The 57671-nt window shown below is 47.0% G+C and carries 48 protein-coding genes (1 of these 48 cut by a window edge); 11 read left to right on the top strand and 37 right to left on the bottom strand.

Annotated features, from left to right (window positions below):
• Positions 1-111 precede the first annotated feature (111 nt).
• The 21 genes from ACFFLD_RS09125 to glyA form a co-directional block, all read right to left on the bottom strand.
• Entirely contained in the window at positions 112-789 is a 678-nt protein-coding gene (locus tag ACFFLD_RS09125; RefSeq protein ID WP_386039335.1) for a hypothetical protein, read from the bottom strand.
• A gap of 184 nt (positions 790-973) precedes the next feature.
• Positions 974-2233, bottom strand: coding sequence for an O-antigen ligase family protein (locus ACFFLD_RS09120; protein ID WP_386039333.1), 1260 nt, complete (start codon positions 2231-2233; stop codon positions 974-976).
• A 117-nt stretch (positions 2234-2350) separates the two neighbouring features.
• Positions 2351-3736 (bottom strand): undecaprenyl-phosphate glucose phosphotransferase, encoded by a 1386-nt coding sequence (locus ACFFLD_RS09115; protein WP_386039331.1) that lies wholly within the window; start codon positions 3734-3736, stop codon positions 2351-2353.
• A gap of 555 nt (positions 3737-4291) precedes the next feature.
• Entirely contained in the window at positions 4292-5398 is a 1107-nt protein-coding gene (locus ACFFLD_RS09110) for a DUF1972 domain-containing protein (RefSeq protein WP_386039329.1), read from the bottom strand.
• Complete coding sequence (locus ACFFLD_RS09105) at positions 5395-6666, bottom strand: hypothetical protein (protein ID WP_386039327.1); 1272 nt, start codon at positions 6664-6666, stop codon at positions 5395-5397. Before ACFFLD_RS09105 ends, ACFFLD_RS09110 begins: the two co-directional genes overlap by 4 nt.
• 127 nt (positions 6667-6793) lie before the next feature.
• Complete coding sequence (locus tag ACFFLD_RS09100) at positions 6794-9703, bottom strand: hypothetical protein (RefSeq protein WP_386039325.1); 2910 nt, start codon at positions 9701-9703, stop codon at positions 6794-6796.
• A gap of 223 nt (positions 9704-9926) precedes the next feature.
• Positions 9927-10751, bottom strand: coding sequence for a glycosyltransferase family 2 protein (locus tag ACFFLD_RS09095; RefSeq protein ID WP_386039323.1), 825 nt, complete (start codon positions 10749-10751; stop codon positions 9927-9929).
• On the bottom strand, positions 10748-11104 hold the full coding sequence (locus tag ACFFLD_RS09090; protein WP_386039321.1) for a DMT family transporter: 357 nt from the start codon (positions 11102-11104) through the stop codon (positions 10748-10750). The genes ACFFLD_RS09095 and ACFFLD_RS09090 overlap by 4 nt, the downstream gene beginning before the upstream one ends.
• Entirely contained in the window at positions 11101-11934 is an 834-nt protein-coding gene (locus ACFFLD_RS09085; protein ID WP_386039319.1) for a sugar phosphate isomerase/epimerase family protein, read from the bottom strand. Before ACFFLD_RS09085 ends, ACFFLD_RS09090 begins: the two co-directional genes overlap by 4 nt.
• Complete coding sequence (locus ACFFLD_RS09080) at positions 11934-12728, bottom strand: hypothetical protein (RefSeq protein WP_386039317.1); 795 nt, start codon at positions 12726-12728, stop codon at positions 11934-11936. Before ACFFLD_RS09080 ends, ACFFLD_RS09085 begins: the two co-directional genes overlap by 1 nt.
• A 4-nt stretch (positions 12729-12732) precedes the next feature.
• Positions 12733-13872, bottom strand: coding sequence for an FAD-dependent oxidoreductase (locus tag ACFFLD_RS09075; protein WP_386039314.1), 1140 nt, complete (start codon positions 13870-13872; stop codon positions 12733-12735).
• A complete protein-coding gene (locus tag ACFFLD_RS09070) occupies positions 13869-14903 on the bottom strand; it encodes a glycosyltransferase (protein WP_386039312.1) in 1035 nt (344 codons plus the stop codon). The genes ACFFLD_RS09075 and ACFFLD_RS09070 overlap by 4 nt, the downstream gene beginning before the upstream one ends.
• A 560-nt stretch (positions 14904-15463) precedes the next feature.
• Complete coding sequence (locus ACFFLD_RS09065) at positions 15464-17281, bottom strand: hypothetical protein (protein ID WP_386039310.1); 1818 nt, start codon at positions 17279-17281, stop codon at positions 15464-15466.
• 32 nt (positions 17282-17313) lie between these two features.
• Complete coding sequence (locus tag ACFFLD_RS09060) at positions 17314-20241, bottom strand: glycosyltransferase (protein WP_386039308.1); 2928 nt, start codon at positions 20239-20241, stop codon at positions 17314-17316.
• On the bottom strand, positions 20234-21592 hold the full coding sequence (locus ACFFLD_RS09055) for an ABC transporter ATP-binding protein (protein ID WP_386039306.1): 1359 nt from the start codon (positions 21590-21592) through the stop codon (positions 20234-20236). The genes ACFFLD_RS09060 and ACFFLD_RS09055 overlap by 8 nt, the downstream gene beginning before the upstream one ends.
• Positions 21582-22421: an ABC transporter permease gene (locus ACFFLD_RS09050; RefSeq protein WP_386039304.1), complete on the bottom strand. Its 840-nt coding sequence runs from the start codon at positions 22419-22421 to the stop codon at positions 21582-21584. The genes ACFFLD_RS09055 and ACFFLD_RS09050 overlap by 11 nt, the downstream gene beginning before the upstream one ends.
• The gene (gene rfbC, locus ACFFLD_RS09045; protein ID WP_386039302.1) at positions 22418-22966 is read right to left on the bottom strand and encodes a dTDP-4-dehydrorhamnose 3,5-epimerase; all 549 of its coding nucleotides are present in this window, start codon (positions 22964-22966) and stop codon (positions 22418-22420) included. The genes ACFFLD_RS09050 and rfbC overlap by 4 nt, the downstream gene beginning before the upstream one ends.
• Positions 22966-23847 carry a glucose-1-phosphate thymidylyltransferase RfbA gene (rfbA, locus tag ACFFLD_RS09040; RefSeq protein ID WP_386039300.1) on the bottom strand — a complete coding sequence of 294 codons (882 nt, stop codon included), beginning with the start codon at positions 23845-23847 and terminating at the stop codon, positions 22966-22968. The genes rfbC and rfbA overlap by 1 nt, the downstream gene beginning before the upstream one ends.
• Before the next feature lie 85 nt (positions 23848-23932).
• Positions 23933-24817, bottom strand: a complete 885-nt coding sequence (rfbD, locus tag ACFFLD_RS09035; protein ID WP_386039298.1) for a dTDP-4-dehydrorhamnose reductase — start codon at positions 24815-24817, stop codon at positions 23933-23935.
• Positions 24814-25878 carry a dTDP-glucose 4,6-dehydratase gene (rfbB, locus tag ACFFLD_RS09030; protein ID WP_386040419.1) on the bottom strand — a complete coding sequence of 355 codons (1065 nt, stop codon included), beginning with the start codon at positions 25876-25878 and terminating at the stop codon, positions 24814-24816. Before rfbB ends, rfbD begins: the two co-directional genes overlap by 4 nt.
• A 736-nt stretch (positions 25879-26614) precedes the next feature.
• A complete protein-coding gene (gene glyA / locus ACFFLD_RS09025) occupies positions 26615-27880 on the bottom strand; it encodes a serine hydroxymethyltransferase (RefSeq protein WP_386039296.1) in 1266 nt (421 codons plus the stop codon).
• Between the two features lie 394 nt (positions 27881-28274).
• Here glyA and ACFFLD_RS09020 point away from each other — a divergent pair, with 394 nt between their 5' ends.
• Together ACFFLD_RS09020 and ACFFLD_RS09015 are read left to right on the top strand one after the other, a co-directional pair.
• The gene (locus ACFFLD_RS09020) at positions 28275-28718 is read left to right on the top strand and encodes a LexA family protein (RefSeq protein WP_386039294.1); all 444 of its coding nucleotides are present in this window, start codon (positions 28275-28277) and stop codon (positions 28716-28718) included.
• Between the two features lie 14 nt (positions 28719-28732).
• On the top strand, positions 28733-30094 hold the full coding sequence (locus tag ACFFLD_RS09015; RefSeq protein WP_386039292.1) for a Y-family DNA polymerase: 1362 nt from the start codon (positions 28733-28735) through the stop codon (positions 30092-30094).
• Here the strand turns inward: ACFFLD_RS09015 and ACFFLD_RS09010 are convergent.
• From ACFFLD_RS09010 to ACFFLD_RS08985, 6 genes are all read right to left on the bottom strand, one after another.
• Positions 30056-31519 carry a sodium-dependent transporter gene (locus tag ACFFLD_RS09010; protein WP_386039290.1) on the bottom strand — a complete coding sequence of 488 codons (1464 nt, stop codon included), beginning with the start codon at positions 31517-31519 and terminating at the stop codon, positions 30056-30058. The genes ACFFLD_RS09015 and ACFFLD_RS09010 overlap by 39 nt on opposite strands.
• Before the next feature lie 175 nt (positions 31520-31694).
• Positions 31695-32918: a YbfB/YjiJ family MFS transporter gene (locus ACFFLD_RS09005; protein WP_386039288.1), complete on the bottom strand. Its 1224-nt coding sequence runs from the start codon at positions 32916-32918 to the stop codon at positions 31695-31697.
• Between the two features lie 114 nt (positions 32919-33032).
• The gene (locus ACFFLD_RS09000; protein WP_386039286.1) at positions 33033-33386 is read right to left on the bottom strand and encodes an AtuA-related protein; all 354 of its coding nucleotides are present in this window, start codon (positions 33384-33386) and stop codon (positions 33033-33035) included.
• On the bottom strand, positions 33373-34779 hold the full coding sequence (locus tag ACFFLD_RS08995) for an acyclic terpene utilization AtuA family protein (protein ID WP_386039284.1): 1407 nt from the start codon (positions 34777-34779) through the stop codon (positions 33373-33375). Before ACFFLD_RS08995 ends, ACFFLD_RS09000 begins: the two co-directional genes overlap by 14 nt.
• The gene (locus tag ACFFLD_RS08990) at positions 34776-36710 is read right to left on the bottom strand and encodes a TRAP transporter permease (RefSeq protein ID WP_386039282.1); all 1935 of its coding nucleotides are present in this window, start codon (positions 36708-36710) and stop codon (positions 34776-34778) included. Before ACFFLD_RS08990 ends, ACFFLD_RS08995 begins: the two co-directional genes overlap by 4 nt.
• A 21-nt stretch (positions 36711-36731) precedes the next feature.
• Positions 36732-37697, bottom strand: a complete 966-nt coding sequence (locus ACFFLD_RS08985) for a TAXI family TRAP transporter solute-binding subunit (RefSeq protein WP_386039280.1) — start codon at positions 37695-37697, stop codon at positions 36732-36734.
• A gap of 154 nt (positions 37698-37851) precedes the next feature.
• Here ACFFLD_RS08985 and ACFFLD_RS08980 point away from each other — a divergent pair, with 154 nt between their 5' ends.
• The 4 genes from ACFFLD_RS08980 to ACFFLD_RS08965 all read left to right on the top strand — a co-directional run bounded on the left by ACFFLD_RS08980 (position 37852) and on the right by ACFFLD_RS08965 (position 44241).
• Positions 37852-38736 (top strand): LysR family transcriptional regulator, encoded by an 885-nt coding sequence (locus ACFFLD_RS08980; RefSeq protein WP_386039278.1) that lies wholly within the window; start codon positions 37852-37854, stop codon positions 38734-38736.
• A gap of 106 nt (positions 38737-38842) precedes the next feature.
• Positions 38843-40129, top strand: a complete 1287-nt coding sequence (locus ACFFLD_RS08975) for a M20/M25/M40 family metallo-hydrolase (RefSeq protein WP_386039276.1) — start codon at positions 38843-38845, stop codon at positions 40127-40129.
• 1950 nt (positions 40130-42079) lie between these two features.
• A complete protein-coding gene (locus tag ACFFLD_RS08970) occupies positions 42080-42859 on the top strand; it encodes a CLCA_X family protein (protein WP_386039275.1) in 780 nt (259 codons plus the stop codon).
• Positions 42860-43509: 650 nt separating this feature from the next.
• The gene (locus ACFFLD_RS08965) at positions 43510-44241 is read left to right on the top strand and encodes a Crp/Fnr family transcriptional regulator (protein WP_386039273.1); all 732 of its coding nucleotides are present in this window, start codon (positions 43510-43512) and stop codon (positions 44239-44241) included.
• Positions 44242-44486: 245 nt separating this feature from the next.
• Here the strand turns inward: ACFFLD_RS08965 and ACFFLD_RS08960 are convergent, their stop codons facing one another.
• The 4 genes from ACFFLD_RS08960 to ACFFLD_RS08945 all read right to left on the bottom strand — a co-directional run bounded on the left by ACFFLD_RS08960 (position 44487) and on the right by ACFFLD_RS08945 (position 48286).
• Positions 44487-45218, bottom strand: a complete 732-nt coding sequence (locus ACFFLD_RS08960) for a hypothetical protein (RefSeq protein ID WP_386039271.1) — start codon at positions 45216-45218, stop codon at positions 44487-44489.
• Positions 45219-45332: 114 nt separating this feature from the next.
• Complete coding sequence (locus tag ACFFLD_RS08955) at positions 45333-45773, bottom strand: DUF4097 family beta strand repeat-containing protein (protein WP_386040417.1); 441 nt, start codon at positions 45771-45773, stop codon at positions 45333-45335.
• Between the two features lie 724 nt (positions 45774-46497).
• On the bottom strand, positions 46498-47640 hold the full coding sequence (locus tag ACFFLD_RS08950; protein WP_386039269.1) for an aldo/keto reductase: 1143 nt from the start codon (positions 47638-47640) through the stop codon (positions 46498-46500).
• 196 nt (positions 47641-47836) lie between these two features.
• Complete coding sequence (locus ACFFLD_RS08945) at positions 47837-48286, bottom strand: DUF2267 domain-containing protein (protein WP_386039267.1); 450 nt, start codon at positions 48284-48286, stop codon at positions 47837-47839.
• Positions 48287-48859: 573 nt separating this feature from the next.
• Between ACFFLD_RS08945 and ACFFLD_RS08940 the strand changes: the two genes are divergently transcribed.
• The gene (locus tag ACFFLD_RS08940) at positions 48860-50053 is read left to right on the top strand and encodes a tyrosine-type recombinase/integrase (RefSeq protein ID WP_386039265.1); all 1194 of its coding nucleotides are present in this window, start codon (positions 48860-48862) and stop codon (positions 50051-50053) included.
• Positions 50054-50143: 90 nt separating this feature from the next.
• Here ACFFLD_RS08940 and ACFFLD_RS08935 read toward each other — a convergent pair whose 3' ends face one another.
• The gene (locus ACFFLD_RS08935) at positions 50144-50695 is read right to left on the bottom strand and encodes a hypothetical protein (protein ID WP_386039263.1); all 552 of its coding nucleotides are present in this window, start codon (positions 50693-50695) and stop codon (positions 50144-50146) included.
• Here ACFFLD_RS08935 and ACFFLD_RS08930 point away from each other — a divergent pair.
• The 4 genes from ACFFLD_RS08930 (at position 50694) to ACFFLD_RS08915 (ending at position 54197) form a co-directional block, all read left to right on the top strand.
• Positions 50694-51032, top strand: a complete 339-nt coding sequence (locus tag ACFFLD_RS08930) for a hypothetical protein (RefSeq protein WP_386039262.1) — start codon at positions 50694-50696, stop codon at positions 51030-51032. The genes ACFFLD_RS08935 and ACFFLD_RS08930 overlap by 2 nt on opposite strands.
• A gap of 74 nt (positions 51033-51106) precedes the next feature.
• Complete coding sequence (locus ACFFLD_RS08925) at positions 51107-51742, top strand: DUF2201 family putative metallopeptidase (RefSeq protein ID WP_386039260.1); 636 nt, start codon at positions 51107-51109, stop codon at positions 51740-51742.
• Positions 51743-51782: 40 nt separating this feature from the next.
• Positions 51783-52799, top strand: coding sequence for a helix-turn-helix transcriptional regulator (locus ACFFLD_RS08920; protein ID WP_386039258.1), 1017 nt, complete (start codon positions 51783-51785; stop codon positions 52797-52799).
• A 360-nt stretch (positions 52800-53159) separates the two neighbouring features.
• Positions 53160-54197 carry a hypothetical protein gene (locus ACFFLD_RS08915; RefSeq protein ID WP_386039256.1) on the top strand — a complete coding sequence of 346 codons (1038 nt, stop codon included), beginning with the start codon at positions 53160-53162 and terminating at the stop codon, positions 54195-54197.
• A 90-nt stretch (positions 54198-54287) separates the two neighbouring features.
• Here the strand turns inward: ACFFLD_RS08915 and ACFFLD_RS08910 are convergent, their stop codons facing one another.
• From ACFFLD_RS08910 to ACFFLD_RS08890, 5 genes are all read right to left on the bottom strand, one after another.
• Positions 54288-54758, bottom strand: coding sequence for a hypothetical protein (locus ACFFLD_RS08910; RefSeq protein ID WP_386039254.1), 471 nt, complete (start codon positions 54756-54758; stop codon positions 54288-54290).
• Positions 54759-55073: 315 nt separating this feature from the next.
• Entirely contained in the window at positions 55074-55763 is a 690-nt protein-coding gene (locus ACFFLD_RS08905; RefSeq protein WP_386039252.1) for a hypothetical protein, read from the bottom strand.
• 108 nt (positions 55764-55871) lie between these two features.
• Entirely contained in the window at positions 55872-56495 is a 624-nt protein-coding gene (locus ACFFLD_RS08900) for a hypothetical protein (protein WP_386039251.1), read from the bottom strand.
• Between the two features lie 12 nt (positions 56496-56507).
• Positions 56508-57077 carry a hypothetical protein gene (locus tag ACFFLD_RS08895; RefSeq protein WP_386039249.1) on the bottom strand — a complete coding sequence of 190 codons (570 nt, stop codon included), beginning with the start codon at positions 57075-57077 and terminating at the stop codon, positions 56508-56510.
• Positions 57078-57089: 12 nt separating this feature from the next.
• Positions 57090-57671: the 3' portion of a restriction endonuclease gene (locus tag ACFFLD_RS08890; RefSeq protein ID WP_386039247.1), read on the bottom strand. Its footprint extends 279 nt past the window's final position; the window shows 582 of its 861 coding nt (coding positions 280-861); its start codon lies off the right edge, out of view — the gene reads right to left on this strand; the stop codon is at positions 57090-57092.

Genomic DNA, 57671 nt, shown 5'->3' with positions numbered 1-57671 from the left:
CGGGCATATAGCGTTACTTGCAGCGTTCATTAACGTTTTACATTAGGCTTTATACGAAAATTGGCTAGCTGTAAAAACGCTTTCCACTGGAAGAGCCACAGGGTTTAAAGCTTAAAACGTATAAGTAACGCCCAGCACCGCTACCGGGAACACGGGCAGTTTATCGATATCGTCTTTCAGTTTTTGCTCTTCAGCACGAATGTCCTGCTGAAGCCGAGGGTCGATGTTCTCGAAGCCATTCGTTGTGCTCAGGGAAACATCAATATTGGTGGCTACCACACCGAACTCGGAGAAGAACGAGAATCCGCTTTGGTGCGAGCTGCGCCACCCAAGCCCTACATAAGGCTGGGTACCATCCGAGACAGTCGCAGTACCCACGACAGAGCCAATGGCAGCGGCATTATACGGATTGTTGTTAAATTCATAGGTTCTGCCACCATCATCTGGCGTACCGACCACGTTCGCCTCGATGTCCGGCATCATGATGCCTGCCGACAGGAAGAAACTACCACCGAAGGGGAAGTAATCCATCTTGAGGCTAGAGGCTTTCATGTCGAAGTCAGCGTTGTACTTCACGCCATCTTCATTGAAGTCAGTATCTAAATTCAAACCATCGGTATAACGTGCTGTTACGGCTAGGTTTTCATGAAAACGCCAAGAGGCATCGGCACCAAACCCGGTGGTACCGGCGATGGCGGATACCGACACTTTGTTGTCATATGCGAAGCTGCTATTGGCGAGCATCATCACCGTGGCAGCGCTGACGGCTAAGCTGAGTGTTTTTTTCATTTTTGTACCGTTTTCCCATGAACAATTTATCGGTCTTGTTTGTCCGCAGAAAACCTCCCTTTAAAGCTTTCTGAAGACCTATTATTAAGTCGAGCGTTGTCTTATAACCGATAAATCTTACTTCAACATCCGTTTGTCTTGTGTAGAGAATTGTCTTGTTAATTGTAAGTGAACGCTTACATTTTTAGCCTAATGCGTGAGGGTTTCTCCTGGTGAATACCGTAAAGCTTCCCCATAGCACGGCAAGCAAAAAGGCATACATCATCACCCCACTGTTATGCCCCAAAAACACTTGGGAAAAACCGAAATCGATATACGCCACAGGCAGTAACACGCCAGCCACGGCAAGCGAGCGTAGCTCAAAATCCTTTGATGTTAGTTGCGTTGCGAAAAGCCGCATGGGAATAAGGTAGAGCGCCAGCAGCACAGCAAGGCCTATTACGCCGCGCTTAGCAAACGCATCAATGAACTCATTGTGCGCGTGACCAAATTGTGTGACCACTTCATCAACCACACCCTTATCTGCCAATGCTTGCATGCCTTGTTGATAACCGTTGTCACCCCACCCGGTGAGCGGCTTTTCAACTATCAAGTGGTAGGCACCACGCCACATCTCAAAGCGCGCCCCCACCGAGGTATCAGGGTTGCCTTCCGATATATAAAGGCTAACGTCATTAAAAGCTTCATGTACCCGCAGTTGAACACCGGTTTGAGGCAGTAGATACATCATTAAGCCGCCCACTAGCACTAGCAGTAGCGCGCCTACTTTTAACATTCCTGGCAATTGGCGCCCGTAACCACGGTAGAGTACCAAAAGGACAAACGGTAAACCGACCCACCCCCCGCGGCTGCCCGAGAAAAGCGACCCAAGCACGCCTGCCAATGACCCTACCAGCAAAAAAGCCACCCAGAACCTGCGATGGGGTTGTACGGCTGCCCAACCCAGCCCTGCCAAACAGAGTATTCCTAGCAGCATGCTCAGGTTGCCGAACTGAATAACGTAGGTATAACCAGTCGCTCGGCCTACCCCCTCAAAGAACTTTTGCCAACCTGCCCAACCGCCTGCCCCGAGTGCCCCCAAGGCTAAGCCACTCCACCACCAGCTTAATCGAGGTGGATAAGCCATTATCAGCAGCATGGCTGGAACGGCCAGCAGGAAACGGCTGGGCTTGTCGAGCCCACTTGAGCTTTGACCATCCCACCAGACTTCTAGCATGTTGACGGCGGCATAGGCCAACATAGCAGCGATGACCAGCCAATCACGACGGTTCAAGCCCAATGCAGGCCGCTTGTAAAGCAATGCGATGCTGCCTAGCAAAAGCATAACGGCCCCCACCGAGTACCCCGAAGGCACGATCAACGCAATAGCGCCCAACAGGAAGACCGCAAGGCTGGTATAAAGCCGCAGGGGGGGTAACGTCGCTATCGAAGCAGGGAAAGTCATGGCGGGCGGAACGTCCAATAAGAAAATCAGAGGCCAGAAACGAGAATAGCCAGCTAAAAAGCTGGCTATTCTAGCACTGAATTGGCCCCGACTAACTAACGGCAAGCCATCAATGGCTTAATAAGCATTTGGGTTCATGAAGCCTTTAATAATCGTTAGGGCAATAATGCGTAAATCCAACCAGAGCGACCAATTGTTGATATACCATAGGTCATGTTCGACACGCCTTTCCATTTTGTCGAGCGTATCGGTTTCTCCCCTTAAGCCATTGACCTGCGCCCAACCGGTGATACCCGGCTTGACCTTATGGCGCTTCATGTAGGACTCAACCAGTTCTTTATACTGTTCATTGTGAGCTAATGCATGAGGGCGCGGCCCCACGATAGACATACGCCCTTGCAACACGTTATAGAACTGGGGTAGCTCATCAAGTGAGGTACGGCGCAGCAGTGCACCAAATTTAGTCACACGTGGGTCGCCCCGGCTCGCCTGAGTAACGTGGCCGCTCGACTCTTCGTGCACTTCCATAGAGCGAAATTTATACACTTTAAAGCGTTTGCCATTGATTCCCATGCGGTGCTGTTTGAACAACACCGGCCCCGGCGATTGGCATTTAAGAATTACACCAATCACCAAGCACAGAGGGAGCGATAACAACAGGAAGATCGAACCGAGCACAATATCTTCAATGCGCTTAACGAAACGCGCCGTTTCCACCATCGGAGTCACGCTAAGGTCGATAGCGAAACGACCGGCGACTTCACTGATCTGATGGTTAAGCAATTGAATCTCACCAAATTCCGGAATGAAGCGCACTTCTACCGTCTGATGGCGCAGGGCATGCACAATCTCGCGCACAGTACTGCCCATTTCCAGCGGCAGACAGATCCATACTTCTCGGGCATCCGATGACTCCACACGGCGCGCTAAGCATTCCAGAAAGGTACGATCTGGGCTGTCCTTCAAACGCTGAACACCGGCAATGGCAAAGCCTTCGCCAGGCGATTGCCGCATGCTTTTGGCTACATTGAGCAAGTTCGAGCCTGGACCGACCAGGAAGACACCGCGCAGGTTCTGCCCCTTTGCACGTGCGTACTTCAAGACCAGCATGATCGCGACACGGACGCCACCCGCCAGCCCCAATGAAATGAGCATCGTCATGCCCAACCACAGGCGAGAATAACGTACCGAGGCTTCGGCCAAATAGATGATCGATGCCGCGGCAATGGTTACTCCTAGCCAAACACCCACCAATCGAAAAAGGATGGTCGATAGCTGAGTAGTGCGCCAACGTATATAAGCGTCATCAATGAAATTAGCCATCACTACAAAAATAGAAACCAGGAATAATCCGACAACGAAGCGCTCATGGATATCGAAATTCCCAAAGCGTAGATAGTAGGCAATAAAACCGCCTACAAAGACAGCGAGCGAATCGATGAATGGTACGAACACTTGAGCGGGATAACGCTCAGTGATTGGACTACGTTTATTTTGCTTCACAAAGCCAACAACTCCCTAACCCAACTGATCCATCAGCAAAATGGTTAAGACACGTAAAGGCTCAACCTGCACCGGCTCGGAAAATGTTGTCAAGTAACGATCATGAGCCATTCCCTGCCCTCCAGTTGCTCAGTAATAAAATGTGTATATTGCTGCCTCTGATTTCAATGCCGTAAGAATACCAATTCAATTACCAGGTTCACACTGGGCAGAGGCGCCCATGATGATCAGGTAGGGTCTGCAAGGTATATCAAGCATATATTTTGTTAAGAAAAACAATCAAATAAACACATTATTTCTTACAAACGTAGCGCTGGGAAATGGGCAAAAATATTCCACCTACGTTGCGGTGTACCAATACCTGTCTTTTTAGGCTCTGTCTGAAAACTGGCTGTGCTCGATCATACGGCGTTAAAAATCGGCTCAAAGTACTCATTTACAACCTGTAAACTCCGTCTTTTCGCCAATTTTTGCCTTGTCTGATCTTCGCTCGCCGACTTTTCAGACAAAACCTAGATAGGGCAAGCATGCCGAAGATTAGTGACCACTGCAAAATCAGGCAGGATAGTAGCGAATCAGCAAGTCATGGTAGCTATCCAAGATTTTTGGCCATGTAAACTGCTGGTCAAAACGTTCACGACTAGCAGCGTTCATCTCGAGGATTTTATCATTAGCGGGTAATAAATTATCGAATAAATCAGTAAGGGTCGCTGCCCCTTCAAAGTACATAGCAGCAGAACCAGCTACCCAGCGAGTATAGACATTATCGTGAGCTAATACAGCGCAACTTGCGCCCAAGGCTTCTACCAAAGAAGGGTTCGTACCGCCTACTTGATGGCCATGCACATAAAAACGGCTATGGAATCGGAGACAGCTAACGATACCGGCATCGTAAATGCCTCCTAAAAATAAAACTTCATCGCTAGCAGCTGACATTACTTCGTTATGATACTTATTATCGTCAGGCAAAAAATTGCCTAGCACGACTAAAAAATGATTTCTGTGACGAGCACTAAACGCTTGGACAATTTCTAATAACGAATTTTCGGGCTCAGGTCTTGCAACCACCAAGGAGAAATTATTGGAAGTAACACCATAGGGCTTCAGTAACTCAGCATCCGCAGACACAATTTTTTGTCCGCCATAAGGAATCATAGTGACCTTTTCATCATCAACCTGTGGGAATAAATGCTTTTTTATTTCAGGATGATCGGCAATTAGATGATTAGCCACCCAGCACGCTATTCTCTCGTTAATTCTAAGCCAGGTTTTAGCCAACACACCCCATTTAGCACGCCGCCATTCAACACCATCCATATTGAAAATATTGACCTGCCCTTTCAGCCTATGTAAAGCACTGAAAATGGCAGTGTTATAGCCTAGAGTGAGAAATATACCGTCTTGTGACAACGCGTGAAAAACGGCCTTGCCATCAAAGACAATGGTGCCTAATGAACCAGAAACGCTGACCGGCACATGTATTCGCCGTATACCTTGCCAAGTACTTTCCCAGATAGAGGTGCCACTATCTTCTTGGCAATATACGGTCACTTCCCAGCCTTTATCAGCTAAGTAACAAGCAAGATGCTCAGCAAACGTTTCAAAACCACCATAGCGCGCTGGAATACCGCGAATACCTAAAATACTAATTTTGTAACTCAACGTTTGACTGCCTTCTGGAATAAATAGGAGATCAATACAAACAGGGCCGACACAAAAAAGGCAGGCAACACAAACAAAAAAACGAAAAACCCAAACAACCTTCTTACAAAACTCATCCTAGTGCTGGGTATGATCTCCAGCAGTTTGTTGGCACTTTTATGCCAATAAAAGCCCGCAGCTAGCTTTTCCATAGCGCGGCGCATATTATTAACCGTATCAGGAGAATGGCTTAGCTCAACGAGTATGCCAGGCAAATTTTCAAGCGTAGTCGCTTTGCCTGCACCGGAGTGATCAAGCCTTGCCCCCCACTCACTATCTTTATTTTGAATAATGGGTAACCCGAGCGTCAAACAATCAAAATTACGGGTGCGCGATGCATAATCATTTTCATACCCCTCGCCCCCCCATACCAATGAAATATCAAACCCTGCCCAATACTCCATCCGCTTTGAAAAATCGACCCAAGGCAAAAAGAAAATATTACCATGCACAAAGTCTGGCATTTTAGAGGCGATGTCTTTTTTGGTTTCGTTTTCAGCACCAAACAAAATAAGCTTTATATTTTTATTTTCTTTAATGGCCTTTGACACTGCCCCTATCACGGCATCCATGTCAAACCACCCATAGGCCCCACCCAACCAACCTATCAAAAAATCAGACTGGGTAAACTCTTCGCCAGCAAGCTTGCCAAGAAGATGGCGGCTATTATCTTGTTGACTGTTAGCAGCTACCTCCTCACAGCCAAAGGGAATAATATGAATGCGGGAAAATTCATGGGTTGACCAAAAAGGGGCCATCATGCCGCGCATCAAATCCAACTGGCGTTGATTGGCCACAATGACAGCATTAAAAAACATGACACCGAAAAAACTTCGTGCCACATTAAAATAAGATTTAATCAAAAGTTTTAATTTATTACTTTTTGTTTTTTTAACAACTTCATCCAACTCGATCCAATGAGGCACATAGCAATCCAGGATAATACTCTTGCCTAGAAAACCAGCAATCGAAGCCAACAACATTACTATTGGCCCACCGCCATGTAAAACAATAACATCTGAAGCAAAAAAGGCCCTTAACAGAGCTATAAAATTTGATACTGGTATGAAATGGGATTTGTTGGGTATTCCTTTATCATCCCCAGCCCGACCACATAAATATACTTCTTCCCCATACTCAATCAAACTTTTGGCGAGAGAATAGTAGCGTAACTCTGGGCCTCGTAAAGTTGAACCAAAACTGCCTTTATACAATAGAAGAAACTTCATTTTATACGCTTAACCTAAAAGTTAAAATTCGGATAGTGCTAACCAACCTCATAGAAAGAACTTAAAAAAGCACATTGTACGAAAATCTATTTCTTTCCAATATGTGCAGCCATTAAAATATTCAACCTCAATTTCTTTTATAAAGAGTTGTATTGTGAATAGAAAATGAACTGCATGTCGTTGCATCATGTAAATCTATTCTAATGCTTTCTATTTTATTTAGAAGATACCAACGTGGAGCAGAATCAAGTGGAACAATCACTGTTCCATTCCTTGCGGTAAAAAACAAACTACTATCTTCTGAAATTCCAGCCCCACCCTCCCAGAAAATTTGAATTTTGGGTTCAGCGTTACTTTCACTGCAGCTAAAATCAAACTTAAGCAAACCTGCATCCTGTCCTGATAAGTTATATGATGACAAGTCATAAACTATAAAAGGGTCAGTTCCAGTGACTTCATAGCTATTAGCATTTTTAAATTCAAGATGGTTCGTTCCCAATGGTTTAATATCTTGTACTTTAGTCATCTTTGAATCCAAAGCTTCATTGGACATACCCCATGCAACAGGTAATTTCTCATAATCAATTCTGTGTCTTGAAAAAGCCGACTCAAATAATTCAACTTTTTTACTTCTACTTGGTAAAATAACATCACCCCAGTCACCACGATTAAGAGCCTCTTTCGACAAGCCTACAATAAGTCCATTTATTTCAATTGGTTCATAATTATCAATAATAAAGCGATATAAATAGTGATTACGAAGAGCTAAACCTCCGCCATCATGAATTACATTATTCGCTTCAAGTAAGGCTAATCGGGGAATATTTTCTTCTAGCAAACTAATAGCGTTTATTTGTTGCTCCGGACTAGGCATATTATATGGAGCTGTAACAGGAATTAATGGCCTCCTATCTAAATAAAAATATTGAGCATTTCTTGAAGATAAGTCTAAATAACTTTCCTTTGGTTCTAACATATCGTCGAGTACGCCGCTCAAATTATTAAGTCTTACCCAATGATCTTCATGAATTTTCGCGCGTCCTATATTACTTAATTTTGTTTCTTGAGTATTTTTTAACTGACCTACATTGATAAAAGCATTCGACGAGGTAAGTAAAGGAGAAAAAGAAAGAGGAACATATTTTAACAAAGAAGCTAGAAAAACCATACCGATTATAAGCCATATACGATTATAGTGGTTTAATAGTTGCCAAACCACCAAACTCATAAAACCAACAATTAATAATATACCAGTCAAACCAGTTCTTGAAAAATAACCAGGATCAATTCTACCCATTGAATAAGGTATTAACAAAATCGAAAAAAAGAGTGTAGCTAGTAAAGGTAAAGTTAAATGAGCCTCTAATCGATTTTTTTGGTGTAAAAAATATAACGAAAAAAGCATTACTGTCGGCACCACAACCCAAGACATACGAACTGCCTCAAATAAAAGTCCATCACTATCAACGCTAATCGACCACGGGATGCCGTAAGCAATTTGATTTATTGCGCCATTAACTAAAACATAATTAATTATGGATAAAACCATTTCTCCGAGAGGAGTAATAACATATACACTGGAAATAATTAAAATAATTAAAATAATTAAAATAATTAACTTAACCGAAGCCCAATCTTTATACCTAACAGTTTCAAACAAAAAATATATAGGAAACACTCCAGATGAAGCCACTAGCAAAACACCTTGAGCAGGCACTCCTAATATCACTAATGGTGCGGTAATAAACCATACAACTGACCATTTCACTTTATTCTTAATTAAATCTTTTCGAAACCAGACCGCTGCAAAAAAAGCTAGAAACAACAAATCTAATCTTCCCCCTAAGAAAAAGACAATTAAAGAGGTAAATAATAAGCTTTTAGTGAAACTAAAAACTGCAAAAAACAATATTATTGTTAGCAAAGCAAAAGCCAGTCGCTGAGACTCAGCTATACTAGCAGCTGTACCATCATAAAAAATAAAATTTAAGAATCCTGCAAAATCATTATTTACTAAACCATGTGATGGAAAAAAATCTATGTATGGTATATAGCCCTGAAGATAGGTCCACCAACCTAAGAGATACTCACCAAAGTGATAGTCATCTGGTGAAATAATAGGAGGATTTGTATTTCCAAATTTCATCGCGATGAGAAGTGCAGCTAAGGCTAACGGAGAAAAATTTTTATAACAATTTAAATCTTGCCCATATTTAATATAGCGCCGAATAATATCAATAAACCCTAGAAGCATTAAACTAATAACTAAGGCAATAAAAAAAACACTGGTATTATAAGTGGATATTTTACCGTCTAACTCTATTAGTTTTGCTGGGTAAAGTGTTAAAAATAATAGAGGAAGGGAAATTTGTCCTATGAATATAATTTTTTTTAAATTCTTATAGTACAACTCTCTATTATAAACTAAAAAAAACATAAAAATTAAAAATGCAACAAGAAAAAAACCAATAATCCATTTCTTAACAAGAGAAATATCAATACCATCTCTAGCTAAGTCAAATGAAAAAATATTGAATACCACTGAAAAACTTAGAGGACTTAATGAAAAAAACAAAACCATCAACAGTCCAACAGACAGCTTCTCAACATTAATATTTTCTTGCTTTATTAACGAAAACCAAACGCATATAGTTAATGCTATAATACCTATAAGTGATACTACTATAAAATCTTCACTTAACCTATCATGAATAAGGATACTACTAACTGCTGAAAAAGCAGGCAGAGACCATAATACAATATGGTACGCAAAAGCTATACCACCTTCTACATCCAAAGAATTGAGTCTTTTAAAAAGGCTCATAAACATCACAAATATACCAAAAAAGCTGATTATGACTAAAGGAAATACAATTAAATCCTGGCTTTTAGTCATTGCTGTCCATGTAACATATCCCGCAATAAAATCAGGATATTTTATTGCAGGAGTAACTTGTAACATAGTAAAAAGCAACAATGCCACCCAAACTAGTGCTGCAGTTGAAATTGCTAACTTTTGAATATTAAGAATTCTCATTTAATTTACCCAAAGTAATATACAATGCTAACTAACATTTATAAATCAGCTCATTTATAGAAAAAAATCTTAATGCCCATTTACACCCAAAAGCGTGATATTTATTGCAATAAAATCATAATCACTTGTGCTTAGCGTAAATAATAAAAACTAAAAAAAGGATCAGCTATAATGAACCTTAATTGTTAGTCAAGCGAGGTATTTTTTTGTTGTAATTTTAGCATTAAATATTATTGTACTTACCTGAGCAGGCTCGAAACAACGTGGTTAACACAGCAAAATTACCTTTAAGTCCACTGATTTTTGTTGGAACTTCACCAGTCGGGTATCGCCTAATTGTGGGCAACTCTTTGCAAGTAAACCCAAGTTTAGGGGCCCTATATGACATATATGCAAGAAGCTCATAGCTGTCAAAAATATCACGAAAAATTGCCATTTTTGGGTCAAGCAACATCTTCCTACTATATGCGCGAAATCCCTGCGTTGTATCTGTCCACTTAAACCCTGAAGCCAAGCTCAAGCAAGGCGCGTGAATATATTTAATCGCAAGATCCCGTGATTTTGGAGTGTTTTCTGCAACTCCTCCTGGCAAAAAGCGAGATGCCTGGACAAAATCAACTCCCTCTTCTAAGGCTTCGATAAACCGCGGAATCGCTTCAGGATCATCCTTGTCATTTCCATCAATAGTGATGATGCCTTGATAGTCGTGATCAAGCGCGAAGGCATACGCACATCTGAGCTGAGCACTTAATTTACCCGGCCCTGTTTTCACAATAAGACCGCTGACTTCTACTTGCTTGAGTGCTTCAAGCTCTAGTGAACCATCCGTGCTTCCACCATCCACAATAATAATGTCAGCAATTTTTGAAATCTGATGTTCCTTCATTCTTTTCAACAGGTTTTTAATGCGATCGCCTTCATTGATGACCGGCATTACGACACAGTAAGAATGATTTTTGCCCAACCAAAGAGGGACATCCATAGCGGGTACTTGCCATGCTTCCCTATCTTCTGGAGAAGGCGTTTCTAGGTTATTAATTGAATTCATGCGACACGCACCGTAATAAGTGCCACCCCGACTATTACCAGGAATATTCCGGCAACGGTCGTCCAGTGGAAAGGTTCACGAAATAAGAAAATGGAAAAAATAGCTACTGTGGCGATTGCACCAGAAGTCAAAACCGGATGCGCAACATTAAGAGGTAGTCGAGCAAGCGACGCGGCATATAGTAAAAAAGCTGCACCATATAGAAAAAGACCAACCCAGAACGGCCAATTGGTAAGTGCAGCCATGGGGTCTGAAAGCGATGGGAATTTTTTAGGTGGCATCATTGCCATTTTAACAAGAACGCTAGCAGAGGCATTAGCAAGGATGCCTAGTAATAGAATTGACCACTTCATTCTTGAGTGCCCTGTGCTGGGCGGTAGTGGCTGGACGCATAGGTAAGCGCCCGCTCAATGGCCACAAGGTGTGGTTCATCTTTTGTCGCCACCATTTCAACAGTAACTATATGATTTGGTAGATGCCGATTTATAACTTTGTGTATGGAAGAGTGATTAGTACCACTATCGCCAAGTGGGACGAGATTTGGCTCGCTGGCATGCACATGGCCGATCAAATCGGTGCTATCCGTCAACACTGTCTCGATTGATTCACTATTTATCGTTAGTGCGCCAGTATCTAGCTGCATTTTAATAGCGGGATGGTCGATACTCCTTACCGTTTGCGCGGTTTCTCTGCTTGTAGTCATGAAGTTAGCGCCATAGCAGGTTGGGTTTGATTCTAAACAGATCACTACTCCCTGCTTGAGGGCAATATCACCTAGACGCCGGAAGAACAATACCGCTTCGGTCTGCGATCGCTCATCACTCAAGCCTGAACGGTCACGATTTTTGGGTGAACCAAATACTAAGCGAGTCGCACCAAGGCCAGCCCCTATACGGCAAATCGCTTCTAGCTGTTCGAGTAAGGCGTCTTGAACGTCAGGTGTGCCAAATACATTCAAGCCGACAGTGCCAAACAAAAGTGACTGCATTCCAGTAATTTCGATGCCACGATCAGACCACCAGTTTTTTACCTTTGCTATATCAGCTTGGGTCGCTTTGGCAGGTTCAGGGAAATACTTACCGGGTGCTACATCAATAGCATCCACACTGTATTTCTTCAGAAGATTGGCAACAACTTCATCTTCGGCTATATCCCAGGCAATATTCGATATGGCAAGCCTCATTACGCCTCCCCTTCTTTGCCATTTAAGGTGACGGGTTCTGACTGAGCGTATGCACGAATCGCTTGAATCGTTTCGTGCTTACTATATTGGTGCTGGCCAGGCGCGCCAAAGAGATCGGCATAACGTGTTTTCATGTCATAACTAGCTGGTACATTGCCAAGCTCTTGAGTAAATGATCGCCCAAAGCTTTGAAGCGCAACTTCACTGACACTGATAGGCTCAGCAGTTAGATGCACAAGTTTTAGGTCATTCTGAAGTGCTGTTTGAATGTCGTACCAAAGGTTTACCATCGGGTAGAACTGTAATACCCCACGGCTTTCAATTGCATTAAGATTATTATTGTTAAGAAAGTCAAAAATCGCGTTTTTTCTAAGACCTGGGCCTACTAAGCCAGGTAGGCGCACGATCAAGTGCTTAGGAAAATGCTCTTGAACGAATTTCTCAAGCAACCTCCGGTGAAGACCGTAGGCATGGAGCCCTTCTTCCTCAATTGGGGTAGCCTCATCGACATCGACAGGTTTTTTGAACACATCAACCGTGCTAATCAATATAAACATATCGCACTTGATTGTTTTCAAGTGGTTAATCAAAGATTCAATTTTGCTTTTGTCATCATCAGGGTTCTGGTTGGCTATCCACTTCTGAGCCGGTGCACCTGCACAAACTACAAAATTAAACTCCTGATTGTCGATCTCATGAATATTAGTTGAACGGTACAGTGCGTCAAATGACGTCTGCTTAAGAAGCGTACTTCCAACGAAACCCGAAAATCCGATAAGTGCGTTCTTCTTCATTAAATTACTCCGAGACGGCTTCAAACTTTTCTGTATCGAGCTGTTCTAGCACGTCATATATATTGTCAATTTTTCCGCCTAGCACCGAGTAGCATCCCGGCAGCTCAGCATGTTTTTCAAAAAGTATCGGGCGGCCATCATCTCCCTCATTCTTTTGCAGAACGGTTTTCACTTCAAACAGAGAGTCGACATGTTTGGCATCCAGCACCGAAGGTAGGTAACGCCCAACATCTCTAACCATACGATCAACACGCGAAACGTGATCGTACTCCTGCAGTTTTTTGTAAGGGTCGGCTCCTACTTCGTCTTGCCAACTGAAATGTGGGGTGTAACGAACATGTGAAAGCGTATGCAACCCTCTGGCAGGAAATGGCATCATGGAGAAGAACGGCCCATCCATGACCGTGACACCTATATCTTTAAGAGCAGGAGGTACTTGGATAAGTGCCATCTCCGTTATCTCATGCTTTAACTTTGTTTGCGTACCTGGAAAATGCCCGCCGAACTGATTTAATCCACTATAGGTACAGTTAAATACATATCGGCAGTGAACCGTACTTACATTGCCACTGTCATGGTGCGTTGTAACAACCATCCCTTTCCGCGCACTAGAGGCACGTGACATTGCAGATACGCTTGTCGAAAGCCTCACTTCTACGTTGGTTTGTGCCAACTCTTGTTTTGCCCAGGCTGCCAGTTTAGTGGAATCAAATGCGTACTCTTCAACACGAAACACTGACTCGATAAACTTAGGATCGAAAAGCTCTCTTAAACCATTTTCAGCTGGCTGTATATTTGCCCCGATCTCATGACAAAAACGCTCGAACTGTCGTGCCGTAACTTTCGAGTTACGTCTTGCAATGGCATAAAGCTTGGTGAAATCTTGCTTGACGGCATCAGGCCAATCTCGAACAAATCTTGGAAGATTTACACGACTACGGAATGCCGTTGTAAAGCTACGCGGATAATGATACCCATTATGGACACGCGCTTGATTGTGGTAAGAGGCACGGCTCAGCAACTTAGCTTCCTTTTCGACCAGGATAACTCGCCGTAAGCCCCTTTGCTTAGCCAAGTAGATAGCTATCGCCGCCCCATAAAACCCGCCGCCGATAACTAACGCATCTGCTTCTGACGAACTCACAACGCAGAGCCTTTGTACTCAGATGGGTTATTAGTGCCAATTGAACTAGGGCTCACTGTCTCAATATTCAGTTTTTCCTTCCGTGTCATACGAGCACTCGTAAACTCTTGCCCTACGTGATAGAGAGGGCCTTCGTTTGACAGGCTTGCCATGTGCAAGATGTACTCGCCCAGAACCAGGAGCACGAGTGAAATCAGAAAGAACATGCCTGATTGTTGAAGTGACAAGCTGATCCAGCCGGGAGCAACATCAGACTTGAATATTCCGACCCCAACGACATACATCGAGTACAGTAGGTTTGTGGCTGCTCCCATAAGAGATAGGCTCGTAACCAGCCGCATGGGTATCTGTGTGGTTGACACGAGCAAGCGCATTCCACGATCTATACTCTCGCCAAGCTTCTTTGTTCCTCCAGAGATAATAGGAGTAGCACTGTATTGCATGTTGATGCGAGCAAAACCGCCAGTCGCAGGTAAATACCTGTAGGTAACCGACGGTTGTGGGTGCTGAAGTATAAAGTTGATGACACGTTTGCTAAGTACTCTGTAGCTCGGTGCCTCTGTAGCAAGATGAATGCCTTTAAAGCTTTTATAAATTGAGTGAAATACTTTGAAGGCTACGCGATAAGCCGGACTTTGAAGCGGTTTTTGCTTATTATTGGCAAAAACAACATCTACACCATTAACGGCTTTATCGAGCATTTGAGGCAGAAAAGTAATGTCATCGATCAAAGGATCAATTACGGCAACAAAATCACCGAGGGCATTTTCTAAGCCGACCCATGCCATTACATCACTACTCACTTCTTTGGTTAAGGCGTAAACTTGGAGATTAGGCAGCCCTTCTTGATCAGTAAGTGTTTTAAGTACACTAACACTTTCATCCTCAGAAGCGTTATCAACAATAATTAACTCATAATCACTTACGTAAGTCGATATCTGCTGGCTTGCATTTCTTAAAATTCCGTCCAATTGCGCAGCCTGGTTGCGCACAACAAACACAACCGATAGAAAAACTGGATAGTAAACCATAATTGCATCACTCCGAGCTTGTTCATTGTGAATAAATTTTCAAATCGCTAATTAATATACGATTCTATATTTACTGAGTTTATGATTTTATTAGCATCGATAGAATACATATTAGCAAGCATAATTAATTTATCTTTGAACCACATTATAAAATTAATATTTACAAAAATTACACCAAATCCAACAATACAATAACTTAACTATGAGTTATTTAGCACATACCAAATAACCGCATTTTCACTGTTAAATACAGATAAGTAGAAGTATTGCGCACTCAGCTAACTAGAATCCAAAAAATTGTTATCAGCAAATCAAAAGCTTCAAAAATAATAATTAAAAGCTATTGCACATACATATATAGACATTATTGTTAGCTATTAAATAAAACCAGTTTGTCTTTAAAAAGTTATTGTTAATTATCACTACAAAAACTAACTAAACTCATCCAAATTTAGCACTTCATTTTAAACAGCCTGTCAATATTAGAGTCTAAACAATAAAGCCATATAAAAAAAATCAATATACACTTACTATATTTAAATAAACATTACTTTTATTTCCTAAAAAGATGTGTTCTGCACTGATGTTCGGGAGCTTCCCCATGCATCAAAATTACGAATTCCATTCGCAGAGAAAAAATTATCGCTATCTGAACTTATTGCAAAATCAATCAATTCGAAGCAAAGTTCTTGAAAATTTAAATTAACCCCTAATGCTAATTCAACCTCCGTACATTTTCTAGAAAAATCTAAAGCACCATTTAAAATTTCTAAAACAACGCTTTTAGTATTTAATGCAGTCGCACCTCTGCCCTGATCACGTACATACAAGACATCAAAATTGGCTTTCAAGTTATAGCCTATGACAGTATCTTCAGGCGCTGAAAAAAAGAGTTCAATAACCTCTCGGTTTCGATAGATTTCTTGTAGAGTTTTTGCTGAAAGAACATCAGAATTGAATAATGACTTCATAACCATACCATTTTTTTGGCGGCGATTTTTTTCATCATTCTCAGCGAGACAAAAGTAATAACCATAGACTTCAACATCAATCATTTGCTTGAGCGCACTCTCAAAAGACTCTTGGCTTGATCCACTCCATCCTACATCAACTAAAGCAATTCTATTACCAGAGCTAATACCGACATCGACAATATATAAATAAAGGGCTCTTCGATTTTCATCTGCAACTTTTAATATCTTTTTTCTCATGGCATAAAATAATGTTTTAATATCAGGTAAAGAGCTTTCCGTTACAGTAAAGTCTTCACTAAATCCAATGTCTGTAAGCAACTTACGAGGAGGTGGTGCCACACCAATTCTTTCGAAAACCTCTTCCACTTTAAGTCCATATGAACCAGAAACTAAGAAATCTATATAGTGAGCAAAATTTTCTGGTGTTATCGCAGCTAACGTAAAAGCAGTGCGAGACCCGACAAAATAACTAAACGGAATCTCAGAAGCCATTAGGCCTTTTTCTGACATCTTATATGCCGTAAATCCATCCCTTGATAAAAATAAGATTAGATCTATATTGTCATGGCTTGTCTGCTCTGCTACCCACCTCAAAAATCCTAGGTTAGCACTTCCTCCGTAAAGGAACCCTGCTTGTTTAGGCGTCAAAATATCTGATTTAGGTCTATCTGCTAAGAAAAGCCCTTTTATAAACGACCTTCCTAGATTTGGTTGATAAGTAGTTTGTTTGACGGGCGTCGATACATTTTGATTTTGATAAATATAGTGAAAAGCCTTTAAATTCTTGTTCTTTGCTTTTATATAGTCTGAGTCATAATTATCGCCTATATGTAAAATTTGCTCTGGCGACACTTCAAATTTATCAACTAATATAGAAAATAACTCTCCAGAATCTCTTTTAGTCGCTTGTTCATCACATGAAATAAACAATTCTACATGCATATCGAGATGCGGTTCTAAAACAGCACTAAAAAATCCTTGATTTAAATACATATCAGATGTAATAACGACCTCAAACCGAGGATCATTAATCAATTTTACGAAAAGTGGAAATAACTCTGGATTTGGAATCAGCAATAATGATTCAATTTCAAGTTCTGCTTCTTTTAGCGGTACTAAAGATAAATTTTCAGGAAAGCAAGAATATATATCGTCTAATGTTATTTCTTTATTACCTGTTTTTTTCATCCTAATAAAAGCTTCTTTTTGAGCATTAATTCTAATGTCTCGGAAATCAGGAATATTATACTTTTCAGCAATCAAATCAAAGACATCTTCAGGTTTAAAAATTTTTCTTAAAAAAAGTGTATCAAAGAAGTCAAAAGAAATGACGCGCACATCTTGCAATAAATCCATGAAATTAACTTCATCGAACGCAGACTCGATATTTAATTGATTTGGCATATCCGTAAGCATCTCCTAACACAATAAATTAATTAAGTGTAATCAAAATAATCAGATGAAAACTTGAGGTTAGTGTTATGAAATGGATCAAAGCTATAGAACTTTGGATGTTTCTTATAAAGTTTCTTTTTTTCAGAATCTAAACGCTTCATTTTAATAGGATCTATATCATCTTTTCCACGAGACACTGACTCATGATGAATTAATTCAACTGAAGGACATAACACATTAAAATATCCATGATTTAAAAGTGTAAAGCAGAGATCAACATCATTATAAGCAATTGGTAATGCTTCATCGAACCCACCTATTTTTTTAAATTTGGCTGTTTCCAGCATCAGACACGCGCCTGTTACAGCAGACCAGTTATATTCAATATCACATCTTAAAAAATATCCATCATGATTTCTTGGTTTATGAAGGAAAGCGTGTCCAGGTCCGTTGTACGAATTGATTATCCCGCAATGCTGGATATACTTACCTCCTGGGTATAGTAATTTTGCGCCTACAGCGCCGACATGGTCTAACTGTGCGTACCCACAAAGTCGTTCTAACCAGTCATGACTAATTACTTCTATATCATCATTTAAAAAAAGGAGTACTTCTCCATTCGATTTTTTAGCTCCAATATTACACAAAGCTGAAAAGTTAAAAGGTGAGTCATGCTCAACTATATTAATTCGTGTTTTTTCTTTAATTTTTTCCAAGTATTCAAGTGTTTCAATATCACTTGAACCATTGTCTACTAAGATAATTTCGTAATTATCGTACCGTGTATTTTTCTCTATTGAATTTAAGCAACTACTGAGTATCTTAAAATTATCCTTAGATGGAATTACTATAGATATCAATGGATTTCCTTGGGGAAAATAATTAACCTTCCAATATCCATCTCGACCAGGCACTTTTTCAAGTTCACCTTTAAGATTTCGTCGTAAAAGAGCTTCATTTTTTAATTTTATTGTCGCAGATTCTACATATGGTTTAGCTTTCAGACTAAGAGCTACAGAACCTTCTAGCACTCGCCAGTGATATAGTACTTTAGCTATATGCGATATCTTATTGGTTTGTTCAGTAACGCGTAGAACTAAATCCCAATCTTGGCAACCATCCAGTTGTGGATTCAAACCGCCAACTTGTTTCACCAAGCTTTTACGTATACAAGAGACATGCGAAGTATACATTATACTCATAAGTGTTTCAGGTGACCAATCCGGCTTAAAGTGAGGTCCAACATACTCCATTTTTTCTGAAATTTTATCTTCATCACTATATACATAATCGGGATTATCTTCGTCTATTTTTTTAGCTAATTCATACAAACAGTCGGGAGTAAGTTCATCGTCATGATCCATAAAAACGATAAATTCGCCAATTGACTCTTCTATTCCTGAATTAGTAGCAGTAGCGATTCCCATATTTTCAGTTAAGTTTAAAACTTTTATGCGATCTATATTTAATTCAGACAGTAAATTAATTGTCTCCTCTCGAGTACTAGCATCGTTTACAAGGATCAACTCCCAATGATCATACCATTGACGTTGTACAGAATGTATCGCACTTTTAAGCATCCATACTTCAGTGTTATAAACTGGAACAACAATTGAAAACATTGTTTTCTTTTTCAAGGAGTAGACCATATCGTACAGGTTTGAGGGCTTATCAGGTTCTATATATATATATGGCGCATCTCTTTTTACCAATGAATAATTACCGCCAGAATCAAGCTGCAATTCTTGCTTATTGACTTCAGTATTTACGCTACTAACCCCGAGCGTTGGCTCATGACTTTTAAACCTAACATATTCATCTCTAACTCGATTTTTAATACCGTTGATACCGTGTACCTTGAAGACTTCTTTAGCTTTTTGAAAGCTCTTTCTTAAGCCATACTCTTTCTTGATTGTCAACGTGAGGTAAAGTAGTTTTTTAATCCTACGTATTAGCGCTACACCTTCTCGTAAAGGTCTTGTTAATTGCCAACTTTTCGAATCTAAAATCGTTTGATGTTGTTGCGCATATAGCTTATTAGAATTAATCAGCTCATTGAGCTCTTTCGTTTGTTCCTCAAGTAAAAAATTATGTTCTTCTTCCTTTAAAGCATTCTTATTTTTTAGTGAATCAATAGTGTTTTCACGAACATCAAGCTCTCCATTCAGAAAACTAATAGTTTGATCACGCAATTCAATATCTTTATTGAGAGACTTTAATTTTATTGCGTTTTCATCTAACAGATTTTTTACTACTATCAGTTGGTATCTAAGCTGCTCTAATGTACCTATCGAAGAAAAATATTCTTTAATTACTACTTTATTTTTCTCTTCTGAACCAAGCCATTCGTGTTGCCTGTCAGGGTTTGCGCCTGGAAGCTGTAATACGCCCAACCCATGTGAATGTGTCAAGTTCAGGTTATTTGGATATTTAGCACATAACTCCTCCCACAACTTCCACACACCAAAACCACGTTCGCGCACGGTAGTATCGTGAAATATAACGATAGCGCCGGGAGCTAGTTTGGGAAGCCAAACTTCAAAATCGTGTTTCACAGCTTCATATGTATGCAAGCCATCAATATGTAGTAAATCTATCGATCTATCTGAGAAATAAGAAACTGCATTATCAAAGTTAGTTTTCAATAATGTTGAAAATGATTTGTAGTACTCTTCATTATGAGTATTTACAAACTCAAAAACATTGCCCTCATAATTTCCAGCATGCTCATCTCCTTCCCATGTATCAATGGCATATGTAGCACACTCAACTCCAAGTTCCTTAATTGATTTACAAAATGCAAAATAAGAGTGCCCCCAGTGAGAACCTAATTCAACAAAAATTTTAGGTCGATGTACTCTTATTAAAAAATAAGCAAATTGTAGATGCCCCAACCATGCGCTATTTTCAGAGAAAGGGTGCGGCTTAAAGATGGCGCTATGCACCAAATCTTTATTGAAATTAGTCATTATGAACCTTCATCATGATTTCTTTCATAGGGATTCCTACTTCTCCACTCACTACACTCGATGCTTCAGACCTAAACATCAAAGCATCATGAATCCAGTGATGCTGAATATGTTCATGTTGTGTACCTTCGGCTATTGCTATGGTCAGAGAGTAATCGCCAACGGCAAGCCTAGGCATTTGGAAGTAGAAATTGGCAGTTATTTTTGAATTGGGTGGGCATACAATATTTTTATCTTGGTAACTTAGGAAAGTATTATCACCAAACACCTCCTGGCCTAGCTTATTTTTAACAAAAAAGCCAACGATCGGACCAAATAACTCTTCTTTATTTTCAACTTCTACTGTTAGAAGAACATCCTCCCCTCCAACAATCCACGCAAAAGGAGACTTAGCCTCATTCAAAAACTGTACATTAGTTATCCGAGCATTTCCTGAACCAAAAGAGCTTGCTGTTGGGTTAAATTTAAACACTTCCAGATCGTTTCTCAAATTGCTTTTATTGATATATAAGTCACGCTGGTCTTTGTATTCTAGCTTGTTGCTTAGTTCATTCTTAGTTTCGCTCTTAACAATATCTACTTTACCTTGCTGAGACTCGTAAAATGCTTCCAAATAACGCTCAGATACATCTTTGGGGGTGCCATCCATAACTAAATTTCCATAATCTAACCAGACTGCACGATCACAAAGACTTCTAACTGCCGAGGTATCGTGGCTAACAAATAATACTGTCCCTCGCTGCATAAACTGTCTTAAAAAGTTCATACACTTTTGAGTAAAAAATGCATCTCCTACTGCTAATGCTTCATCAATTATTAGGATGTCAGCATCAACGTGTGCAACCACTGAGAAGGCTAATCGAACCATCATCCCGCTAGAATATGTTTTAGTGGGTTGATCTATAAATTCCCCAATACCTGAAAATGACACTATTTTATCGTAGCGATCATCAATTTCAGCTTTCGATAACCCTAGAACAGAGGCATTCATATATATATTTTCTTTACCTGTGAACTCAGGATTAAATCCAGCCCCCAGTTCTAGCAATGCAGCAACCCTACCAACTGTTTTTATATTTCCTGTTGTTGGTGATAAAGTGCCGCATAACATCTGTAATAATGTTGATTTACCACTTCCATTTCTTCCAATAATCCCTACGGTCTCGCCTTTTTTCACGGAAAACGAAATATTTTTTACTGCCCAAAATTCCCTAAAGTATTGCTTCGGTGGCAGCCCTAAGCTGCGCTGAAGTCTGGGTAACAACATTTGTTTCAATCGATCTCGGGGTTGTTTGAAGATTTCAAAACGCTTGCTTATACTTGCGATTTCAATCGCAATATCAGAGTACATCGGCAAAACCTTTTCTTGTCTTTTGAAACCAGGCGAACCCAGCCATAAGAATTAAAGTCGAATAGCTTACATATATAGTAAGTCCTAAAAAGTTAGGCATTTTACTCCATATTAATATATCTCGCGCTTGCTCGATGATGAAGGTTAAAGGATTCGCCATGAATAAAGGATGATATTGTTCAGGAAGACGCTCAATCGGGAAAAAAACTGGAGAAAGAAATAACAATATAGTAGCCAGTATCCCCATCGTCTGACCAATATCTCGCAGAAACACTCCTAAAGAAGCAAGAAAGTAACTGACTCCTAAGGAAAGCACCAGCAAAGGCAGTAACACTAGAGGCAGAAGAACGATTTGCCAACTAGGCAAGCCAACAACTAATAAATGCGCAAGGAGCCATACCACTAAGCTAATACACATATGAAACAGAGATGCAAGTACGGTTGAAACTGGTAGAATTTCTATCGGGAATATTACCTTTTTAACATAATTCACGTTTCCTACGACCAATGCTGGCGAGCGCGTCAGCACTTCCGCAAGTAAGCTATGAACGATCAGTCCGACGAATAATATGATAGCAAAAACACCTTTGCCTTCTGATTGCCCTTCCATTCCCACGCCCCATTTGGCTTGGAAAACTACTGAGAAAACAAAGGTAAACACGGCCAGCATCAGCAAGGGATTTAAAAAAGACCAACCCATCCCAATGACCGATCCCCGATAGCGCCCTACTACCTCGCGCCGCGTGATTTGCAGGATTAGGTCGCGGTGTTGTATGCAGGATCGTACTAAGGCCACAGGCGACAAAGGTTGTGATGCATGTGGATTCATTCAAAAACCTCTGCGTTCTTGAATGTGGGGGCAACACCGTCTTTACCGGAGAGTTGTGGTTCCAGCTCTGCGGGCCACTGAATACCGATGTCCGGGTCATTCCAAATAATGGCGCGTTCACTTTCTGGTGCGTAGAAGTTAGTGGTCTTATAAAGAAATTCCGCCGTGTCACTCAGCGTTATAAAACCATGTGCAAAACCTTCCGGCACCCAAAGCTGGTGCTTATTGTCAGCGGAGAGAAGCGCCCCGACCCATTTACCAAAGGTCGGTGAGTTGCGGCGGATATCTACCGCCACATCGAACACTTCCCCTTGAACAACCCTAACCAGCTTACCCTGCGCATGGGGCGGCATTTGATAGTGCAGGCCGCGTAACACCCCTTTTGCTGATTTGGAGTGGTTGTCTTGAACAAAGGCTACTTCACGCCCTACCGCTTCGTTAAACTGGTTTTGGTTGAAGCTTTCAAAAAAGAAGCCCCGCTCATCGCCGAAGACTCGGGGCTCGAAAAGAATGACGTCTGAAATTTCAAGCGGTGTTGCCTTCATTAGTTTAAATTACCTTTCAAAATTTGTTTCAAATATTGCCCGTAACCGGTTTTGGCTAACGCATCGGCTTCAGCTTCCAGCGCTTCATCACTTATCCAACCGTTACGCCACGCGATCTCTTCAAGGCAAGCGACCTTTAAACCCTGGCGGTGTTCAATCGTCTGCACATACTGGCTGGCTTCAAGTAGGCTGTCATGAGTCCCAGTATCCAGCCAGGCAAAACCACGGCCTAGCCTCTCTACATTAAGATCACCACGCTCAAGATAGGCATTATTGACACTGGTAATTTCCAGTTCGCCACGTTCAGAAGGCTCGACCTGCTTGGCAATCTCAACTACATCATTGTCGTAGAAATAGAGCCCGGTCACGGCATAAGCTGACTTGGGTTGTTTCGGCTTCTCTTCGATGGAAATGGCTTTACCATCGGCATCGAACTCAACTACCCCAAAGCGTTCAGGATCTTTTACCAGATAACCGAATACTGTCGCTCCGCTGGCCTGAGCGGAAGCTCGCTTCAATTGGTCGGAAAAGTGCTGACCGTGGAAAATATTATCTCCCAACACGAGGCAGACAGAATCATCACCAATAAAGTCTTCGCCAATGATGAAGGCCTGCGCTAAGCCATCCGGGCTTGGCTGCACTTTGTACTCAAAACGCACACCAAACGGCTCACCGCTGCCCAGCAAGTTCTGATATTGCGGCAGGTCTTCAGGAGTAGAGATAATAAGAATGTCGCGGATGCCCGCCAGCATGAGGACAGAGACGGGGTAATAAATCATCGGCTTGTCGTAAATTGGCAGTAACTGCTTGGACACACCGCGTGTTATCGGATGAAGGCGTGTGCCCGAGCCACCCGCGAGAATAATTCCTTTACGTGCCATTTGGCCTCCCTAGTGCGCTTAGCGGTTCTGTTTAACTTAGAACCAAAAAATGAACAATGATGTTGTACTTAGAGCCCTTTGTGCTTCAAGGTTCCAAGTACTCTGCTAGTGTCAGAGCAAGCTGTGACTGCCAGTCTGGTAACTTAACTTGCAGGGTCTTTTCAAGTTTAGTGAGATCGAGCCGGGAGTTCAGTGGTCTAGTCGCTGGGGTCGGGTAATCCGTTGTTGGTATCCCCGCTAGTTGAGCCTGGTCTATCGCAAGCGCTTCACCCCGGGCTTTTGCCATTTGAAAAATCGCCTCGGCAAATCCGTGCCAGCTGGTTTCACCACGTGGGGCCAAATGGTACAAGCCTGAAGGAATTTCCCGGCTTAAGCCCATGGCGGTTACCTGGGCAATAAGACGCGCCGGGGTAGGTGCACCAACCTGGTCCGCTACAATGCTAAGCGCTTCACGCTCACGCCCTAGGCGTAGCATCGTTTTCATGAAGTTGTTGCCGCGGGCGCTATAGACCCAACTCGTTCGGAAAATCCAATGTTGGCAACCGCTCGCCATAATGGCTTGGTCACCCTCGAGCTTGGTTTGCCCATAGGTGCTTAAAGGCCCGCTGGTACTCGTTTCGCTCCACGCGGTATTCCCGTTGCCAGGGTAGACATAATCGCTGGAGTAATGCACCAGGCATGCGCCCTGCTCGGCACAGTACGCTGCTAGCTGAGCGGGCAACTCGGCATTCAAACGTCGAGCCCGATCAGCCTCATCTTCTGCTTTGTCGACTGCTGTATAAGCAGCTGCATTAACGATAAGGTCGGGTTTTCGTTCATTCAGCCAGTTTTCGACCGCCGCCTGATCTGCTAGATCCAATTGCTGGCTGGTAGGAGCTTCTATGTCGCCATGCAGGCATAGCTGACGCTGCAATTCGAAGCCCACCTGACCACTGGCCCCCGTTAATAGGATACGTTTGGTGCTTATCATGCCCCAGCTCCTAAACGTTGGCCCTGGTAGCTACCATCTTGCACGCGCTTCCACCACTTCTCGTTTGCAAGATACCACTGCACCGTTTTGCGCAATCCGGTTTCAAACGTTTCTTCGGGGCGCCACCCTAGTTCGCGCTCAATTTTACCCGCATCAATCGCATAGCGAAGGTCATGCCCGGGGCGGTCTTTAACGAAGGTTATCAGGTCGCGGTAATGACCTTCTTCAAGGGGCCGCTGTTCCTGAAGGAGATCGCATATCGTTTCAACCACTTCCAGGTTGGCTTTTTCATTGTGGCCGCCGATATTATACGTTTCGCCAATCACTCCTTCGCTGGCGGCCTTGATTAAGGCGCGGGCATGGTCTTCTACATAAAGCCAATCGCGAATCTGCTGCCCATCACCATAAACAGGCAACGGTTTACCAGCTAGACCATTCAGCAGTACCAACGGTATTAGTTTTTCGGGGAAGTGATAGGGCCCATAGTTGTTAGAGCAATTAGTCACTAACGTCGGCAAGCCGAAGGTTCTCTGCCACGCACGAACCAAATGGTCTGAGCTTGCTTTGCTTGCCGAATAGGGTGAGCTCGGCGCGTAAGGGGTCGTTTCGGTAAACAGCCCTTCAGGGCCATCAAGGTCACCATAGACCTCATCAGTCGAAATATGATGGAATCGAAAACCTGCTGCTTTACTGGGGTCGGTTTCCTGCAGGTTCTTCCAGTAGTGCCGGGCAATTTCCAGCAAGACCGAGGTGCCTACAATATTGGTCTGAATGAAATCTGCCGGCCCGTCGATGGAACGATCGACATGACTTTCTGCCGCCAGGTGCATAACGATATCAGGCTGATGCTTTTCGAACACCTGCTTCATTGCCCCTGCATCACCAATATCATGTTGCTCAAACGTATAGCGCGGGTCTTCCGATACATCGGCCAACGATTCAAGGTTTCCAGCATAGGTCAACTTATCGACATTGATGACGCGATGGTCGCTATTGGCAATCAGTTCACGCACGACTGCTGAACCTATGAATCCGGCACCGCCTGTGACGAGGAATGTCATTGGCATCATAATTTCCTTCTACTAATTTTTTAGTTACTTATATGTTCATTGCTAGGTAAAAAAGATAAGAACAATTATAAATACTTCAACAAACGAGTGCTGATGTTGGAAAGCCTTTAGAGCGCTTGGTCGGGGGCTAATGTTCCGCTGCTGAGCTAGGCGATTTAGCCAGGATGACCATAGACCAGGTATAAAGTAGCCGTGACTTCCAGAGATATCTGTCTTGAAAACGATATCTGTCTTGAAAACTTTGCTGCCTTAATACCCTTTCAGGCACGCTACCGCCCAGGGATTGTTCCGGACATTTCCCTTGCCCTAGCCTTATTTAGCATTTGGCGTACCGATGGCACCTTTACTACATGGCTTGCTGCGTTCGGTCACCGTTATTTCAAAATAATGGGCATTAGCCCTACAGTTAATGATACTCGTGGGTTAGCTCATCCAACGCAAGGAGCGACATGAAGCTTCATGCTTGTCATACCACCGCAAAATGCGTCCAATGGTACCTTATCCTGAGTAAGCGGGGCGAGTATTTCTGCCTATCTACCGAGTCGGTAAGCCAAGGTTGCGATGCCCTCCACCCGCTCCATTTCAGCGAAAACTCCGCGGTAAGCTTTCAGTAGGTGGAACTATCCATTTTGCATTTGTTGAATGCCGCAAAAGACAAAGCCGCCGAAGATAGTAATCTTCGGCGGCTTTGTCGAACGTTGGGTTAGCTAGTTATAGCATGTGCTGCTTACTTATAAACCGGCAGCCGCGCACAAACCTCAGCCACTTTATCCAGCACCTGGGCTTCAACTGCGCTGGTATCTTCGCCTTTGGCCAACACATCCAGAATCTCGCAGATCCAGCCAGCCAGCTGGGTGCACTCTTCTTCACCGAAGCCACGCGTGGTTACCGCTGGAGTACCAATGCGTAGGCCAGAGGTGACAAACGGGCTTTGTGGGTCGTTCGGCACCGCATTCTTGTTCACGGTGATGTGGGCACGGCCCAGCGCCGCATCGGCATCTTTACCGGTGACGCCCTGCTTGATCAGCGAGAGCAGGAAGAGGTGGTCTTCAGTACCGCCGGAGACGATGTCATATCCGCGGTCCATGAATACCTTGGCCATGGCCTTGGCATTTTTAACCACTTGTTGCTGATAAGCTTTGAACTCAGGCGCCATGGCTTCTTTGAAGCAAACCGCTTTGGCGGCAATCACGTGCATCAATGGGCCGCCCTGGCCGCCGGGGAAAACTGCCGACTGAAGCTTTTTCTCAATCTCAGCATCGTTTTCTGCCGAGAGAATCACGCCACTGCGTGGGCCGCGCAAAGTTTTGTGGGTAGTTGAGGTCACCACATGTGCATGGGGCAAAGGGCTGGGGTAAACGCCTGCGGCTACCAAGCCTGAGACGTGGGCCATATCAACCAGTAAGTAAGCGCCCACTTCATCAGCGATCTCGCGGAACTTGGCCCAATCTACAATTTGGGAATAAGCCGAGAACCCAGCGATGATCATTTTCGGCTTGTGCTCACGGGCGAGCTGGGCCACCTGCTCATAGTCGATCAGTTCTTGCTCATTCAGGCCGTACTGGATGGCGTTGTAGTGCTTGCCTGAAAAGCTCGGCTTGGCACCGTGGGTCAGGTGACCGCCTGCGTCCAGGCTCATGCCTAGAATAGTATCGCCTGGCTTAACGAGCGCTTGGAACACGGCGCTATTGGCCTGTGAGCCTGAGTGGGGCTGCACGTTAACGTAGGTCGCGCCGAACAGCTCTTTGGCGTAATCAATGGCCAGGTTTTCAGCGATATCGACATACTCACAGCCGCCGTAATAGCGCTTACCGGGGTAGCCTTCAGCGTATTTATTGGTCAGCTGGCTGCCCTGAGCTTCCAGCACGCGCGGGCTGGCGTAGTTTTCGGAAGCGATCAGCTCGATGTGAGCTTCCTGGCGCGCCACTTCTTTCTGCATGGCATCAAACAGCACATCATCGAATCCGGCAATTGACATATCGCGGCTGAACATAGGCGGGAACCTCGTAACGAGAAAGGATCATCATGGAAGAAGCGAGGGCGCTATCATAACTCAGCCCGAGGCGACTTTCATCGCATCCGCATCAGGTTGTTAATGAGCGCCGCTCATCTTGAGCCCGCTTCTGTCATTGCGCCGCCTCTCCTGTCATTGCGAACGCAGTGAAGCAATCTGGGGGTTGCCCTTATGTGTCATCGCGAGCGGAGCGTGGCGATCTAGGTGTTGTAGTACTGCCACCGCAGGGCGAGATTGCCGCGTCGCTGCGCTCTTCGCAAGGAGATAAAAAGATGGCACTTTGCAATGCCAGCAATGTGCTAATTTGCATTTTCCTTCACTCTTAAAAATACTGTATATTCATACATACACTTTAAGAGTCAGGATACCGACAATGCCGGGCCAGTCACCTCACCTAACGCCAGCCTTGCCGTTAAGCACCCAGCCGCTGCCTTATTTAACCGTTCAGGGCCGTGCAGGGTTTAGCGGCTTTCCTTCCCCCGCCCAGGATTACGACCCGTGCACACTAGATCTCAATACGCGGCTGGTGAAAAACCCTACCCAAACATTTTATGTGACCGCCACCGGCGACAGCATGGAGGGCTGGGGAATTTTTGAGGGTGATCTGCTGATTGTGGATCGCGGTATTGAACCGCGCCTGGGGCATATTTTGGTCGCCATGCTGGAAGGCGAGGCACTGATTAAGCGCTATGCGCTGTATCGCGGGACACCCCACCTCTGCTCGACCCACCCGCACTATCCGCCCCTGCCTCTTGAAGGTAGTGATTGCCAGCTATGGGGCGTGGTGCGCGCCGTGGTTCACGAGTACGTGCGCTAATACGGGGGTGTGACATGATCGGTCTGGTCGACGCCAATAACTTTTATGTGAGTTGCGAGCGGGTCTTTCAACCAAAGCTCGAAGGCAAGCCTGTTGGCGTGATGTCGAATAATGATGGTTGTATTATCGCCCGCTCAGCCGAGTTGAAAGCACTGGATATCCCTATGGGCACCCCCGCCTTCAAGCTTGAAGGGTTACGCAAGCGTGGTGATATTCACCTGCTCTCTTCCAACTACGAGCTTTACGGCGATATGTCGTCGCGGCTCACGCAACTGCTGCGCGATGCCTGCCCTGAGGTGGCGCCCTACTCTATTGATGAAATGTTCATCTATTTAGAAGGGCTAACCACCGAGCAGTGTGACGCGCTGGGGCGACAGTTGCACCAGCGTATTCATCGCCATTTGGGGCTGCCGGTATGCATAGGGCTGGCACCTACCCATACCCTCGCCAAACTGGCCAATCATCTTGCTAAACAGGACCCCCGCTACCAAGGCGTTTGTCGACTCGATGGCCAGAGCCACACAACCGAAGCATTACTCAAGCGCACGCCGGTGGGCAGTGTATGGGGGGTGGGGCGTCGACTGGCCGAGCGCCTGGCCATTGGCGATGTGACTACCGCCTGGGATTTGCGTGAAAGCGATGACAAGCAGTTGCGCAAACGCTTTTCAGTAGTGCTTGCCCGCACGGCGTTAGAGCTGCGTGGCATTCCCTGCCTGGAAATGAACGCCCTGGACCAACCAAGGCAGCGCATCATGACGTCACGCTCGTTCGGGCAACCCACCGGGGTATTTGAACAAGTGCATAACGCCCTGCGTCGCCACGCCCAACGGAGCGCTGAAAAGCTGCGTGAGCAGCAGAGCATGGCCCGGGCAGTAATGGTGTTTCTGAATACCAACCGCCACCGCCGTGACCAGCCGCAATACTTCCCGCAAGCGTTGATCGCCCTGCCCTCGCCAAGCGACGACACGCGAGTAATTCTCGATGCTGTCCGTCAAGGATTAGAGCAGATCTACCGGCCCCGCTATCGGTTTATGAAAGCGGGCGTCATGCTGCTCGATTTAGTCGACGCCCAACAGCATCAACTGTCGCTGCTGCATCCCCCCACACGCGACCGCCACCCTTTTTTGATGGCCACGGTAGATCAGATTAACCAGCGCATGGGACAAGGCACCATCAGCTTTGGCATGACCGATGCGCCTGCAGCGTGGCAATTGCGCTGCGCGCACCGCTCAGATCGCTTTACCACACGCTGGGATGAACTGATGAAAGTGGGCACTCACCCCGGCGCAGTGGCCGCCGCCGAGGCAAAGCAGAAGCAAAAACAGAAACAACACGCATTAGCCAGCACGAAGCGCATCGCGCAGCCGCGGGCTTAAGGTCTCACCCACTACCACCATGGCGATCAAAATGGCCAACAGCCACGGCCAGTGCGCTGAAAACGTCACGCTATAGAGCCCCAACACGTTGGCAAAAATCACCAGAATACCGAGCGGGCTGACGTAGCGAGCCATCAACAGCCACAGCGCATAAAGGCGTGGGTTAAGGCCAAGCTCATCACGCATGATAGTGCTGTTGAGCACAAAGCCTGCCATCACCACTGTGCCCAAGCCACCTAACGGCATCAACCAGCGTGATGTCAGGTAGTCCAGCCAGTCAAAGAACGTCTTGCCTGCCAGTGTCCAGTCGGCGCCCACATTAAAAGAGAGCATCGCCGCGGTACTGATCAACCACAGCACAATGCCCGTACTCCAGGCCGCCGAACGCCTTGTGAAGCCTTTGCTATCGCATAGCCATGAGATCGTCGCCTCGACCATGGAGATTGACGAGGTCAGCGCTGCCATAGAGAGCATGATAAAGAACAGAACGCCAAACAGTGTGCCTAGCGGCATTGCTTGAAACGCAATGGGCAGACTCATGAAAATCAGCCCTGGGCCCTCGCCCGGGTCCATGCCGTTAGCAAAAATTACCGGAAAAATGGCTAGCCCCGCCATTAGCGCCACCACGGTATCCGCCAAGGCAACGCTGAGTGTCGTGCGACCAATAGAGGCACCTTTTGGCAGGTAGCTGCCGTAGGTCATGATCGCGCCCGCCGCCAACGAGAGGGTAAAAAAGGCATGCCCCAGCGCCGCCAGCATTCCCTCACTGGTGAGACTGCCCGTATTAAACGAGAACAGAAAAGCGAAGGCATCGCCAAAACCGCCAGAGAACGCACCGAACAGAATCAGCACCACCAGCATGAGCACCAGCCCGGGCATCATCCAGCGGACGTTTTTCTCAATCCCCTCCTGCACGCCTTTACCGACAATGACCATGGTCGCTAGCGTTACCAGCGTACTCCAGAAGCCAAGATTCCAGGGGTTAGCATTATTGGCGCCAAACACGGCCGCCAGTTCTTCAACGGTGCCCCCGCTTAACCCGCCGGACAGCATTTTCCATAGATACGAGAATGACCAGCCCGCCACGACAACATAAAACGACAGGATCATGAAGCCGCACAGCATCGACATCCAGCCAAACAGCGACCAAACCGACGAACGCCCAGACTCGTTCACCACCCGGCGGATAGCATCGATTGGACTACCGCGCCCACGCCGCCCAAAGGCGATCTCGGCCATCATCACCGGCACCCCCACGGCCAGGATGCACATCAGATAGACCAGTACGAAAGCACCGCCGCCGTACTCCCCCGTCATATAGGGAAATTTCCATATATTGCCAAGCCCAACCGCCGAGCCGGTTGCTGCCAACATAAACCCCCAGCGGCCTAGCCACTGGGTACGAGGTTGCCCAGAAGTGGTCATTTGCCCATTTATCCTGTCAGAAAAAGCCAACTATTCTATCAGCCAGTGTCGTTAAATAGCGGGCTATTTGATGCAATTAAGCAATAAAGTTGACTCAGCACAGGTGCTGCTCGTCATGCTCGATAGCGTTTGGCAGGCATCCAAAAGAGTTAACTGTAATGCCTAGCTGTAATGCCTAGCTATAAACCGTCGCCTTAGCGGCGGCATCCAATCGCTGGGCTGTTTGATCGACGCGGCGTAGGTAGACCAGCAGTACGGCCCCGAGCGTCACAAAGCCACCCGCCAGCCAAAGGCCCGTCGCGTAGTGGCCAGAGGCCTCGGCCAGTACGCCGGTCAAGGCCGGCGCTAATATTTGCGCCACCCCATACGCCAGCATCATCTGGCCCATTAACCGTGCGGGACTCGCGGGATAAAGCTTGCCTGCCATGGTCAGCACCAGGCTCACACAGCCTAAAAAAGTACCGCCGTAGAGGACGGCGCTGAGCAACACAACGGCCAAGCTTGAGGTGATGGCGGGCAGCACTATCCCCACGGCCTGAATCAGCATCGCGACAATCAGCGCGCCCAGATAACCCATCCGTCTGGCGATCAGGTCCCACAGCATGACAGCGGGCGCCGCGGCTAGCCCCACCAGCGCAAACGTCCAGTTACCGGCACCCGCCAGCAGCGGTTCGCGCTCAACAATCGTGACGATAAACGTGGCGTTAATCACATAGCCGTACCCTGCGCAGAAATAGGCGGGCAGCATAAAATACATAAAGGTTCGCGACGGTGGCGAGGCCGCTGGCGCGCTCTTCTGATCGGCACCGTGGCTTGGCGGTACCGGACGCGGCAACCAGCGCCAGGCAGGCACTAACATCACCACCCCCAGCACACCAAAGCACCACCACTGGGTCTGCCAGTCAAGCGAGCGTGACAGCATGTATTCAACCGCCAGGGCAGCCACCACGATCCCTAGCCCCGCCCCGGCAAAATGAATGCCTAGCTCGCCACGCTGCTGGTGGTGTATAAGCCAGTGAAGAATCAAGCCTGAGGCCAGTAGCATCGAGCTACTGGTGGAAAGCCCCGAGAAAAAGCGTAGCCCCGCCCAGAGCCAAAAATGATCGGTCAGCGCCATACCCGCGGTGGTCACTACCGCCAGCACCAGCCCAATGCGGTAGAGCGTATCTTTGATATGGATACTGCGCACGGAGGCCGCAAGCACGGCCCCCAACATATAGCCCGCGTAGTTAATGGCCGCTAGCCAGCCGCCGTCGGCATCGCCCATCCAGCTTTGCTGCTGCATCACCGGCAATAACGGCGTGTAGGCAAAACGGGCAATTCCCATGCATAGAATCTGGCTGAAGACGCCGGCCAGTAGTACTTTAAGACGCTGCGAACGCACCGTTGCGGCGGCCATAGAGCTGCTCCTTATGCACCCTTACTTATCGTTATATTCATTAGCCTGCATACTGAAGCAAGCATAGTAAGGTGTTTTGAGCGGCCCGTCATGACCACCTAGGTAGAGGGTGTGCTAAACATTAACCTCCAGGCTTAACAGCAAAAACGACAGCGTTTTGCCGTGCCCATCCAAGTTGAGGGCGCCGTTAACGCCCCCTTGCAGCACATCATCAATCACAAAGTTCATGCCTGCCAGGCCAGGTAACGGATAGCGCCGGACTCGGCTGGCCCCACGATGAGCAAATAGCGCTAGCACACGCTCCTCCGTCAACTGATCCATCAAGGCTGGGTAATGATCAGGATGATAGGCAAATAGCGCTATATTAAGACGCTCGCCCTTATCACCCGCCCGGGCATGAGCTACTTGATGAAGAGTGACCGAAGATAGTGAATGTACGTCGGTTGGGGGGTGCTCAGATTGCAACATAGCGTGGACTCCTATGTTCGCCGAGTGTGGCTGGCTCAAACAGACTGGCATGTGCATGAATATCGCTGCGCTTGACTAAATACGACGCGGTAAACACGCGTTGTTGAAACTGGCGACGTACGCCGCCGCCGCCAGCGGGTCCGGCACAATAAAGCGCGAGTAATTCTTGTGTTGCACGTGCCACCCAGCGCCGTTCGCCATGTTCTGCAGCTAGCCTGAGTCGAAAATCGCCGCTAGCAGAAGGCGGCATGCCACGCTGCAGCTCACCACTATCGCTATCAAAGACGCTGGCCAAGCCAATAATATCCAGGCGGGTACGCAGTTCGGCGGGAGCACGGAACACCAGCCGTTCACGCAGCACCTGGGCGGCCAATTGCGCCCTTGCCAGCGCATTAGGCCCGGCATAGGAGATTTCTGCTTCGCCCTGCCATCCCCCGTCGTAACATACCGTGGTTTTAAGCCGCTCAGGGGCAGGCTTGCCATGAATTCCGGTGACCTCCACACGATTGGGAGCCAGTTGACGCACTACCACATGAGAAAGATCCACCGTGACATCCGGGGTCAGGTAATTCGCCGGGTCGTGCACTTCATAGAGCAGCTGCTCTTTGACTGTTTGCTCGGTGACGCAGCCTCCGGTATTGGCAGGTTTGGTAATGACGAGGCGTCCGTCCTGCTCTACTTCGATAATCGGGTAGCCCACCGTGGAAAGCCCTGCCACGTCTTTAAAGCCCGGATCGGCAAAATAGCCCCCACTGACCTGAGCACCACACTCAGCCAAATGGCCCGCCATCATGCCGCAGGCCAAGCGGTCCCAATCATCCCAACGCCACTCAAAGTGATGCATTAACGGCGCTAAAAATAGTGCTGGATCGGCAACGCGGCCGGTGACAACGACGTCTGCCTCCAGCGCCAAGGCATCAGCCAACGCCTTGGCGCCCAAATAGACATTGGCAGAAATCAAGGCGTCATCGCTGGGCAGTTCGAGCCGTTCGGCTTCCCAGCGCTGTAAATCCACGTTATGCAGTTGCTGGCGAATATCATCACCATGTACTTGGGCAATCCGCACCTCCTGCCGGCCAAGCTGCGTGGCCAAGTCAGCGATAACCTGGCAGGCACCCTGCGGGTTCGCCGCCCCGAAATTACCCAGGATCTTAATATTGTGATCAAGGCAATCACGCAGCACCGGGGCCAGCAGTTCATCTAATAGCGGCTCAAAGCCACTTTCAGGATTCTCACGCATCGCCCGGTGGGCAGCGGCAAGGGTTCGCTCACCCAAGGTTTCAAACACTAAGGCAGCGGGCTGCTGACGTTTGATCAATTCGGCCACCACCGCCACGGCTGCATCCGTTCGGTCACCAGAAAAGCCCGCCCCGCTACCAAGTAAAAAGCTCATGGATGTGTCTCCTTGGTTTGATGAGAGGTTTGTTGAGGGTTCTGATGAGAGGCCTGAAGGGAGGAGTGATCGACGGCTTCGTTGTCCAGCAGTGCACGGCGGCGACTAAATAGCGCCACGATGAGCACCAGCGCCGCCAGCGTGGTCAGCCAGCCGGGTGTTAACGCAAGACCAATCACCGCGATCAGCGCGACCGCATCAATCAACCGCTTACCGGTCATGGCCACACGCGACATCAATGCGGCAAACGCGATAACGAACACTACGCCCTGGCTCGCGGCCAAGGCGATATCCAGTACACTGCCAAACCCCGCCAACGCTGGATAAATCAAAAGCAAGAAGGGAATCACATAGATAGCAGCTGCCAAACGTACCGACTCAACCGCCGCGGGCAACCAGTTAGTGTCGGCAATACCTGAGGCCACGAACACCGCAATACACACCGGCGGCGTAATAACCGATAGCGTGGCAAAGTAAAAGACAAACAGGTGAGCAATTAACGGCTCAACGCCGATGGCGGTGAGCGCTGGCGCCAACACAGAGGCCACCAATACGTAAGCTGCCGTGGTGGGAATGCCCATACCCAAAATCAAGCACACGCCGCCTACGATCAGCGCTACCAGGAAAAGCGATTCACCGCCTACCGTGACAATCAAACTTGCGAGCGTCACGCCAATGCCGGTCATCCCGATCATGGCGACCAGTATCTGCGCGCCAGCAAGTAGTACGCCAATAATCACCATACCTTTACCGGCATCGACCAAGCCGGCTATTAGCTTGCCGAGTATCTCGCGCAGCGGCATTTTGGAGAGTAAAGCGAAGGGCACAAATGTCAGCACGGTCATCAGGATGCCGTAAAACGCCGACATCTGGATCGAGCGGCCGCTAAGCACGCCGTAAAACAACCCACCTAGTGCGGCCAGAATCGGAATAATACGCTCAGCTCGCAACACGTCAGACCAGCTAGGTAGTTCGTCATCAGGGACGACCTGCAGCTGGCGACGCTTAGCGACCAAGTGAATGGTTACAAACACGCCCAAGTAGAACAGTATGGCGGGTAGCAACGCCGCCAAGGCAATGCGCAGGTAACTTTCGCCTAGAATCTCGGCCATGATAAAGGCCGCCGCGCCTAGAATCGGCGGTGCAATCTGCCCACCGGTCGATGCCACCGCTTCCACCCCTGCCGCGAACGGGCGAGGGTAATTTAAGCGCTTCATCATGGGAATAGTGAAATTACCCGTGGTCGCCACGTTGGCCACTGCACTGCCGCTCACCATGCCAAACAACCCAGAGGCAACGGTGGCGACTTTGGCAGCGCCGCCTGGTGAGCGTCCGCTGATACGTAGCGCCAAATCCATAAAGGTGGTGCCGCCTCCGGTATGCAGCAGCAAGCAACCAAACAGCACGAACGCGGCAATGGTGGTGGCCGCCACCCCTACCAACATGCCCCACACACCTAAATCGCCGAGGTAAAGCGTTTCGGCCATGTAGTAAAGGTCGAACCCACGATGACCAAGCGGGCCAGGGATAAACGCCCCTAGCCACGCATAGGCTAGCCCGGCTACGACCAGCAGCGGGAATATAGCCCCAATCGCACGACGCGAAAGCTCTAAAATAGCTACCAGCAGCACGCCAGTCAGCAGCATATCGCGGGGTGTCGCCCAGGGTAGTTCGACCAGAATTTGTTCATGGTTCATTGCCACATAGCTGCAGGCCAGCACGACGCCTACCGCTAACAGCATATCAATGACAAGCCCCAGCGGGCGCCAGCGCTTGCCGTCCCCTAACGGGTAAACAGCAAGCCCTAGCAAGATGACCAGCGTGAGAAAGATACTCCGCTGAATCAAGCTCTCAAACGGCCCCGTCGCGGAGGTGTATAGGATTAGCCCGCCTAGCAGCAGCGCCAACCCTTTGGTGACTATCTCACGCATGATCATCTGCTCCGATTGGCCTTACTGGACAGGCTGCAAGGCGTCGGGAATGTCATACCCCTGCTCTTCAAAATAACGCGCGGCGCCTGCGTGTAGCGGCACCGTGCCCACCTCTAAGGTCATCTTGGCGATATCCGCATCGCGCATGGCGGCAAACGCATTTACTTGTGGCTCGGGATTTTCCATCACGGCTTTAACAATTTGATAGGCGGTTTCTTCGTCCATGTCCGGACGAGCATGCACGGCCACACCAAACGCCCAGGTGGTGTAAGCGGGGATACCGTCTGCCGCCCCTTCCGGAATATCCACGATGGCTACATCGGGCATTTCACTGCGCAGCGTGTCGGCCTGCTGTTCATCCAGCGAGAGAACGCTGATGGGCGTAAAGGTAGCGATATCCATCGAAGACCCATCCAGTCGCTCGCCAACCCCCGACTTGACCGACCCCATCACCCGGCCATCTTTCATCGCATCGACCATGTCGGTGGTGGAGCCACGAACGTAATCCGGCTCGATGCCAAGCGCACGCATGACGGCTTCGGTAGTTTTCTCGGTGGCGGAGCCAGTAATACCGGGATTGAAACGAACACCGTCTAAATCAGCGAAGGCGGCCACGTTGGCATCCTGGCGCATGACGGCATTTTGGGGGGCGACGGTATAAACCCATAGCAGGCGGTTATCGACCGGACGACCTTCAAAATCCTCTTTTCCGGCGTAAGCGTGATACCCGGTGTTAGTGGTGACGAGCCCCATATCGATTTGATCGCGTCCTAAACGGCGCAGGTTATCGACAGTAGCCCCGGTTTCAGCAACCGAAGAACTGACGCCTTCCAATTGGTTATTAATGATCTGGTTAACCGCCACAAAATAACTGTAGTGGCTGGAAGAACTGGAGGTAGAACCGATCAACAGACGCTCATCGGCATGAGTGGTAGTAGCGGCCAACACCGCGGCGCTGGCGACCATGGCGGTAAGTAGCGTTTTCATTGTGTCTCCAGGCCCGCTTGGCGAGCCGTTGTTATTGTATAAAGGTTTTTATAAAAATCGCTGATCACGATTCCTGCACCGTGACGGAGTTAGCATGGTCTGCGAATTTAGTTTTGTATATTGAATAGTTTTTAATGTGTGTTTTACTTTATAAATGAATCCAAGCATCCAGCAGTTGCGTGTTTTTGTTGCCGTCGCCCATTCGCGGAGCCTCGCGGAAGCCAGCGAGCGCGTGCACCTTTCCCAGCCAGCGATATCCATTGCGCTACGTAAGTTAGAAGAAAGCGTGGGCGGGGCCCTGTTTGCCCGTACCACCCGCCAACTGGCGTTAACGCCGGAAGGCGAGGCATTCCTGCCTGTGGCAGTCAGGCTATTGAATGACTGGAATGAAGCCTTTGAAGACTTAAATGATCAGTTTTCCAAACAGCGAGGCAAAGTCACCGTCGCTGCCTTACCGACTCTGGCAGCGGGGCTATTTCCCCACGTCATTAAGCGCTTTCATGAGGCGTATCCGCGCATCAATCTAAGCCTGCATGATGTGCTCGCCGATCAGATCAACCAAATGGTGCGTGAGGGCCGCGCCGACCTGGGGCTTTCCGTGCCGCCCAGTGACGCCGACGATCTCTCTTTTGAGCCGGTTTTGGAAGATAGCTATGTGGCCGTCTGCCCCAGCGGGCATCCGCTTCTGAGACAGTCAACCGTGGCCTGGCAGCAGCTCGCGGCCTATCCGTTTATTGGTATTAACCGTCTTTCCAGCTCACGTCAGGATATCGACCGTATTATGCAGAGTGTCGGAGAACGATTGGATATTTTGTGTGACGCGCGCCAAATCGCTACGGTCGGCCGCATGGTGGCAGCGGGACTGGGCATTAGCGTGTTGCCCTCGCTCAGTTTTCGACAAATTGCCAGCGAGGGAATTGAGCATCGCCCGCTCGTTGCCCCCACCATCCGCCGTGAGCTGGGCATTATATTGAGCCGTCGTCACCCCCCTTCCGCCGCGACGAGTGCACTACGCCACCTTATTTTTCATCATCACTAACGGCGAGCCATAAAACCTTTTTTCAGCACTGCTTTCTCTACAAGCCAGGCAGTAATCTGGCAGACTAGAGGCGACGAACATCCATCTGAATGAGCGAGAATCAACGATGAGCGATACTGCAAAACCCTGGACACAACCCATGCCCGATGCGCAGTTCACACTGATGCGCGACATACTGGCCGCCCCCAGCCCGGTAGGCTTGGAAGCCGCCATGACGTATGGCGTGCTGAAGCCGCATTTTGAAAGCTTTGCGCCAAGCGACTGGCACCTTCATCAGTTCAAGGGTAACGCAGGCGTCGTGCTGGACACCCACCCCGGCCGCGACGATATGTTTAAAGTCATGATCATCGGCCACGCGGACAAAATCCGTATGCAGGTGCGCTCGATTGGCGAAGACGGCAAGATCTGGATCAACACTGACTCGTTTCTGCCTACCGTGCTGATCGGTCATGAGGTAAAACTGTTCAGCGAAGACCCAGAGGCCCCTGGCAGCTACCGCAGTATTGAAGGGGGCACGGTAGAAGCGCTGGGCGCCATTCACTTCTCTGACCCAGCCCAGCGTGATGGCAGTAAAGGCATCAAGAAAGAGCAGATCTACCTGGATCTGCAAATTCATGGCGAGAACAAGAAACAGCAGGTGCTGAACCTGGGTGTGCGGCCCGGCGACTCGATCATTTTCGATCGGCCCATTCGTCCGGGCTTTAGCCCCAACACGTTCTACGGCGCCTACCTGGATAACGGCTTAGGCTGTTTTGTGGCGGCAGAGGTAGCACGCTTGATTGCTGAAGCAGGCGGCACGCAAAACGTGCGAGTACTCTTTGCAATAGCTAGCTACGAAGAGATTGGTCGCTTCGGCAGCCGCGTGATGGCGGGTGAAATGAAGCCGGATGCCTTGATTGGCGTGGACGTGAATCACGATTATGTCGCTGCCCCAGGCATTGGCGACAAACGCATGCAGCCGTTGGAAATGGGTAAAGGCTTTACCATGTCGGTAGGCTCGATCGCCAGCGAGCAGTTAAACCGCATTATTGCGACAGCGGCTAAAGAGCACGATATTCCGCTGCAGCGCGATATTGTCGGTGTCGACACGGGTACCGACGGGATGGCAGGCGTATTAGCATCAATTGATAGCGCCGCTACCTCCATTGGCTTCCCTATCCGCAATATGCACACCATTTCAGAAACGGGTCACACTCAGGATGTCATGGCAGCCATCCACGCGCTTACCCATACCCTGCAAGCGCTTGATAAACTGCCTGATCTACAACGTGAGTTTTTGGTTAATCACCCGCGCCTGGATCAAGCGAGTCCTTTAGCCCATCAGGGCAGCGAGAAACCGTCGAGCAGCGACGATGAAAGCCAGGAAGGTAAAGGCCAGGAAGATAAAAAGTAGAAATAAAACGAACGTATAAAAATAAAACAAGCGTATAAAAAAGAAGCCCCAGCCATTCCATGGCGGGGCTTTATCACCTTTCCTTGTTTTTTCTCACAAACATCCTGTTTATGCTTCCATGAGTCCTCTAGGTCTTCCCGACACTATCTTCCCTGTTTCCACTTCCTTGTGGTATGTAGCTACAGTGGACCTTATAACCGCTGATTTATCTAACCTGGGTTATCAAACCGAAAAAATAATGTTTAAAAGTTTAAAAGCTTAAAAAAAGATTCTATGTGCCAATTTAACACACCATTTAATTTTATTTCGCGTGGCGAATCTCACCAATACTGCTTATACTTTTAAAGCTACCAGTAATAATAAAGCTCTACATGGATGTTACCACGCCTGTACCAACACTAACCCAAGCGGTAGGAGGTCAGCGTGCGCGATATAACAATTAGTCATAAAGTCAAAGGCATAGATGTCATCTGTCGGCATTGCGGTAACGCTGAGTCAGCTAAAGACTCATTTCTAAAACACTTTCGCTTAGAAGGCACTGGAAAAAACAGCACATCGCTGCGCTGCCTTTATTGCCAAACGGCGACTGAAGTACCAATGAGCGAACTAGGCTCACTTTACTATCACCATGCTTGCTAATGACAGACTGTGCTAATAAAGAAAAAGAGGGAGCTGTCAGTTTGCAGCTCCCTCTTTTTTATAAAACACTGTTTTATAAATCACAAATCAATATTAATTAAAACAACATAAACGTGTCATCAAGCTGACAAATATAAAGGGTATGGAAAGCGCACGATCAACAGCCTGAAGCGAAGGAGCACCCCATCCCTGCCATCAGCTCCATGAGGTACATGAGGTACATGAGGTACATGCGTTGCCTACTGCCTGAAATAGAGCCCTTCGTAGATATAAACACCATGGCGGAACACGAGAACCTTGTAGGCCATGTGATAATAGGGCCATGAGATAGAAAAGAGAGCGTTTGGAGCCAATCGCACCACGCCGTTAGAGCAGATGATGATGCCCAGCTTGCTGACATAAATTTTATTAAAAACAATGTTTACCGAATAAAATGCTAATAAACTGCCAAGTAAGGAAAACATCTCTTCATTAAAACAAGCGTATAAAAAAGAAGCCCCAGCCATTCCCTGGCGGGGCTAGATCAACACGTCCTTGCTGCGTCTTCGCTAACATCCTGTTTGCGCTTCCTTGACACTACCAGGCTTTCCTAGCCAATCTTCCTTGCCGCCTTTTCCCTGTGCTTGATAAGTAGAATGCCCTTTAGAGCGCAATATATATCTAACATAGATCATTAACTATTAATTTTTTTATAATTATTTTAATACGACCGTTTAAACCTAACTAACGAAAATTCAAAGTCGCCTCGTTTTTTTCAACTACCACACAACAGACAAATCACTCAATTAAACAATCTAATACTGCCTTCATGACCTTTGTCACCCGCTATGCATGAGACATTAATTAACAACGCCTTTACTTACAAAAATTTCATTATTTCTTGATAAAACCATCATTATTTTTTAACAAACAAGACTTTAGGCGTCTTTAAAACAAAAAACCCGGCCTTTCCTTGGCCGGGTTTTTATCAGGTCTTCCTTGAACTTACTTTACAAACATCCTGTTCGTACCTCCTTGTGCTATGCAATCGTTCCTTGTTTGCTCTTCCCTGTCGCGAGTTCCCTTCGCTGTGCGCACACAATGCGCTTTATAGCCCTATGTTTATCTAACCTATGATATGTAATAGCAAAAAAATTATAATTTGGTCACTTTTTGAATGCCGCTCATAACAACCGTTTTCAATACCGACACCGTCCCTAGAGCCCCGACTAAAGCGCAAGGAATGCCTCTCGCGGTACATTCCCCACTCTTACCCAGGCCTGTTAAGCTATTGCATATAGCGCCATTAGTCATCGTTAGGATTAACCACAAGTGAGTATTGAAGCGCGGGGTTTTTATCGCAATGGACCGGCACATCGTCAACAGCAAGCGAGTAGCTTTGCTCTGATTCGGCGTCAGTTTGACTTTCGATCCATTGAAATTGGCCACTGGGTGACTAACGCTGAACGTGACCGGGCCGCCGAGCTGTTCCACGATGCGTTATGCGATCTCATGCTAATCCTACAGGGGCCAGAAGCATTGATTTCGCTACGTGGCTCATTGGCGCTGCAGTATGGCAGCGGTGGCCGACCGGGCGTTGCTGCCCATTATATTCCTAGCCAACGAAGCTTTGCGCTGGCCAAAAACGCCGGACCTGGCAGCATCGCGCATGAATGGTTTCATGCTTTTGACCATTACGTTGCCAAGAAATGTTTTCGCAATATACACCACGATATATTCGCATCCGCTGCATGGCTGGCTAATTCGCCCCCCATTCCCCATCCGCTTAATCAATTGCTCATGCACTGTTTCAAGACCATTCTGTTGCGGCCCCAAGGTGATCAACCTAGCGAGCTGTTCCAACACTCGGTACAGATGGATAGAAAACTCGGCCAGCTCTACTACAGCAAACCTGAAGAGCTGTGCGCACGTGCCTTTGAAGCCTTTGTGCAAGATGCCTCCATTACCAATCATTTCCTAGTCAAAGGCACCAAAGCGTCCCCTGAAGCGGAAATGGGTCTTTACCCGCAGGGCGAGCAACGAAAGCAGATAAATATCGCGTTCGGTCGCTATTTTGAAGGTTTAGGAAAGGCACTAAACAGAGAGACATAAGCTTGCTCGTAGTCAAGGCACGCTGCAGGCGAACGCCAACGTGCGAAATCGCCCAATCACGACTATTCTAAAGTATCGTTCATTGATCAAAGGAAAAGAAAATGCCATCTACCACTACCATTGTCGTCATTGTCGTCGTCGTTGTTGCCGTGATGGGTATCGGCTTCAGCGGAGGTCTGCCCTTTTAAACACCAGCGAGACGTACATATAAACCTTGATTATAAACTAAGTTAAATGCTGGCAGCCTATGTGCCTGTCATACTCCCGCTCTTTATGTGTTACCTATCAAGCTTTATCGAAAGCCTAATGACATAGGACGAGAGTAGGTTGGCCTTCTCAGAGGCTAGCCTGCGGCTCTCATATCATGAATCACGCTAATGCAACCACTCCGCTGGCAGCTAAGAGTAGTAAGCAAATCTTTATCCAACTTAGCTTGATACCGTATGAATTGCAGAAGGGGCCATCTTTACTGCTATTTTTCATTTAGGTCACATGGGCAGGCAACGCTGAGCTACACTTTTATAAATATGTATACATATACTTACATTAATCTTCGTCAGTGGGCTTCGCCGTGAGCGATTGAGCACATGAGCGAATAAGCAGAGACACTGTAGCGTAGGGCTTCAAGCCTGCACACTAAGGAGCCAACCATGCCGACAGCCCCCTACCCTCACAATAACGTTATGATTCGTAAGTTAGAAAGTAACTTCAAACTTACCGATGAAGAAAAGCTGGCCCTTCAGGAGGTGCCGGTACACATTGTCGATATCAAGTCTAATCAGGACTTCGTCAAAATAGGCGATCGGCCCACTCAATGCTGCGTGATCCTTGAGGGCTTTTCATGCGTGTATAAATTGACCATGGAAGGCAAGCGCCAAATAATGGCGCTGCATGTGCCCGGCGACATCCCTGACTTACAAAGCCTTCACCTGGATATCATCGATATTAATATTGCTACTATCAGCAACTGTAAAGTCGGTTACGTACAGCATGATGATTTATATGATTTATTTAAACGTCACCCTCGACTCAACGATGCCTTTTGGCGTCAGACCCTAGTGGACGCCGCCATCTTCCGAGAGTGGCTGTTGAATATTGGTCAACGAGAAGCCTATACACGCATAGCTCATATCATCTGCGAAATTGTACTTCGCTTAAAAGCGGTAGGATTAGCCGATGACCAAACGTTTATGATGCCCGTTACGCAAGCTGAGATGGCAGATGCCACCGGAATTACCCCTGTGCATATGAATAGAGTGCTGCAGGCGCTACGCAACGATGACTTGATCCGTGGTAAAAGAAACCAGGTATACATACCTGATTGGCAAAAACTGGTGAAAGCAGGAGAGTTCGATCCCATGTATCTTCATCTCGTGCCATAAATTAAATAGGGGTTGGACTAGCCTTCGTTGTACTAATTTTCGTTTATTTTCCAGCTTCAACTGGCCGCCCTGTAGGGCGGTTTATGCTATTGACAGCCCCTGCCATCGTTTGAGCAAGGCAGGCCTGAGCTTTATAACGTTTATTAAAAATAAGGTGTATGCATTGCATACACCTTGTCTCTTTATAGCAACCATCTAGTTATAGTAACCACCTAGGCCAGACGCGGTGACGCTTACTCAGACTCTTATTCGGACTCTGTTTCCGTGTCTGAGTCGTTTTGATCGTCTGACGTTAGCCTGTCAGTAGCGTCTTCGCTATTTTCGCTACCGACAGGCGCAGGTGGCGTTTGATTGCCGCGTTGGCTTGCAGAGCCTTGTTGGTTGCCGCGATTATTGCTACTTAAACTATCCTGTTCACTCTGCTGGCGAGCAGCATCTTGCATACCTTGTAAATAGCCTTGCCGGTAGCCTCTCACCAGGCCTTGTTCAAGCCCCTCCGCTTTGCCATCGATATAGCCTTGCAGGAAAATATAGGAGTCCTGCGCGTGGCGCTGTGATGCGGAGCCTTGCGACTGATCATAGCGGTCACTTTGCTGGCTTCTGCTCTGGTTACCATACTGATCGCTACCATATTGGTCGCTATTAGACTGGTAGCGCTGATGATGCTGCCCACCAGACATCTGGTTACGCTGCTGATCTCGTTGGTCGTATTCAACGCCATAGCGATTTTGAGACTGGCGGTTCTGGCCTTGCCACTCCTGGTTACGCTGGCGATCACGCTGATCGTAATAATCAGCATTGCGGTCATTCTGATACTGCTGGCCGCTTTGGCTATCCCACGATTGATAGTTTTGCTGATTGCGCTGGGACTCGTTGTACCTGTCGCTATTGCTAAAATTATTATCTTGCTGTGCCATCGCCACATGGCTAGCCAGTGCAGTTGATATGGCAGTCGCAATCATTAGTTTTTTAAACATTACCTTCTCCACAAGACCGGCTTAGCTTTTAACTAAAAGCAGCCAGCTATTAAGTTATTGACTATTTAATCTTTAACTGGCGTCGCTATAATCGTTATACAGTTCACACCATCATTAAACCGGATTAGTTGCTATAACGGTTATTGTCATCGCGCCATTGGTTGTCTTGGTTACTACCACCCTGTTGGTAGCGATCCTGGTGGTAGCGGTTATCCTGGGAATTCTGATCGCGCCACTGGTTGTCTTGATTGTAGCGATCCTGGTGGTAGCGGTTATTCTGGGAATTCTGATCGCGCCATTGGTTGTCTTGATTGTAGCGATCCTGGTTGTAGCGGTTGTCCTGGGAGTTTTGATCGCGCCACTGGTTGCTTTGGCTATCACGGCCTTGCTGGTAGCGATCCTGGCTGTAGCGGTTGTCCTGGGAGTTCTGATCGCGCCATTGGTTGCTTTGGCTATCTCGGCCCTGCTGGTAGCGATCCTGATTGTAGCGGTTGTCCTGGGAGTTCTGATCGCGCCATTGGTTGCTTTGGCTATCACGGCCCTGCTGGTAGCGATCCTGGTTGTAGCGGTTGTTCTGGGAATTCTGATCGCGCCACTGGTTGTCTTGGCTGTAACGATCCTGATTGTAGCGGTCTTGATTTTGAGATTGGTTATTTTGGTCCCACTGGTTATCTTGGTCCCATTGCTGAGCCATCGCTGAACCGGTAGTGGCTAGTGCGGTGGAAATTGCTGCAGTGAGAAGTAGCTTCTTAAACATGACCAGCTCCTTTTAGTCAGTCAACACACCCTAAACTTGGCCTTTTTCACTATCCTAACCAAGCTATTCAATCATCAAGCTAGTTGACGTTTTTTATATGTTCAAAGCCAATGTCTGCTGTTATTGCTCGACAATCGTTTTATTAATAAAAGTTATGCACTCGCTAACTGGCTTTAATAAAAAATGGTCAATAAGAAGAAGATTAAAAATAACTAACACTCAGTGGCACTACCTGCCTAATTATTAAAACACCTGGCCGAGTATAGGCGACAGTTAATCATTACAAACAAACGTTTATAAGCCACGCAATGAGTCACCGGGTTCGCAATCGACTAATGGGTGGCACGGCCTTTGGTTAGCCGCGCCAAATGGAGGCGCCTGTTAGATCGTCATCTCAGCGCTATGATCACCTACGCTTGCTGTCACCTAGGGGGTCACACAACAGCATTGCCAACGTTTGACTAGCGAAAAACCGTCGCCAACAGAAGCTTTATCAGATTGAGAGCGGCTATTCACTCACGATCAGCTCGGCGTAGGCGCATTGTCGGCAATCAGTGCCTCATCCTTCAATGCTTGCCAGAATTCAGCCGGAATATCGGCCTCCATTGATGCACGGTTTTCTCGAGCCTGAACGGCATTGCGCGCCCCAGGAATAGTAGCGGCGACCACATCGGGCGCAGCAGTAAACTGCAAGGCAGCAGTACGCAAGTTAGTGCCATGTTCATGCGCTATCGCACTCAGCCGGTCACGCTGTTGCCAGTACCCTTCAGGAATATCTTTGCTGTACATCCAGTGGTTGGTGCCTGCAAGAAAGCCCGAGCCCAATGGGGCACCAATCACCAACGAGACATCGTTGTCGCGACATTTCGGAAACAGCCGGTTCAAGGCGTCTTCGTGGTTGATCAAGGTGTACTGAGTAGCCTGTAGAATCACATCAGGATCGGCATTATCGATGGCGGCAAGGCTTGGTTCGATGTCATTGACCCCCATTCCCCAGGCACCGATGATGCCCTCCTCACGCATACGGGTAAGTTCGGGCATCGCTCCATCAATGGCGGTCTGAAGATATTGCCTCCACTCGTCACCCATGTCTTCGTTGCTGGGTGCCAAGTCGTGGATATAAACAATATCAATCTTGGGTAGCCCCAGGCGCTGAAGGCTATCTTCCACCGAGCGACGAACGCCAGCGGCGGTGTAGTCATAGCGGTAGTTAAAGTTCAGCGAGCCTGCCCAGAGGCCAATATTGCTAGCCGAGGCATCCGGCACCAGTAGCCGACCTACCTTGGTCGACACGACATAGTCACCTGGCGTTTTATCATCCAGAAAGTGGCCCAGGCGACGCTCGGATAAACCCAAACCATACCAGGGCGAGGTGTCGAAATAACGCACCCCCTCTTCCCAGCATGACTCAAGCATCAGCCGGGCTTCATCATCTGGCGTTACCCTGAACATGTTACCGAGTTGAGTACCGCCCACGCCGAAACGAGCCTGCGGGGGAAACTGAGCCATGGCGAGCGGCGGATTATTTGGCAGGGCAAAGGATGGTGTGGCGTTAGCGGTAGAACTGTTTCCAGCGGCACTCTTTTCGGTCGCCAGCAAGGGGGATGCAGCGGTGGCTGCAGCAGCCATTACCGCTCCGCTTAGAAATTCTCGACGATTCGGCATCATTTTTCTCCTTGAGAAGAATAAGGCTATATCGAGATATAAGACTGGAACAGAATCAAAATGCTCGCCAGTCGCTGCGCGTGCCAAACGTCCAGTATGGATGGCACTAGCAAGACAAAGGCGCCACTTAACAGCCGTGACGCCTTTCTATCAAACGTGCTATTAATGTCGCATCAAAACCTGGGTCAGTGCCTGTTTATACAGGTTGATCGCGCCATAACTGGGCGATATCCTTAGGTAGCTGGCTGGCAACCCCCTCGGCTTCGCCTTCGCTAATTTGGGCGCGTACCGTTGCAAATACGCGGCGAGAAACGGCTTCCGCTTCTTCCAGGCTGACATCAAGGGACGCAGCAACCATGTTCAGGAACTCATCCTTATCGAACCGTTGCGCTGATGCAGTTCTATCGATATCACTATGATCGAGTAGCTCCTGCAATTTTTGGGGAAGTTGGGATTCAAGTTTACTGCTTTCGGTGGACTGAATACGTTGTTCCAAAGTACCCAAGACCGCCACGCAGGCTTTTTCTGCTTGCTCCCTGGTCATGTCGCCGGGAGAGCACAACTCACTGAGAAAGGTGTAGTAGGTCTGTGAAGTGCGCCCTTCATGGCGCTGGTTTTGCTGGTCTGTAGTTGGTTGATTAGCCATCTCTGAAAGTCCTCCCTGGGTAGAGACGTTACATCAGCTTTAGCGTTGGTCACGTGGAGCGAATATCAAAACATTGCGATAACGTCTTGTGCTCCCGACTGATCAGTGTGGTAAAGACTCCTGCCAAAGGGCAAATATTTAGCGTATTCCAAAGCATATTTTGCAGCGCAGGCAGATACCCTACCCTCCCGCAAAATGCGTTGAGCACGGTAGTAATGACAGCAGAAATGGAAATATAGCGATGGCACGACCTTCCAACACTCATTTAGACGCAGCTGGAACTATCGTATTCCCAGGAAAATTCCCAGAATCGCTTCGATGCCTAGAAACGAAAAAGGCCGCCAAGCTAAGCGCTTGACGGCCTTCAAAATTCGGTGGCGGAGGGGGAGTCCGCATACTTTCTATCCAAGCCCTTCCAAATAAATACTATTAATCACTGATTTTTAAGACATTTAATTAATAAACCTTCCTATCTCGTCCATATTAATACGATCAAATAGAGAGCCAAAGTATGGGCTGAAGTATGGGCTTGGGTATGATACTTTCTATTCCTCATCACCAGAGGACATAGTAATGGGCAAGCTAACCACCAAGGGGGTTCAGAAACTAATTCGGGAATCCAAACCGGCGCTAACCAACGATGGTGATGGTCTGTATCTGAAGATCGGTAAAAGTGGTGGGGCTAGCTGGATTTACCGTTTCCGTTGGGATGGCAAACTTCGCGATATGGGGTTAGGGAGCTGTTCAGAAATCAACCTAGCTGCAGCCCGCGAGCAGGCTACAGGTAACCGAAAGCTGGTCAAGCAAGGGATTAATCCGCTGGATGCTCGCCTGAAAGAAGAAAAAGAAATACAGAAAGTAGCCATCACATTTACAAGCTGTGCCGCCCGCTATATCAAGGCGCACCGCCGCAGCTGGCGTAATATCAAGCATGCCCGCCAGTGGGTTAGCACGCTCAAAACCTATGCAAGACCCAAAATAGGCAAAAAATCCATCGATGAAATATCAACACAGGACGTGCTTGAAGTCCTAAAGCCTATCTGGACAAATAAAAACGAAACGGCCAAACGTGTACAAGGCCGCGTAGAGAACATCTTGGATTATGCAGCAGCTCACGGCTATCGCGATCCGGTTAACCCCGCCCGCTGGCGTGGGCATCTTGATAAACTATTGGCAAAGCCATCGCGAATTCAAAAGGTCAATCATCATCCTGCCATGCCTTATGATGAAGTTGCTGACTTCATGGCTACCGTGAACGGCTATAACAGCCTGTCATCGAAAGCACTCCAGTTCTTGATCTTAACCGCCACACGCACTTCGGAAGTGCTGAATTCCGAATGGAATGAGCTTGATCTGAAAAATGCTACTTGGACGATCCCAGCTGACAGAATGAAGGCGAATCGCGAGCACCGCGTCCCCCTCTCTCGCCAAGCTGTAGAACTGCTCTCCAACCTGCCTCGCGTGAAAGCCAACACCTACATTTTCGCAGGCATGAAGCAGGGGCGCCCTCTTTCGAATATGTCGCTTCTGCAGTTTATGCGTGGACTAGGCTACGGCCCGAGTGGTGAACAAGGTAACTATGTTCCCCACGGATTCCGCTCTAGCTTCCGTGACTGGACAGGAGAAGTTACCAGCTACCCCCGCGATGTGGCAGAAATGGCCTTGGCCCACACCATCGAGAATAAAGTGGAAGCGGCTTACCGACGCGGGGATCTATTCGAGAAACGGCGAGCGATGATGCAGGAATGGGCGGATTACATTTCGTAAACTACCAAGTCCGGCATCACTACCCTACTCCTAAGGCACACATCAGCAAGCAACCGAAATATCCTTCTCGGCATATTAGCTCGTCTAGGCTTATTCCGTGGGATCGTTCGACTGAACCGAGAAGCTGTTGATCCAACGCTCCTTCTCAATAATGTGCTCGTGGATGTAGATGTACTGTGCCGCCTTGGTGCGCAGAATTGCTAAGCAATTATCGATATAACTTTCGGGAACGTACATCCAAGCTTTCCATGCATCGGCACGACGCTCACGGCGTAATCTCGCCACCCCTTTCGGGCACTCGAAGATCGGTACCTGATAGCCACGGTACATCCGGTATCGTGGCATTCCATCTGCGTCACGTTGCTGAATGTCGGCCACAGTACGGGCAAACTCAACCGGGGATGGGGACCCCCTCAGTGTGATAACGAATTTTTCGCCTTTACGCTCTTCCGGATAAAAGCACTTTCCTCTCACTTCCAAATCGCTGCTGGCTTCTAAGACATGGGTTTCGAGATCGCTCCATAGAGGGTTCATCCTTAGCCGATGATTCACCCCTAGCCCTACCTGAATGTCGTACCCCGTCAGCCATAGATACAAAAAATCGAAAGTATCTTGCCCCTGACGCCGTGTTTTTTTTGCCATGGCACTATTCCCCTCTACTATTTTAACGACGCATGGCGACCTCAAGCACTGGCAAGCGCTGCTTGGTGAAGGTAAGCGCATGATTTACTGTGTAGGCAGCTATGGTCACGCCATTGCGTTGGGGCGCTTAGCCATTTACCACCTTCATCAGCCGCAAACATTGACCATTCCTATTGCTATTGCTATTGCCATTGCCATTGCCATTGCCATTGCCCCGCAAGGCTACCGTTGGGCCCTCAGCGAAGCCAGAGGGGTTAGCAATACCATACCTCTGATTACCTCGCTGGGAGCCATTCAGGTGTGGTTGGAAACAGCACCTTCGTCGTTGTCGAGCTGACAGAAACTTTAGCGACATGCCTTGTCGCAACTTAACTTTAACCTGCTTCTATCAATACTCACGGAGGCAGCTCGATGACCACAACAACGTCTTACGAACTTCAACCTTTAACCACCCTAACCTCACAGGCACAGCAAGAGCTTGCCAAGTGGCAGGAGGACCGTAAACGTTGGGAGGAAACGCTGCCGGTGATGGGATTGTTGAGTCAGTTTTTGGATCTGACACCATTCCTTACAGAAAATGCAGTCTCCGCAAGTACTGACGGCCGCAACCTGTATTTCTGTCCGGTTTTTAGTGCAACGCTCAACGATGAAGAACGGATATTTTTACAGGCACATTTGATTTGGCACTGTGTCGCAGGCCACCTCACTGCCCCACTGGTGGCGTCTCCTCACCGTTGGCATCTTGCGTGTGATCATGAAGTGAACAGCATGCTGCTAAAACTAGGTATCTCCCTGCCCTTTCACGCCCTGTTATTTCCAACGTATTTTGGCCGAAGTGCGATAGAGGTTTATCAGTGGCTATCAGGCCATCCGCGCCTCCAAGATGAGACATCACTCGATGTGCATCCTGCCGCTCTTTGGGCACACAGCGCATCGCACATGCCAGATTTAGGGTTGATCGGGTTATGGCGGCGCCGGGCGCATTTAGCCGCCCAGGAAGCGCCCGCCATACCCTCAATGGTGGCTGAATTTTGCTTAGCTCGTTAAACTGAACATTCCTTTCCTCTAATTCAGGACATGACACCCCATGTCGGATTTTCGAGACACGTTATTCCGTTACCTCACCATGCTCCAGCTGATTCCGCGTTCACCAGGGCGAATCTCCACCACAGCGCTGAAGGAAAAGCTCGAAGATCGGGGCTTTCATATTGATACCCGGTCGCTGCAGCGCGATCTGCGTGACCGTCTATCACTGCACTTCCCGCTTATTTGCGATGATAGCCAAAAACCCTATCGCTGGTTCTTCGACCGTGACTTTCAATGCCATCTGCCTGCGCTGGACGTGCCCAGCGCCTTGACCTTGGTACTAGCGGAAGAGTATTTGTCTGGGCTGCTGCCACCGGTGGTGGTCGGCCAACTGTCACCCCATTTTTCAGATGCTCGACGCTTGCTGGATGACCTGAGCAATAACGGTCTGAGCCAATGGGCACGTAAAGTGCGCGCGATTCCCAACGGCAAGGCGCTGATTCCGGCAGTGCTGGCAGAAACCACCTGGCAGACGGTCGCACAGGCGCTGTTGGAGCAGAAAAGTATTGATGTCACGTATTTGTCGCGCACCGCAGAAACCGAAAAGAATCTGACGCTACACCCGCAAGGAATTGTCAGCCGCCACAGTGTGACCTACCTGCTCGCGCTAGTGGAAGGCTTCGACGACCTACGCCAGTTTGCACTGCACCGCGTTAAGCAGGTGGCAGTAAGTGATGTTAGCTGGCAAGTGAAAGATGGTTTTGATATTGACACGTATATCAAAAGCGGCGCATTTGGATATTTGCAAGGACCAGACGACGTAACGTTGGAAGCAGAAATTGCTCACCCGGTCGCGTGGTTGCTGCAAGAGACTCCACTAGCCAAAACCCAGAAAATTGTGCCACTTGCAGAAAGCGAGGCTTATTACCTCACGGCGATAGTACCCAATGACCAGCAAACACTTTGGTGGTTGATGGGCATGGGGGCCAATGTGAAGGTGATTGCGCCAGTCTCTTGGCGAGAAGCCCTCAAGAACAATGCCGAGCAGGTGCTGGCACATTACCGTGAAAAGGTCTAGCCAGTTAGAGAAAGATAAATCGACTACTATTGTGCGGAACACTTCAAAGGCAACTCCACTCATTAGCCAAGCAGTGAAATGCCAACTATGTTCCACATGGTTTTCACGCAAGTTTCCGCGACTAGACTGGGTAAATGACTAGTTACCGCAGAAATGGCTTTAGTCCACACCATCGAAAATAAAGTGGAAGCAGCCTACCGTAGAAGCGATTTGTTCGAGAAAAGGCGGACGATGATAACGGATTGGGCAAGCTTTGTATCAGCCTGAGGAAAAGGTAAAGTATCTGACTTAGATTTAGATGACTTAAAATCTAAGTAACAATACCCTGCTATAACGGGAATAATTAACCTGGAGCTAACCATGAAGTTGCATTTTGACCAAGCAGAGGAACCAATTATTTCTGCAAAAAAGACCTTGAGAAAAATTGGTTGCAGTACAGATGAGCTAGCTATTGCCGCAAGAGAGACTAACGCTTCATTAATTGTCATGCCCCCAACCCCCTTTCACATTGGCATTCGATTCCCTAAAGGTTACCGAAGAGGCATCTTTGACCGTGCTGGCGAAAACCCTCTTTCAATTGATATTCAGGAGGCAGATGGCTTTAGTCTGCCTTTTGCTGATAATGACAAAGTTCTACACTCTCTCAATTGGAAGACAGCAAAGCCGCTAAAAATCGCATTGACCAACCCTAAAAACAATAGTGTAACGTTACATACTCCACACAGTCTTTCTCTACAAACAAGCTTACATGATGGGAGATGTTCTCTGTACTGCCTTTGCGGAATCGACGACAAGAGGAGCGCATACAGAAACCAAGAGTTTTTCTTCCAAAACAAGATTTTATCTTCAACAAAAATAACGTTCGACTGCTGCTATTTCTTACAGTCTGATTTCGAAAAGATTAATAGTTATATTTACGAATCTAAACTTCCAAGTTTTAATGATGTTGGTGATTACCAAATAAACGAATGGTCAAACAGTTTTATCATGGATATCAATGCTATTTACCACTACCTGAAAAGGTACAGAAAAATAAAAAACATAAACTCAAAGATTACAATCAGTGATAATGACCAAATCATCAAGTGCTGGTTTGCAGAGCGCTGGGCAGGAAAAAAGGGGGTGACCAAAGTATGTCTAGAACAGGTTCACAAAATAGTAGGTAATGAGAATTTGGATATCAATCTTGAGTCGCTAGGCATTTCTAATGAGGAAATCAATCGAAATCAAACGGGTGCTACAGATATATTAATATTAATTGATATTGCCGCGGAAAGGCGTAATAGAAAGAGACAAAACTATCTAGGCTCACAAAAATTTCATGATGAGTTAATTAAAGCGGGGATAGAAACAAACGAATTAAGGCAGGCAATTTACAGCATTATAAAAGCAAAGTGAGGTTCGTATATGTGTCAATTCAAGAATTTAGCGAGACAGAGTGGAAAACCCAGCCAAAAGCACGGGGAGAGATAGCGTCGACTGAAACAATCAAAGCCAACCTAACCATTTAACTATGCCAGCCGCTATCACTGTGGCAACGACCCCACTAACCCAAGCAATTGCCTTTAAGGACGGCTCCCAGCGTCTAGCTTTGTAGCCAGGTTGTCCTTTGAGGAAAATATGATTGACATTTTCACCAACCTTATTCAGGTCTCTATATGTAGGGTCTCCAGCGCTATCGTAGACATAACCAGAATCTGGACCATGCAACCGTTCAATTTCCTCGCGTTCTTTGCGACGTAGCTCGTCTTGCTCGATCTTGCTTGGATATTCCGTCCGAATGATTTCAATCGTGCGCAAGAAGCTTAGCGGGATAATGTCATGATTGTCAGATAAGAAGTCACCTCCTTTCTCATAAGGCTTGATGAATCGCTTTACTAATTCACGTCGAGTAAGATCCTTAAATAGCACTCGACGGTGAGGGAACACCTCTCCGACTTGACCAACCTCACCAAACACGTGGTATAAGCTCATAATTTAATATCGAAAATTAAAATTATAGACAAAAACATCTGTTCTATTCTACTTCGGGGTAGCCTAGGAAAACTATTGGTTCCAAGGCATGCTAGTGATGAAGACTAGGCCATTATGCTAATTGACGCCAATCATTGCATGAAAGCAACGATAATAGGAAAAACACAGCCATATGCTGCTGATTGACAGCTACGGGTTATCTCGCAAATACACGCATTAGCAGTAATGCCTCTATCACCTACGAAGGCGGCCTTATACTCTCTTTTTTCGCTGGCATTTTTCTCTCATCAACCTAATTTATTAAAAGTCTTCATCCGGTGCCTGCCTCACTTTGTCTTTCATTCGGCTTAGCATTCTTCCGGGCAAATGGAAGGCCGCTTCCAGTGTCGGGCCCCAGTAATCATCTTCATAGACAAACATGTCGATTGCTCGTGTGCCGGGCTGCAGCTTTAATATCATGTCATCAGCATTGCTAGAGTTAGCAAATAACTTTTCAAGAGCATCCTGCTCCACTAACGTAATTACTAAGTGGCCATAACGCAGCTGCTCAGCCTCAAAGCTATTCAGTGCAAGCTCAAAGCTAGCTTCATCCGCAAAAGTGCCTTGGTGAAGTTCATAAACCAAATCAAGGCTGTCATTCAGCCCCTCAGCATAGATCATCCCGAAATCACGAATCAAAGCGCCAATCATGGTTGCGTATAGATCATCGCTGTAGTCGGTCACAATGCTTGTGCTTACTAACGTGTTATCGTCAGCGAATAATAGCTGGCCCTGGAACGAGTGCTGCAGAAACGTCACGTTGTCATTGCACAGCGCTAATACGCCAAGATCCGCAGTGCAGTCGTAATACCCCTGGCTGCGTGGGAATTGATCAATGTGCTGACCGTAATGCCAATCTTTAAATAGCTGCGTACTTTCATCAGCATCCACGATCGGCGAAGCAATAAGCGCCAAGCTTGTTAATACCCCTGCAGTTATCCACTGTTTCATTCCCTTAGTCCTTATGTGTTTATCTCAGAGCTTGAGCAAAGTGAGCTCCGCAAGTTTTCTCATATATATTTTATATAAAAAGACACTTCGCTTACACTAAGCTATTTTTTAAGGATCATACAACATCGCTGGTAACGCAGCTCGATCAACATCTTCATTAACATCTAAGGATAAGCAAACCAACGTTTTTGCTGAGCTAATAAGCTCTTCCCATCTCGATGTTAGGTTCATTGACAACCGATCTAGGACTTTGTAAGTAGGATCCAGAGGATCTAAAGATTCATTAATAATATGCTCTAGCTCTTCTAATTCATCAGGAACTCTGAAACTATCCTCAATTGAATCGATTAAATCCTCCATATCAACAAAAGCGGTTTCTAACGCTTCACGCTCCTCCTTCATCCAACATTGAAACTCCTTATCTGAAATACTGAATTCTTTCTTTAGATCATGAGGAACATCTTTAAGACTTCTTATATGCAATCCTTTAGGATCAAAGCGTACTTGTAATGCAAATTTTTCAATATCACTAAAGGTTTTGCCATCCTCGGGAAGAAAACCAATCTCTTGATTTATCTCATAAGCTTCTTCTACAAGATCACTAATTTCTTCCAAAGTTTTAGTTAATACTGTGTCATCAAAAAGGCTGTTTAATATTGCCAGCTCTTGCTCAAACTCGGTATAAATACCCAAATACTCTTCTGCTTTTTTATCGATGCCATATTTACTCATGATGCCCCTCACTTATTTCTTTGTCATTGCAAGAATCAGACGTTCACGAACTCGTGCATCACCTTCCTGCATAGCCATCACAGGCTGATCCCACCACTCCATGAATTCACGCCCTGGGCTATCGATGACAATCATTGCTAGCAAATCCAGCATCACCGCTGTTTGAGCAAGAGGACTAGCCTTGGCGTAATGAGCCACTTTTATGCTGAAATCGGTGTATTCGTTCCCTGTAGAGCTATTATTCGCTGGGCAAGCCTGCTGCAAAAAATCAAAGACTTTGCCCCCAAGGTAATGCTTCGCCAGGTCATAAGGCTGATTAATGGATTCAAATACGCATACTAAACCCGCTAATGTACCCATTCCGACTGGAAGGCCTTCTTGCACAGCAAGTGCACGGGCCTGCTCACCTCTCACGGCGTCGTATCGCTCATCCGGCGCTGGCATTTCAAACATGTAACCCGTTTTCGCATCTTTTTTGGCCAGCGCGTAAGCTATGCTGCTAAAGCTTTCTATACCTGCTGCAATATCACTAACTAGCACATTCAACTTAGCCCTTTCAGCTTGCTTGCCCGATGTTTCCATTGTGAGTCTTCTCTATACCAGCACTGGTGCATCAGAAAGTCCCAGGCGGCTTCTGGTCGTTATCTTCAAGTGGTGAGCTTGCTCAAAGAGCCAATCAACGAACTCAGCCCCATCCATGACTTGTACATCGTGGCTTTCTGCGTAGGTTATTGTTTGCTCTTCAATGAGAGCAGAGGTGATGAGCCAGCGCTGTGCGCCCTCTTCGTCAATGGCTGCTAGCTGCTTAATTCCATGGGCATCTGTTGTGCCCTGGTGGTGCTTGACCTGAAGTAAGAGCTTTGTCTGGATGAAACGGTCCTGTCGATACGCTTCAATATCAGCATCTGCAATACCTGAGTAGTGACGCTTACTCGGGCGATGAACGCTATATCCTTCAAGCTCCAGCAACTCCATTACCAACCGTTCAAATCCTTCCCCACCGCTTGCTAGGTAGGTGCCACCCTTTTGAATACGTTTGAGTAGTTCTTTTTTTGCCTCAGCTACCAAATCGTTGTTTTGTGCTTCGTATTGGCTGCTTATGCTGCTATGCCCACCCTTTTCCAGCGTGGTATAAAGACGTTCTAGCTCCTCGGAGAATTCGTCTAGTGGTGCAAT

It is taken from the genome of Vreelandella sulfidaeris, from assembly GCF_042429665.1.
Taxonomy (GTDB): Bacteria; Pseudomonadota; Gammaproteobacteria; order Pseudomonadales; family Halomonadaceae; genus Vreelandella.
Note: the sequence above shows the minus strand (reverse complement) of the source record. Positions and strands in the feature narration are given on the sequence as shown.

What these genes read in the sequence shown, in the direction of transcription:
- rfbA (WP_386039300.1), bottom strand. Translation starts at nt 23,847, where the DNA reads ATGGCACGTAAAGGAATTATTCTCGCGGGTGGCTCGGGCACACGCCTT.
- ACFFLD_RS09085 (WP_386039319.1), bottom strand. Translation starts at nt 11,934, where the DNA reads ATGAGGCTTGCCATATCGAATATTGCCTGGGATATAGCCGAAGATGAA.
- ACFFLD_RS09020 (WP_386039294.1), top strand. Translation starts at nt 28,275, where the DNA reads ATGCCGGGCCAGTCACCTCACCTAACGCCAGCCTTGCCGTTAAGCACC.
- ACFFLD_RS08935 (WP_386039263.1), bottom strand. Translation starts at nt 50,695, where the DNA reads ATGGCAAAAAAAACACGGCGTCAGGGGCAAGATACTTTCGATTTTTTG.
- ACFFLD_RS09125 (WP_386039335.1), bottom strand. Translation starts at nt 789, where the DNA reads ATGAAAAAAACACTCAGCTTAGCCGTCAGCGCTGCCACGGTGATGATG.
- ACFFLD_RS09090 (WP_386039321.1), bottom strand. Translation starts at nt 11,104, where the DNA reads ATGAAGTGGTCAATTCTATTACTAGGCATCCTTGCTAATGCCTCTGCT.
- ACFFLD_RS08945 (WP_386039267.1), bottom strand. Translation starts at nt 48,286, where the DNA reads ATGGCTAATCAACCAACTACAGACCAGCAAAACCAGCGCCATGAAGGG.
- ACFFLD_RS08905 (WP_386039252.1), bottom strand. Translation starts at nt 55,763, where the DNA reads ATGAAACAGTGGATAACTGCAGGGGTATTAACAAGCTTGGCGCTTATT.
- ACFFLD_RS08925 (WP_386039260.1), top strand. Translation starts at nt 51,107, where the DNA reads ATGACCACAACAACGTCTTACGAACTTCAACCTTTAACCACCCTAACC.
- ACFFLD_RS09065 (WP_386039310.1), bottom strand. Translation starts at nt 17,281, where the DNA reads ATGCCAAATCAATTAAATATCGAGTCTGCGTTCGATGAAGTTAATTTC.
- ACFFLD_RS09105 (WP_386039327.1), bottom strand. Translation starts at nt 6,666, where the DNA reads ATGAAGTTTCTTCTATTGTATAAAGGCAGTTTTGGTTCAACTTTACGA.
- ACFFLD_RS08995 (WP_386039284.1), bottom strand. Translation starts at nt 34,779, where the DNA reads ATGAGCTTTTTACTTGGTAGCGGGGCGGGCTTTTCTGGTGACCGAACG.
- ACFFLD_RS08940 (WP_386039265.1), top strand. Translation starts at nt 48,860, where the DNA reads ATGGGCAAGCTAACCACCAAGGGGGTTCAGAAACTAATTCGGGAATCC.
- glyA (WP_386039296.1), bottom strand. Translation starts at nt 27,880, where the DNA reads ATGTTCAGCCGCGATATGTCAATTGCCGGATTCGATGATGTGCTGTTT.
- rfbB (WP_386040419.1), bottom strand. Translation starts at nt 25,878, where the DNA reads ATGACATTCCTCGTCACAGGCGGTGCCGGATTCATAGGTTCAGCAGTC.
- ACFFLD_RS09050 (WP_386039304.1), bottom strand. Translation starts at nt 22,421, where the DNA reads ATGAATCCACATGCATCACAACCTTTGTCGCCTGTGGCCTTAGTACGA.
- rfbD (WP_386039298.1), bottom strand. Translation starts at nt 24,817, where the DNA reads ATGATAAGCACCAAACGTATCCTATTAACGGGGGCCAGTGGTCAGGTG.
- ACFFLD_RS08950 (WP_386039269.1), bottom strand. Translation starts at nt 47,640, where the DNA reads ATGCCGAATCGTCGAGAATTTCTAAGCGGAGCGGTAATGGCTGCTGCA.
- ACFFLD_RS09100 (WP_386039325.1), bottom strand. Translation starts at nt 9,703, where the DNA reads ATGAGAATTCTTAATATTCAAAAGTTAGCAATTTCAACTGCAGCACTA.
- ACFFLD_RS08975 (WP_386039276.1), top strand. Translation starts at nt 38,843, where the DNA reads ATGAGCGATACTGCAAAACCCTGGACACAACCCATGCCCGATGCGCAG.
- ACFFLD_RS09120 (WP_386039333.1), bottom strand. Translation starts at nt 2,233, where the DNA reads ATGACTTTCCCTGCTTCGATAGCGACGTTACCCCCCCTGCGGCTTTAT.
- rfbC (WP_386039302.1), bottom strand. Translation starts at nt 22,966, where the DNA reads ATGAAGGCAACACCGCTTGAAATTTCAGACGTCATTCTTTTCGAGCCC.
- ACFFLD_RS09060 (WP_386039308.1), bottom strand. Translation starts at nt 20,241, where the DNA reads ATGACTAATTTCAATAAAGATTTGGTGCATAGCGCCATCTTTAAGCCG.
- ACFFLD_RS09005 (WP_386039288.1), bottom strand. Translation starts at nt 32,918, where the DNA reads ATGGCCGCCGCAACGGTGCGTTCGCAGCGTCTTAAAGTACTACTGGCC.
- ACFFLD_RS08920 (WP_386039258.1), top strand. Translation starts at nt 51,783, where the DNA reads ATGTCGGATTTTCGAGACACGTTATTCCGTTACCTCACCATGCTCCAG.
- ACFFLD_RS09055 (WP_386039306.1), bottom strand. Translation starts at nt 21,592, where the DNA reads ATGTACTCTGATATTGCGATTGAAATCGCAAGTATAAGCAAGCGTTTT.
- ACFFLD_RS08965 (WP_386039273.1), top strand. Translation starts at nt 43,510, where the DNA reads ATGCCGACAGCCCCCTACCCTCACAATAACGTTATGATTCGTAAGTTA.
- ACFFLD_RS09000 (WP_386039286.1), bottom strand. Translation starts at nt 33,386, where the DNA reads ATGTTGCAATCTGAGCACCCCCCAACCGACGTACATTCACTATCTTCG.
- ACFFLD_RS08960 (WP_386039271.1), bottom strand. Translation starts at nt 45,218, where the DNA reads ATGTTTAAAAAACTAATGATTGCGACTGCCATATCAACTGCACTGGCT.
- ACFFLD_RS09080 (WP_386039317.1), bottom strand. Translation starts at nt 12,728, where the DNA reads ATGAAGAAGAACGCACTTATCGGATTTTCGGGTTTCGTTGGAAGTACG.
- ACFFLD_RS09010 (WP_386039290.1), bottom strand. Translation starts at nt 31,519, where the DNA reads ATGACCACTTCTGGGCAACCTCGTACCCAGTGGCTAGGCCGCTGGGGG.
- ACFFLD_RS08980 (WP_386039278.1), top strand. Translation starts at nt 37,852, where the DNA reads ATGAATCCAAGCATCCAGCAGTTGCGTGTTTTTGTTGCCGTCGCCCAT.
- ACFFLD_RS08895 (WP_386039249.1), bottom strand. Translation starts at nt 57,077, where the DNA reads ATGGAAACATCGGGCAAGCAAGCTGAAAGGGCTAAGTTGAATGTGCTA.
- ACFFLD_RS08915 (WP_386039256.1), top strand. Translation starts at nt 53,160, where the DNA reads ATGAAGTTGCATTTTGACCAAGCAGAGGAACCAATTATTTCTGCAAAA.
- ACFFLD_RS08985 (WP_386039280.1), bottom strand. Translation starts at nt 37,697, where the DNA reads ATGAAAACGCTACTTACCGCCATGGTCGCCAGCGCCGCGGTGTTGGCC.
- ACFFLD_RS09095 (WP_386039323.1), bottom strand. Translation starts at nt 10,751, where the DNA reads ATGAATTCAATTAATAACCTAGAAACGCCTTCTCCAGAAGATAGGGAA.
- ACFFLD_RS08900 (WP_386039251.1), bottom strand. Translation starts at nt 56,495, where the DNA reads ATGAGTAAATATGGCATCGATAAAAAAGCAGAAGAGTATTTGGGTATT.
- ACFFLD_RS09070 (WP_386039312.1), bottom strand. Translation starts at nt 14,903, where the DNA reads ATGGTTTACTATCCAGTTTTTCTATCGGTTGTGTTTGTTGTGCGCAAC.
- ACFFLD_RS09015 (WP_386039292.1), top strand. Translation starts at nt 28,733, where the DNA reads ATGATCGGTCTGGTCGACGCCAATAACTTTTATGTGAGTTGCGAGCGG.
- ACFFLD_RS08990 (WP_386039282.1), bottom strand. Translation starts at nt 36,710, where the DNA reads ATGCGTGAGATAGTCACCAAAGGGTTGGCGCTGCTGCTAGGCGGGCTA.
- ACFFLD_RS08930 (WP_386039262.1), top strand. Translation starts at nt 50,694, where the DNA reads ATGGCACTATTCCCCTCTACTATTTTAACGACGCATGGCGACCTCAAG.